Raw genomic sequence first — 57,213 nt, forward strand, 5'->3', positions numbered from 1 at the left:
AAGACGAAATGCCGATCATAAAAGGCGAAATGCCGATCATAAAAGGTGAAATGCCGATCATATCCTCTTAAAACAGACGTCATTGTGCGATTTTCGTGTTCACGAGTGGCGGCATAGCCATTGTATTGTTCAGTTTCCCTTATTTATTGATGCAAATAAAAAACAACCGGCTTTTCGCGGACGAAAAACCGGTTGCTCTCAATTTGCTCTAAATCATTTCCACCCGCAGCCAGCCGCGGACGCTGTTGATGAACCAGACAGCATCCCATTCGCCCAGTTCTTCTTTCCGGAGGATCTTTTCTGTTATTTCTCCTGCATCAAGCAGCTGCTGGCGGAATGTACCCGGCAGCAAGCCGCAACTCACTGGCGGGGTAAAGAATTCGCCGTCTTTCTCCACGACCACATTGCCGATTGCAAACTCCGTGAGTTCTTCGTTTTCATTCCATAATAAAACGGAAAAAGCTTCCGGCGGCTTCTTTTCAACTGCTTCTTCATACACCTGCCGGTACGTAGTTTTGTGATAAAGAAAAGCATTGCCGCTGTCGACAGGTGCGGCGGCAAGCGCGCATTTCACCGGTTCAGCAATCGCCGCCGTTTCCTGTGCTTCGATGCTAATATTCCCGTCGCGGTCGAGCAGCAGGCGCACTTTATAGGAGCCGGCCGGATTTTCGGCCGCAATGCGCGAAAGGTGATCCCCTATAGAGGAGCGGTCGGCCGGAAAACTGAAATAGGCAGCGGACTCAACCAGGCGCGTCATATGATACGCCAATAAGGGATAATGGCCGTTCTCCAGTTTCAGTGATTCCAGCAGCTGAAATGCCGGCCGGCGTGCTGTCAGCACCTCAGCTTTGGTCTGCAATTCCCGGAATTCCCCTTCGGAAGTCGAATCCCATGTCACCCCGCCGCCGACGCCGTAACGCGCCGTGCCTTCATTCGCATCGATGATGACCGTTCGGATCGGCACATTAAAGACGGCATTTTTGTCCGGGGTCACAAATCCGATGGCGCCGCAATACGCTTCGCGCGGTGTCGCTTCCAGTTCCGCGATGGTGTGCATCGTGCTGATTTTCGGGGCGCCTGTAATTGAGCCGCATGGGAACAACGCCTTGAACCAGTCAAGGATGTCCAGCTCCGGCGCGAGTTCCGCTTCGATTGTGGAAGTCATCTGGTGGACCGTCGGATACGTTTCCACCTCAAAGAGCCTGTCCACTTTCACCGTACCCTTTTTGGCGAGCCGGCTCATGTCATTGCGCAGCAGGTCGACGATCATCAGGTTTTCCGCCTGCTCCTTTTCGGAAGCCAGCAGTTCGGCGATTCGTTCCTTGTCTTCTTCAAGTGTGCGGCCTCGCGCCGCTGTGCCTTTCATCGGCTTTGTGGTGAGCCGCCCGTTGTCGACCCGAAAAAAAAGCTCGGGCGAAGCAGACAGGATCCGCTGATTGCCGATGTTCAAATAGGCGCCGTAGCCTGCCTGCTGATTGCGCGCAAGCTGACGGTAAAACGCGGCGTCACTCCCCCTGAAGTCAGCGTGCAGCCGTTCCGTGTAATTGACCTGGTATGTATCGCCTTCTTCGATTGCCTGTTTTATTTTCCGGATGCCTTCCTTATAAGCTTCCGGCGTACCGGCCATCTGCCAGTCGGATACGTGATAGTCTGTTGGACCCGAAGATTCGGCAAGCCCGGTCGGTTCCGGGTGATGCGGCTTCTCGAAAATGCCGAACCAGACCAGCGGGAAATCGCCGGCGGGCCGGACTTCCATCGCGGCGTTAAAAGCCGGCGCCGCTTCATAGGAAACAAATCCCGCCGCATAATAGCCCTGATCGGCTGCTTCGTCGAGCTGCTTGAGGATGCCGGCCACTTCGCCGATGTTGTGGGTCTGCAGAATGCGCACCGGATTGCTGAATGCCAGCGGTTCGACGATTCCGTCTGCGTTGCGGAATTCAAAGAGAAGATACGGATTGTCCATTTGCTTCACCTTCCCTTTTTCGCGCAAGCCAGGCTTTCGACTGTCCGTAATAATTCTCAAGCATCTTATAGCCTTCTGACGTCATGATCGATTCGGGGTGGAATTGGATACCGGCAATAGGCAAATGGCGGTGCCTGACACCCATGATCACTCCGTCTTCTGTTTCACAGCTGATTTCAAGGCTGGCGGGCAGGCTGGTGGGTTCCGCCACCAGCGAATGGTAGCGGGTAATGCGCGTAGGCGAAGCAACGCCTTCGAACAACCCTCTCCCATCGTGAGACATGGGCGCAGTTTTGCCGTGCATCGGCTGGCGGCCTTTCACGATGCGGCCGCCGAAAAATTCGACAATCGCCTGATGGCCGAGACAGACCCCGAGGATCGGAATGTCACCGCCCAAGTTTGCCAGGATGTCGCGTGTCGCTCCGCCCTCTGCCGGCCGGCCGGGTCCAGGCGACAGCACGATAAGTTCCGGTCCGAGCTCTTTCACCGATTGCGCCGTAATGGCATCGTTCTGGAATACCCGCACCTCGCCCGCTATCTGCTCGAGGTAATGCACCAGATTATATGTAAATGAATCGTGATTATCGATGGTCACAATCATGTTCGCACCTCTTCTGAAGGAATTTATATCCTTTCTATTATAAGGGATGAATGGCACCGGTGCCAGACACCCGCGCTATTCGCACCCTCTCAACCCTTCATGCCCGGATTGCCTTTCATGCCGTGCCACAGATCCGTCTGCTCAATCTGTCGCGCCAATTGCAGCAGGAGATGCTCCTGCCCTTTGCCGGCCATGACCTGCACACCGAGAGGCAAGCCGCTTTCGGTGACGTGCACCGGAATCGACACCGCCGGCTGGCCGGTAAGATTGGCGAGTTGCGTATACGGCGTGTAGGCAAGACTCGGCAGAAACATGTTGTAGATGAGCTCTTGCTGTGCCGCCATGGTCGTTGCCCGTTCCATATTGCTGAGAAGTTCTGCCTGTGACTCCTTGCTATGCGTCAGTTCACCAACCTTTGGCGCCGGATAGGCGGTCGCCGGTGTCAGGTAAAAGTCGTAACGTTCATGAAGCGCAGCCATTTTCGCCGCAGCCGCATCCCAGGACGCAATGCTTGCCGAATAGTCCGCCGCTGAAACCTGGAGACCCGCCTGGCTCAGGAGCCACGATTCGATTTCCATATCATCTGCAGTCAATACACGGTCTGCCATTTTTTCGAGATTGCGCGCAAGCAACGCCATTTCTCCGCTGTTCATCAAGTAATAATCCTGCATCAGGCTGATGCCGTCAATGCCGTTGTCTTTTTCTTCTACGATATGCCCCTGCTGTCCCAGCCATTTGACTGTGTTCATGACCGCTTGGCGCGCCTCTTCGGACACCGGCGTCCCGACAGGTGATTCAACCGCAAAAGCGATTTTCAGGGGCTGTGAAAACTCTCTATCCATCTCTTCGCGATATTTCCCGGGAAATAGAGGGGTGTGGAAAGCGGCGGCCGGCTGTACAGTCTGCAATAAATCCAGCATTGCTGAACTGTCGCGCACTGTTTTGGTTAATGCAAAATCAATTGAAGCTCCCTGCCACTGGCGGCCGGCGCCCGGTCCGACCGGCATGCGGCCGCGCGTCGGCTTCAGGCCGAACAAACCGGTGAACGAAGCCGGAATGCGGATCGAGCCACCGCCGTCACTCGCGCCCGCTAAAGGCACGATGCCGGAAGCTACGGCAGCGGCAGAACCGCCGCTTGAGCCACCGGGGGAATAATCTGGATTCCACGGGTTGCGGCTTGCTCCGTAAAGTTCCGGTTCACTGATGTTCTTCAATCCGAATTCCGGCGTATTGGTATGGCCGACAAAACTGAAACCTGCACTGCGCAGTTTGGCGGTCAAATGCGAATCCTGTCCGGCTCTCATTTCTTTCAGCAGTTTCGAGCCGGCCGTCAGCCTCTCGCCTTCCAATGCCTGCGAGATGTTCTTCAGCGCCATAGGCACACCGGCAAAGTCACCCGGGGTTACTGCCTTTAATTCCTTTACCGCCCGTTCTTTGCGTGTTTCGGTAAAGGCATTCAATACCGGGTCCACCTGTTCGAGCCGCTGGAAACTCAAGTCCAGCAGTTCTTCCGCGCTGACTTCTTTTTTTTGCAGTAATGCGGCCATGCCTACCGCATCCAAGCCCATGTATTCCTTCAATTTCATCTCCATACCCCTTCCGTGTAAAGCTGTTTCTTCTATGATATAAAGGAATTATAACACCTCTTCCTTTTCCATCATCTGGTGACAGTTCAATTTTTGTTCACATAGTTGTCCAAAAAGCCGTGATTTTTTAAAATACAGCCATTGACTTTCTCGGCATATCCCTTACAATTGATATTGAGAATCATTTTCATTTGAAATGGTTTATCATACATAAAATCAGAAGGAGCGAAAGTATACATGAAAAAGCTATTGTTTTTGGTTATTGCGTTAACTGCATTGATCCTTGCAGCCTGTGGCGGCCAGGATGAAGAAAATACGTCAACAGATACTTCCGGCGAGACAAATGAAAGCAAAGAAGTTAACCTTTATACAGCGCGTCATTACGATGTCGACGATGAGTTATATGCAGATTTCGAAGAAGAAACAGGCATTAAAGTGAATGTTATTAAAGGCGAAGCCGATGAATTGCTTGAGCGTATCAAACGCGAAGGCGACGCAACGCAAGCGGATGTGTTCCTGACAGCTGACGCTGGACGCCTGCACCGCGCGAAATCGGATGATTTGCTGCAGCCGGTATCAAGCGACCTGTTGGATGAGCAAGTTCCCGCTAACTTCCAGGACAGCGACCAAATGTGGTACGGCCTGACGAAGCGCGCTCGTGTTATTCTATATGATAAAGAAACTGTTCAACCGGAAGAGCTTTCCACTTATGAAGCTCTGACTGAAGAAGAATGGAATGGCCGCGTGCTGATCCGCAGTTCTGAAAATATCTATAACCAATCCCTGTTGGCATCGTTCATTGAAATCAATGGCGAAGAAGAAGCCAAAGAATGGGCAGCCGGCATGGTTGAGAATTTCGCACGTGATCCCGAAGGCGGAGACCGCGACCAGGCGAAAGCCATTGCAGCCGGTATCGGCGATGTAGCCATCGTGAACACATATTATTTCGGCCAGATGCTGAATTCGGAAGACCCTGAAGAAGTGAAAGTTGCTGAAGGTTTGGGCGTATTCTTCCCGAACCAGGATACAACTGGCACGCACATCAATGTCAGCGGCGCTGGCGTTGTGAAAGCGGCGAAAAACAAGGAAAATGCGGTTAAATTGCTTGAATTCCTGTCGGCTCCTGAAGCCCAGGAAACATTTGCGGCAGCCAATTACGAGTACCCGGTAAATGAAAATGTTGAACCAAGCGAATTATTGACATCATGGGGCGAGTTTAAAGAGCAGGACATCCCTTTGTCCACTCTTGGCGAACATAACTCGAAATCTATTTTGATCTTCAATGAAGTCGGCTGGAAATAAAGAAAAGCGCAAGCGCCTGTTCAGCTCTGAAAGGCATAAGGCAAACCAGTGAAGTGGCGCTCTTTGCCACGCAGCTGGGTTGACTTATGTCCCGAAGAGCTAGGCGCTGGAGTCTGGACATGTAAAGACTCCAACAAAGAACATTCAGCCTAAAAATAATCTGATTTTTTTATTCCATTAAAAAAAATACTAATGCCCCTGTTGCAACTTTATTTGCAGCAGGGGATTTCTTACGATTGGAAAGAGGTGCCAGAAACGTGCAACACAGATTCGCAAATGTAAATGTTTGGACAGTCAGTGCGGTGATTATCATCCTCTTGCTGTTCCTCCCGAACCTGACGATTGTAGCCGGCCTGTTCACCCCTTCCAACGAAAATTGGGAGCATATGAAAGAATTCGTGCTATGGGGATTCGTAAAAAATTCATTGATCCTGACCGTGGCAACGGCATTCTTCACCATTATGATCGGCTTAAGCCTGGCGTGGCTTATTGCTCAATATGATTTTCCGATGCGCCGTTTCCTGAAATGGGCCCTGATCCTTCCACTGTCCATTCCGCCGTTTATCGGTGCCTATACGTACCACGGCATGCTGAGCCATACGGGGGTTGTACAAACTACCTTGCGCGATGGTTTTGGTGTGGCGACCAACCCCGCCCTGTTCGATATCATGAATTTGCCGGGTGCGATTTTCATTTACACAATGTTCCTGTACCCTTACGTTTACTCAATTACACAAGTCTACCTTTCCCGGCAATCCGCGTCATTGATCGAGAGCACACGCATTCTTGGCAAAGGGCCATGGAAGACTTTCTTTCAGGTAGTTTTGCCGATTTCGCGGATTTCTATCATTGCGGGAGCCAGCCTGGTCGTTCTTGAGGTACTAAATGACTATGGTGTGGTAAAATATTATGGTGTTCAAACATTTACAACTGCCATTTTCCAAACCTGGTTCGGATTGGGCGACATCGAGTCATCGATCAAACTTGCCGCTTCACTGATGGGCTTTGTGATCCTGATCCTGATGATCGAAAAAATCCTCCGGGGCAGACGGCAATACAGTTATTCAACAACAAAGGTCCGCCCCCTTCCCCTGATCAAACTGACAGGCTGGAAAGCGGCAGCGGCGGCAGGTTATGGCTTTGCCATCCTGTCACTGGCCTTTTTTATACCGGTCGCGCAATTGATCGACTGGACCATTTTGACCTTCGGCACCATTCCGATGGGGGAATTTATGGTATATGTTAAGAATTCCGTTTTTGTCGCCGGTCTCAGCGCTACCCTGATCATCGTCTTCGCACTCATTGTCGGCAACTTCGCCCGCATGGTGCGGGGCCGCCTCGGCAAGCTGTTGCCGAGGCTGACGGTTCTCGGCTATTCGATACCCGGCGCTGTCATCGCCGTGGCTGTGGTTACCGCCTTTATCGGGCTGGACCGCTTCCTGGCGCCTGTCTACGCATGGGCCGGTTTCAGCACGACGCTCGTCCTGAGTGTCAGCATCGTGTTGCTTGTAACAGCGTATATCATCCGATTCTTCGCCATCGGCTACAATTCCATTGAAACCGGCTATGATAAGATCGGCACCGATTTCCGGGATGCATCGCGCATCCTGGGTTACGGTGTCACGAAAACGTTCTTCAAAGTCGACGTGCCCATGATGAAAGGCGCCATCATCAGCGGCTTTATCCTGGTATTCATCGATGTGCTGAAGGAAATCCCTTTGACACTGATTCTGCGCCCGTTCAATTTTGATACACTTTCCACGAAAGCTTTTCAATACGCAAGTGATGAAAAAATCATGGAAGCCTCCCAGGCTTCATTGCTGATTGTCGGTATTAGTGCCCTGGCCATTGTATTCTTTTATAAGTTCCTTGAAAGGGAGTTGGATTAGTATGTTTGTGGCTATCGAAGACGTCTGTTTTTCGTACTCAAATGCAAAAACCAAAGCACTGGATAATTTCACACTGAAGATTGAAAAAGGGGAAGTCATCTCCATTCTCGGTCGCAGCGGCAGCGGCAAAAGCACGGTGCTGCGCCTGCTGGCGGGTCTCGAAAAACCTGAAAAGGGTCGCCTCGTCATTCAGGATGAAGTGCTTTTCGACAATAAAACCTTTTTGCAGCCCGAAAAACGCGGCATCGGCATGGTATTCCAGGATTACGCACTTTTCCCTCATTTGACCGTTGCCGAGAACATCCTGTTCGGCCTGTTCCGGATGAAAAAATCCAACAAGAAGAAGCGTCTCAAGGAAGTGCTCGAACTCGTGGAGCTGCAGGATTTTGAAAAACGCTACCCGCATCAATTGAGCGGCGGCCAGCAGCAGCGTGTCGCCATTGCGCGCGCTGTTGCTCCCAATCCGCACCTGATCCTGCTGGATGAACCGTTCAGCAACCTGGATGCAGAACTTCAAGGAAAAATCCGAGAAGAGTTGCGCGACATCCTGAAAAAGGCGAATATCACTTCGATATTCGTTACCCATGATGAAAAGGATGCGCACATTCTTGCGGACCGCATTGTCCGTTTGAAAGACGGCCGCATCGATTTCATCGGACGTCCCTGCGATATGCTCGATACCTACCGACAACCGGGCATGCAGCAGTCAACAACCGAAGGCTTCGTCGAGAAAAGCCTGATCGGTATATAAAAAGTAAAATCCCTGCAAACTCGGTTGACGAGTTGCAGGGATTTTTTTAGTTTTTTTGATTCGGGCTTTGGCAGCGTGTGAGGTTCTCAGGAAGTGCTGCTTATTCAGGACAGCATAATCTAACTGAACAAGATCGAGTTTCTACAAGTTGAGCACAAACTTGCGTTTGCCTGAATTATCCGCTCCACTCTTACCAAAAATGTACAGCAACCAGAAGAAGCCGCCGAAAAACTCACATTATCGGCGAAATCAGCTTCGCAATATTCTGTTTCACCTGTGCTTTCCAGGACTGCCCAGCAAATGTCTCTTTTGTAAGTTCAGTGGATAGCTCTTTATCCCGAAAGAAGATATCCGCCATTTCCAGCGCTGACTGCGAATCGTAAACAAAGGCATTCAACTCGAAATTCAAGGCAAAGCTGCGAATATCCATATTGGCCGAACCGACCGAATAGACTTTCCGGTCAACAATCAGGGTCTTTGCATGCATGAACCCATTCTTGTAGCTAAGAATTTTTACGCCATCCTGAAGCAGTTCACGGACAAATGAGAGGGTCGCGGAATGGACAAATATGTGGTCCGCCTTATCAGGAATCATAATCTGAACGTCAACACCTCCAAGCGCAGCAGTTCGCAGCGCATCTATAATAGACTTATCCGGAGTAAAATACGGCGTCTGCAAATAGATGGAATCACGGGCATGATAAATCATTTTCAAGTAACCGTTTTTTATGTCTTCATGTATTTCCAAAGGGCCGCTTGCGACAATCTGTACAGAAGAACCATCTTTATTATGCACCTTCGGGAAATATTTTTCGGCATACTTCATTGGATATTTTTCAGTTGCCTGATTCCAATCGATGAAAAACCGATTTTGCAGTGAATGGACAATTTCTCCTTTAAGCCGGAGATGCGTATCCCGCCAATAGCCGAGCTCCTTTTCTTTTCCAACGTATTCGTCACCGATATTAAAGCCGCCAATATAACCGATTATGCCATCAATCACCACGAGTTTTCGATGATTCCGATTGTTCAACTGCAGATTCCAACCGGCTAAAACAGCCGGCAAAAATGCCGAAGCCTTTCCTCCTGCTTTTGTAAACTCATCAAAAAAATTTTTCGGCAGACTTTTCGAACCCAAACCATCGTACAAAAAAAGCACTTTTACACCTTGCCTGGATTTTTCCGTCAACAAAGCCAATAGATCTGTCCCCAGATCATCATTTTTTACAATGAAATATTGCAGATGAATGTGATTCTGTGCCTGCCTTATATCTTCGAATAAATCTTCGAATTTCCTTGTGCCATCATTGTATATTTTTATTTCAGCGGCTTTCGACAAAGGGGCGTCTGTTCTGGTTAAATTCATCCGGATCAAATCCTGCATTTCTTCCGCAACTGGTGAAAGATCTCTGAGGTTTCCGGATTCCAACTCTTCCCGCTGCCGATCTATCATCTCCTGAAAATCCTTATTTTCATAAGCATTCAGGCGATTCAACCGCTTCCACCTTAGCGGTTTACCGAATAGCAGATAAAGGAAAAAGCCAAGGACCGGGATAAAGAAAAGGATTAATATCCACGCCCATGCCGAAGAAGCCGTTTTCCTTTTATCGAATAAAATGAAAAATGCCAACCCAAAATTCACCAGTATAAATACGTTGCTTAAGGTGCTCCACCATTCAAATGAAATCTTAATCTCCCCCCCCGGCACGGCTTTTCTACACTGTTGGTTTCACAAAGGTTTTATTCATTCCATACCCAACTTGCTTTCAATATAACGGTCTTTGCCTAATTTGCAAAGGCCTGCGGAAAAGAAAAGCCATCGCAATATTTGCGATGGCTCCGTTCAGTCTTCTTCCTCAATCTCTTCTTCCAATCCTTCAGTCGGCACTTTTTCCGGCGTTATATCTTCATCGTCGGTGTCTCCACAAGCCGAGAGCATTCCGATAGACAGAAATGCAGCTGCACTGAGCTTCCACCATTTAGATTGAATCATCCGATTCCCTCCTTTCGGTTGTTCCCGTTATGACAGCAATACTTTTCTATCCCCCTCAGACTTTGTTGAAACACTTGATGGTTGTGTCGATACTATTATCTAATGAATCCATTCATAAAACTTTCTCTGGTCTAAAACAGGCTGCCGCTCATTTTACTGTCTCGTTACACTTGCTGACCTTTTTTCGGTCGCTGCTTAATAGCCACCGTCTTCTTCTTCTTCCTCCATGTCAACTTCGGGCTCTACCGGTTCTTCATCGCCGCATGCCGCCAACATTCCCAGCGCCAAAAAGGTCGCTGCTCCAAGTTTCGGCCATTTTGCTGGTGCCATTTGAAACCCTCCCATCATTTGATGTTTCTCAAACTTTTCACTACTCCTTCTATACCCCCTTCAGTTTCCTTATACACTCTTTACGTTTTATTTTGGCATATGGAGCGACTATCATCACCACCACCTATGAACGACTCTAATCCCCACCGGCCGTTCTTGATTCGATGTCCAGCCTTTGAATTGTGTCTAAATTGCTCGGGTGACTGTAGTCTGGCACCTTCACGAATGTTCAGTTCCCCCAGGCCGATGTCTGTTTTCTCAAACGGCCGTAATATGCCCATATGCGGAAGATGAATGTGCCGAATATCAGAACAGCAATCATGAATAAACCGCTGCTGTTCCATACAAACCAATCCTGAATTGTATCTGCACTCATCATAATGTTGATGATGAAATAAATATAAAAAGCAACAAGCGGAAAGAACAATACCGTGTACGTAATCGCGATGCGCTTCGCATGTTTGAGGCGGCTGCTCCTATCGCTGTATAGCTGTGGCCGCTCTTCATTTTCTTCGTACGCTTGGCTCCAGATCGTCCAGTTCTCCATATTCGAGTACGAAACGAATTTTTCCTTCCATCCCGCTTCCCGGTGAATCGCATAATAACTTTCGGTCGGACCCCTTTGATAATCCACCCGGTAAGCGATACGCCGCGGTTCCCCTTTTATGAAATAAAATACGTTGCCTATTTTATTGACCCGATGCAGATGGAAGCCTCTCAGTTCCATGGACTCCAGCCACTGCTCCATTTTGTCGGGCGAATAAATCCAGGCAAACTTCACTTTTCTTACCAAGCGGCCCGCTTTCTTTAATTCCTTTTCCGTCTGTGGGTCCAGGTGCCGGTGCATGGAAACCGCATCAAGTTTTACTGTTCCTTGCAGCTTCCGGTTCGTCCGCGTAATTTTGACTATCGAATAAATGCCGAAGATCACACTGCCTAACACAAAGGCCATAAATAGATACGTCACGATCCACATAGGGCTTTCTTCGATATTACTCCCTCCATACTGTATCCAGGAAGACATCATCGAAATAGTAAAATTCAAAAGTATAATTGCGAAATAAAAAATCATAGGGAGAAATAAGTAAGTAAGAAACCGATTGTGCTTAACGATTCCATCCCGGACCGGAGAAGTCTGAATCGCGGTTTCCGGTTGGCTGTTCGAACTGAACTTCCAATTGCCAGCGGTGGCGATGTGCCCCCATCCTTCTTCCTGCAATGTTTTCGGCAATACAGATGATTTTATTTTATCGTACGCAATGCGGTAAATCCGCGTTTCCGTCTCCCGTTCCTGAAAATAAAAGCAGCGTGTCCAGCGATTCAGCCTTTCAAATATCAATCCGTTTCCCGCCATATCTGCGAGCCACTCTTCTGTTTTTTGTACGTCATAACTCCATAACGGCTTGTATACTTTCTTCACTTGAACCCCTCCTCAAACGCGATGGCATTGCGATGTACTTCCTTGATCCTGACGATTTCTGCCTTCATCAATTCTTTGCCGGCTTCCGTAATTTCATAGACAGTTTTCCGCTGTTCATCAGCGAAAACTGTAATCACACCGTCCTTCTGCATTTTCATCAGCGTGCCATAAACAGTTCCGGAGCCAAGCTTCAACCGGCCCGCCGTAATTTCTTCCACATGCTTGACGATGCCGTAGCCATGCCGCGGCTCGGTCAGGGACAATAAAATATAGAAAGCCGTTTCGGTCATCGGCACATATTTCTTCAGCATTTTTTGGATGTCCACGGGCAACCCTCTTCTTTACTATGTCATACCTCGACTATATCACGTCGTGACATAAAGTGAGAATCTTTTTTTGAAAATGTAAGACTTTTGTGGGGTTCTTGTTTATCGGCAATTTCGATTTATCAGCGGTTTTTTCAGGTTTATCAGCGATTTTCGGAGGTTTATCAGCGATTTTTTCGGGTTTATCGGCGATTGCCTAATTATCCGCCAACAAAAAACGCAAAGCGACTCCACTTTCAAGTCGCTTTGCGTTGTTTTATTCCATCAGGTACCAGCCGCCTGGCCACCGCTTCCACAAATTTTTCACACCGTGCCAGATCATGCTCCTGGGGGCTCAACTCCACTTTCAATACGGCTGCAAGTTGCGTCTGATCGAAAAGCATATCCCGAAAGCGGTTGACAGCTCCGCAATATTCAGCAAAAAAGCTGTCGCCGGTGCCAAACACTGCCGTAACGACACTCTTGCAATCGGCATTCTCAAAATGCCGATACACCCTTTGCATGTCATGCGGAATCTCTCCGCTGCCCCATGTGTAAGTGCCCACCAGTACCACATCGAAATCACCAATCTTTTCCTGACAGAACTCCCTCGGGCCCAACACACGGACATCCGTCCACCGCTTCTGCGCACATTCCAGCAGCATACCCGCCAATTCCGCGGTGTTGCCGGTGACTGAACTGTAGACGATGGCGATTGCCGGTTTACAATTCATCAAACCCATTGGACTGGGACACTTTCGAATAGGTTCGTGATTTCTGTTCAAAGAAATCCGACTTTGTGCCGTTCATCATGTCGTCGCCGAACACCTGAATCCACGGCATCGGGTTGCTGCGTTCTTCGTAGAGATTTTTCATGCCGAGCTGGCGCAGGCGTTTATTGGCCAGGTATTCGACGTAATCGCCGAATTCGTCCAGGTCGAGCCCTTCGATATCCCCCAATATATACGCGGCCCATTCCTTCTCGAGCTGCACGGCATGGTCGACCGTTTTATAAATGTAATTGATGTTTTCTTCATTGTTCAACTCCGGATTCTCCGTCAACAGGATCCGCACGAACTGGCCGATAAAGTAAGCGTGCTGCATCTCGTCGCGCTGGATATAGCTGATCATCGTGCTCGTTTTCAGCATCTTCTGCTGGCGCGCCAGGTGATAGAAGAACGCGAAGCCGGCATAGAAATAAATGCCTTCAAGGTTGATCGAATTGATGCCAAGCTTGAACAGGCTTTGCGGCGTCGGATTTTGGCGGAATTCCTCATAGGCTTCGAGAATCGATTCATTGCGCTTCCGCACCACCGGATCGCTTTTCGCCTGATTGAAGCGGTCATTCTGTTCGGCCACTGACACAAGCGAACTCAAAATATAGGAATACGATTCGTTATGGACCGCTTCCTGCTGGGAAATGACGGCGAAGATCGCCTTGAAACTTGAGTCGGTGACATAATCCATCGCCATCGTCATCGTCGGTGTCTGCAAGGAATCGAGCGATGCCAGCTGCGTATTGATGCGCAGAAACACGTCGCGTTCCGTATCCGTCAGGTGATCCCATTGCTTGATGTCATCCTGCATATTGATTTCCTGCGCTTTCCAGAAATTCGACAGAAGCGTCTGATACAGATCGTACATCTGCGGATAGGCAATATCGTTCCAATTCAATAAACCGGAAGATTTGCCGTTCAGAATGCCGGTAGATTTGTTCGGATGCTCCGGGTTGAGCAATTTGATCTTTGTTAACGGTGTATGGACTGTCATCATAAATCCTCCTTCAGCTCTGGCACGCTTCGCATTCTTCGATTTCCGCCTGTGACGTGCTGCGTACATAATATGTTGTTTTCAATCCCTGCTGCCACGCTTCCAAATGAAGTTCCAGCAATTCCTTCGCTTTGACGGTATGCGGCACATAGAGGTTGAAGCTGATGGCCTGGTCGATATGGCGCTGTCTTGCCGCATTCTGGCGGATGCTCCATTTCTGGTCCAGTACGTGTCTAGCGCGCCGGTAATATTCGTATGTTTTATGATCCAAATCCGGTGCCGTCACCTTGAATTTGAAGTTCTTCTTCTCTTCCGCATATTCGACAGCGTAAAGTGGATCGATGCCGTCCGTTGAACCGCCGATTTTCGCGGTCGACGAGTTCGGCGCCACCGCCATCATCCAGCCGTTGCGGACGCCGTGCTCTTTGATTTCTTCTTGAAGGTCCTCCCACTGTTCGCTGGCATAGCCTTTGCGGCTGAAATATTCGCCTGTCTGCCACTCTGATCCGGCAAATTCACTATAGCTGCCTTTTTCTTTTGCGAGTGCCATTGAAGAACGAATGGAATGATAAGCGATTTTTTCATATAAGTTATCCGCATATTCAACGGCTCTTTCCGTTTCCCAGTGGATGCCTTCAAGCGCCAAAAGGTGATGCCAGCCGAAAGTTCCCAAACCAACCGCTCTATATTTTTTATTCGTGGCATCGGCCTGTCCGACGGAAATCGTGTTCAAATCGATGACGTTATCGAGCATGCGCATCTGAATCGGCACCAAACGCTCCAGCACGTCCGCTTTCACCGCGCGCGGCAAGTTGATCGATGACAGGTTACAGACTACAAAATCACCCGGTTTGCGTACCATCACAAGGTTGCCGTCTTCGTCCGTGAATTCTTTGACGATCGTTGTGGCTGACATGTTTTGGGTGATTTCTGAACACAGGTTACTGCTGTAAATCGACGTCAATCCCCCTCCGCGAAGGTGCTTGTTCGGATTCTGGCGGTTGACCTCGTCGCGGTAGAACATATACGGGGTACCGGTTTCGAGCTGTGACACCATAATCCGCGCCATGATGTCCATTGCCCGGTACGTCTTCCGCGGCAATAACGGATTGGCGACCGCTTCCTCGTATTTTTCCGTGAAATACGCACGATCCGTGTCGTCGTAGAAATCTTCAAGTCCGAGCGCATTGCCGTTCGCATCTTTCCAGCCCATAACCTGTTTCACCTGATGCGGACAGAACGTATGCCATTCGCCGGCACTGCGGCCGTTTTCATCTTTCTCCTGCAAAGTTTTCATAAACAGATCCGGTACTGTAACGCCGGTGAAAATATCATGTGCTTTTCGGCGCTCGTCGCCGTTGTTCGTTTTGAGATCGAGGAAGCCGTTCATGATGTCTTTATGGAATACGTCCAGGTAAACCGCCACCGCGCCCTGCCGCTGTCCCAGCTGGTCGACGCTGACCGCCGTATCGTTGACGAGGCGGATCCACGGAATGACACCCGACGAATTCCCTTTGAACTTTTTGATGTCCGATCCCAAAGCACGCACTTTGCCGTAATAAATGCCGAGGCCGCCACCGTCTTTGCTGAGCCGCGCGATGTCCCAGTTGTTCATGTAAATGCCGTCCAATGAGTCGTCCACCGTATCGATAAAGCAGGACGACAGCTGGCCGAAGCTCTTGCCGGCATTGGACAGCGTCGGCGTCGCCACAGTCATGTACAGATTGCTCATCGCCCAGTATGCTTCCCGCACAAGCTCGGAGCGCTTATGCGCCGGTTCGTGCTGCATCAGCGCCATCGCGATGACTAAAAAGCGTTCCTGCGGCAATTCGTGGAGCTTGCCTTCGTAATCCTTCGCGAGATAACGGTCGGCCAGCAGGAACAAGCCGATGTAATTGAAGAGCTGATCGTGTTCCGGCTCGATGACTGTGCCAAGCTCACGGATTTCCGCCTCTGTATAGGCATTCAGCAACTCATCCGAATAAATGCCGATACGTGAGAGTTTTTCGACGAGGCTGTAAAAATCACCGTATTTTTCTTCTGCTCTATAGCCACGGCTGGCGGCTGCCTGGCGGTACAAATCACTGGCATACAATTCTGCAGCAAGAAACGTCCATTTCGGTTCGTCCATCGAAATTCGGTTCAGCGCATAAAGCATCGACTGCTCCGTGTCCATGCGGCCATCAAGTTCTCCGATTTTATTGCGCAAAGCCTGTGTATCAAGGCCATGCAGTTGCTCTGCCCGCTGCAAAGCCCGTTCGATTGTATCCATTTCCTGTGAGATTCCGATATTCATCTAAATCAGCTCCTTCGCAAATTCGTTCAATTTCATGCGGCGCTCTTTTCGCGCCTGTGCGTTCTTGAATAAATGCTGCTCTTTTTCCGTTTCGGGAATAACGCCGTACACAGGAGTCGGTTTGCCATTTTCAGCCACCGCCACCATCGTCAGAATCGCAGTTGTCGTAAGCGTCCGTTCCCGCGTTGCAATGTCCTGGCATTCCGCCTTCACATAGACTTCCATTGAGGTCCGCCCTGTGGAAATGACCACGCCTTCCAGAATCAGCACATTGCCGATCCGGGCCGAAGACAGGAAATTGACGGTATCGATGGATGCTGTCACTACCACTTTCCCGCTGTGCTTCATCGCTGTGATTGCCGCAATTTCGTCTATGTAAGCGAGGACCGTCCCGCCAAAAATCGTGCCCATGTGATTGGTGTCCGGCGGCAGCACCAGCCTCGTCTGGATCGTCCGTGATATCCCTGCTGAAATTTGTTGCTCCATGTTTTCTCCATCCCTTCGAATAAAACACAAATACAGAAAAACCCATCTTCTCCGCAGAGAGGATGGGTTGAATAACGCAGCATAAAAGGAATGGAACAGCCGGAAATTGCGCTGTTTCCTGATAACACCATCGTTACACCCCCCAGCTCCCGGAGAAGGCAATTAACATATAACGAAGGCAGGTCTCCTGGCTTGTGCGTCATCCTCTGCTATGGCCTTCCCATCTTTCGACAGTGGTTTCCATAGTTCGTCAGCACTTACAGTTGCGGGTACAGCGCCGGATTTTCACCGGCTTCCCTTTTAAGCCTTTTCAGGCACCTTCGTTATCGGTTTTTACTATATATTGTGTTTTGTCATGAATAATTTACTAAATATTGTATTTCTAAACTATATACCAGCGAGTTGGTTTTTGGCAAGAGCATTTTCAAAAGTCGCCTTCCTGCCTCTAGTCAGTGGAGAGAGCTGGCAATCACAAGATATCCACCTTCTAAATTACAGCATTCAAGTTAAAGATTAAAGCGCTGAATGATTATTTAAAAATAGCAATTATCAGATAGATTTCATTTCCATTACTTTGAACTCATATGCTTTCTATTAAACCTCATTATGCTATGATAAGAATTTGATATCTAGAACTCTGCAGATGACGCTGCCGTTGAATTGTGCGGGTGACTGTCACCAGTCGTCCACCAGTCGCCGGCCGCACTTGAGCTTCACCCAAATTTCCCCCTCGAATTCCGGAACTATACTATAAATGGAGATGCAATTTAAGCAATGAAACAATTCACCCCTAACCACTTCCACTACGGCTGGGTTATTGTCGCGATCGCGGCTTTATCGCAGTTCTTCTCAGGACCCGGACAGACTTTTTCAAATGCGATTTTCATCGATTATTATATAGAGGATTTTGGCTGGAGCCGTTCGACGGTTTCCGGCATCTATTCGGGCGCCACACTGGCAGCAGGGTTTATGCTGTTTTTCGTGGGACGACTGATTGACCGCAACGGTTCACGCAAAATGGCGGTGATCGTGTCGGCGTTGCTGGCGGTTGCCTGCCTGTTCAATAGTTTTGTGACCAGTTTGCTTATGCTGTTCATCGGTTTTTTCTTTATTCGCTTATTGGGTCAGGGATCAATGGCGCTGATTTCGAATTCACTGATTCCGCAATGGTTTGTGAAAAAGAGAGGGCGCGCGCTGAGCATTGCCGCGATTGGCGGACTGGTCAGTTCGGCGGCGTTTCCGCTGTTGAATGTGTGGCTGATCGAGGCTTTCGGCTGGCGCATGTCGTGGATAGTTCTGGGTGCCATTATTATTGTGCTGTTCACTCCACTGGCGCTTTTCCTGATCCGGAACTCACCGGAGGATGTCGGCCTGTTGCCGGATAACGGCAAAGCCGAGAAACCGGGTTCGCCCGTAAAACGCAAAGAAGAAGCGAGCTGGTCGGTCAGCGAAGCTTCCAAAACGCGGGCTTTCTGGCTGCTGCTAATTTGTGCGGCCATTCCCGGAATCGTGAACACCGGCCTGACGTTCCACCTTGTTTCCATTTTCAAAGAAAATTCCCTGTCGCTTGAAGCGGCGGCGGGCATCTTAAGCTTAACCGCACTGATTGGCCTGCCGGTGACTTTCCTGACAGGGCTGCTGCTGGATAAGGTGAAGGTGCAGTATATGCTCGTGCTGGTTTTTGCAGGCGAGATTGTTTCGCTGTTTCTTTTGCAAAATGCGAATTTCCTGGCGGCCGCTGTCGTTTTCGGTTTGGTCTGGGGAGTGAGTATGGGGATGGAACGCATCGTCATGGCAGTGGTATGGCCGAATTATTTCGGCCGCAAGCATATCGGCAGCATCAGCGGCATTGCGATGGCGATGATTGTGACGGGATCTGCACTTGGCCCTTTGCCGCTCGGCATCGCGTTTGATATGTTCGGCGGCTACCAGCAGATCCTTTGGGGGTTGATGCTGTTTCCGGCCATCGGAATGGCAGCTGCGCTGATGGCGAATCCGCCCGTCAAAGAAACCAAAAAAGAACAAATGCTGGCTTTGCCTGCCCCGCGCCGCAGTGAAGAGGCGCCGCTGCTCAGCAAATAGAGAGCCGGTTCGCCCGCTCCATTCAAACTACAGTACACAGGAGAATTCTTTCAACAGAATTCTCCTGTTTTTCATTTCCATTTTTCTGGTATGCTAATAGATAGAATTATCCAAAAATGGAGGTGGAATCTAATGACATGGTTTTTTGTGATGGTCTTCGGCATGCTCGGGCTTGCGGGGTTTGTTGATTGGCGCAGGAAAAAGAACAACAATACAGCGAATCGGGCGATAAATTCAAATGCCAAACCGGGGGAAAGCTCCAATTACACGATAGGCGGCGGGAACAACGATCACTTTGGAGGCGGGCAATAACTCCCTCCATATGCCGGTCTGCGCGTCACCAGGAAGGCTGCCGCAGGCTGTCAAGGTCATGCAAAGCCTTCTCTGTTCCAAGTGCCACGCAGTCCATCGGATGATCGGCAAGGGTGACTGGCACCCCGATTTCCGCTGCCAGTTTTTTGTCGAGGCCATGCAAAAGCGATCCGCCGCCGGTAAGGACAATGCCCCGGTCGCAGAGGTCCGCCGCCAATTCGGGCGGCGTGATTTCGAGTGTCCGTTTTACGCCGTTAATGATGCCCGTTACCGATTCGGCCAGGGCTCCTTCAATATCACGGGCCGTGATTTCGATAATTTTCGGGTGGCCCGCCAGAAGATCGCTGCCACCGACACGAAGTGTTTCCAGGCGCTTTTCACCTTCTGCCCCATAGGCGGTGCCGAGACGGATTTTCAAGTGCTCAGCAGTCCGCATACCAATTTTCAGACTGTGGGTTTTCAGGATGTATTCAGCAATTTTCCGGTCCATTGCGTGTCCGGCTGTTTTCAGGGATTGGCTGACGGCGATGCCATTTGACGAGATGACCGCCATTTCGGTGCTTCCCCCGCCAATATCAACCACCATCATCCCTTCCGGTTCCCAAACCGGCATACGGGCCCCGATGGCCGCTGCCAATGGTTCCTCTATCGTCAAAGTTTCCCTTGCACCAACCTGTTCCGCAGCTTCCAGTATTGCCCGCTTTTCGACAGTTGTAATCCCGACCGGCACACTGATCACGAATATTTTCCGTTTCAGGCTGCCGACTTTTTGCGACAGTTCTTTCAGGAAACGGCTCATCATCCTCATAGCCGCTTCCTGGTCCGCAATCACTCCCCAGTGAATCGGGCAGCTGACGCGGATGCCGACGGGAGTACGGCCGTTCATCTCAAAAGCTTCCGTTCCGGCCGCAATCATTTCATCACTTCCCCCATCGACCGCCACCATCGACGGTTCCCGCAAAACAATTCCCTGGTTCTGCAATACGAACAATGTATTGGCGGTGCCTAAATCGATCCCCACCTCTCTTGCTCCAAAGTTAAACATGCGAGTACGCCCCTTTAGCAGTCATGATGTTTCGTGCAAATGCGCTTGCGCAATCAATGCCGTTTGACGGCCGGCTTGTCCTGTTCATCCCGCGCAAAGTCAATTTCCTTCAATTTCCGCCTGCAACCGTGAACCAAGTTTTTGGCTGATTCACGCAATGAAAAATAATGCTGGCGGATGTGGGTTTCATTTTCCATATCGATTGGTATCTTTATGATTTTCGCGAATTCTTCCGTCCACCGGCTGAAATAACGGATCATTTCCTTCGAACGATATTGCTCGCTTTTCAAGGACGCCTGCAGTTCTTTTTTGTCATGCAGCAATGTGTCTTTGTCGCGCCGCAATAACTGGACTTCCCGTTTCAGCACCTGAATTTCCCATAAGGCATTTTTGGCAATTTCCTGATCGCGGCCTTCCAACCCTTCCGCAAGGTCAGTGAAAGCCCTTTCCCTGTAGAAATGATTTGTTGCAGCTTCTGTGTTTTTCATGAGGTTTCCTTCCCTTCGATATTGTCGTCATTTAACGGCAAGATACTAGTTATTGGCCAACAGCGTTTCCGCCGGAACATCGAAAAAGTCTGCCAGACGTTCGGCGTGGTCTTCCGAAATCTTCTTGCTGCCGTTTTCATAACCCCAGATTGCACTGGTTGCAACCCCGATTGTCCGGGCGAGGTCTTTGGATGACAAACCTTTCGCTTTTCTGAGCTCCTGCAGTTCACTTACCGCATCCACCATCGTTCTGCACCCCGTTTCGCATCATTCTTCTTGGCAGGATAGGATCTTGCTGTTATCTTTCCGGATGAAGCCCGATGATACCGTTGCGACGGTAGATAAATTGGTTATCTTCCAAGGTTTTTAGAACGTTCGTCAAAACCGCATGCGATATATTCAATTCGGAGGTGATTTCCTTGATCGTTTTGAACAGAACGCCTTCCGATGAACAATTTTTCATGAAATAGACCATGAAAATTTCACCGGACTTCCGGCCCTTATCCCCTTGCCCCGCAAAGCATTGCTGCGATTTTTTCAGGATGTTCTTTTCTTCGATTCTCAGATTGTTGTAAACTGCATGATTACCAACCACAACGTACACCTCCTATAAAATTACAAAAATATTTTCTTACTTACATAATTACCCTTAGTATAACGGAGTAATCCACCCTTTTGTTAGATTAATCTGATTATAATATTTGTAATATGAAGTACCTGCGCCAGAATCCTGCCATGACGGCTTTTAACTGTAAACAAAAAATATATAAAAATGCAAAAAGCCGCTCCGCGTAATGAATGCGGAACGGCAAATTACAATGGTTTATGGTTTATGGTTAAAAATTCATGTTCATCATCATGCCAAGGTAGGCACTCGCAACAAAGCCGATGCCAAAAAGAAAGGACAGCCAAAGCGGACCTTTTTTAAAAAAGCTCATAACCATCAGCCCCATTGCCAAAATTCCAATCACCAACAGCAAAATGCCATCAATCGACACCAGGAATTGGGGCGTGACCGGCAGGAATTGCTCGCCGATCAGCGTTCCGATAAACGGTGCCGCTCCTTCAGTCAGGAATGTATTGTTGATGTTATGCGGCGGTGCCAGCTTGCTCATGACGGCGGTGAAAAGAAAGACCAGCCCGAGCATAAAAGTTTCGAGCTTTAACCCTTTGCGGGAAGGCTCTTTTGTTTTATTGCCAAACCCGTTCAAAAACGCTGCCGCCAATAAAGGCAGGATACTCAAATGCTTCAGGAGCAGCATCTGCCCGTATGGCAGCACCCAAGAAGCGGCGTAGTCGGCAGGTTTTGAAAACAGCAGCCAGACGATAAAACCGCTCACCAGGATGGTTGCCATCATGCCGAACGCAAAAGGCGTGAACCATTTCAGGAAACTGCGCCAATTGATCAGGGCGGATGAAAACCAAGTGACCACGATCAGTACCCCGGCCCACAGCGTCAATGACAGGAAATGCAGGGTATGGCTGAGCAGTCCGGGCAGAAAGTCGAGCGCTGCCGCGTGGCTGCCGAACCCCATATTCAATATGGCGAGCAGAAACCAGAACGCCTGAATGTATTTTGAGCTGTTGACCGCAGTGGCGCCGAACCAGAAAAAAGCCAGGAGCAGGCTGAACGCAAAGCTCTGGCCGACCTGGAATTCACTGATCGCCGTCCAAAGGGCTGAGCCGAAACCGGTGTTGCCCATCAACAGCCCGAGCAATTGGATTGTCGGAGCTGCCGACAGGATGGGAATGACTGCAATCGCCAGCAGGATGCCCGACTTTTTGACGGTGATCGGCGGTTTCCGGTTTTCCGGCACAAATTGCAGCACGATGACGCCCGCCAGAAATGACATGACTGCATAGAGCAGAAAGTCGGACATGATGGTGAACAGCATCATTTTCTTCTGGCCATGACGAAGAACGTGGCTGCCGCAACGATCAATAAAGCAATGATGATGATGGTGACCCATGGAGTCTCAGCTTTCGCCGGCTCAACAGCCGTTGCAGCGGCTTCTTCGTCAGCAGACAGTGCAGCTTCTTCCGTTGCCTCTGTTTCCGTTGTGTCTTCTGAAGCCTGTTCTTCTGCGGCTTCATCAGCCACTTCTTCTTCACTTGCCTCCGCTGCCACGTTGAAAATCAACGTACCGGTGATTTCGTGACCGTCCTGGCTGAGTGCGCTCCAATCGACGGTGTAAGCGCCATTCGGAAGTTCTTCATCCAATTGGCCGAGCAACTCCAGATCGGAATAGCTGATGTCTGAGATTTCGACAGCGTTTCCGGATTCATCCGTCATGGCCATGTCCCCTTGCTGGATCGCCGATTCGAATTGAAGTTGGATTTCAGCCGGTGACCCATCGAGCGTTTCGCCTTCAGCAGGAGTCGAAGAGGATAAGCCGGAGTGGGCGTTTGCCGAGACGGGGAAAATTAATAAGAGAATAGCGATGAACAGGATCTTTTTCATTATGTATTCCACCTTTCGGGTTGTCAGTTCTGACAGTGACGCCATTAATCCAATTAAAAACTTTTGCCTCCTTATATTATTTGTTATGAAGGCAGTGTACAAATGATAGCTGTAAAACCGAAAAAGTGCAGGAAGCCTCAATTTTTTAAGAAATCACTGGCATAACGAAAAACACAGTGTTTTAGATCTGTGTTTTTTTTGAGAATGCAATTATTTTCATCGCTGAAACCGGCATAAAGTTGGCATCCGGCCGCATGACATAAGGCAAAAACCGGTCGCTTCCTGTCCACAACCAGTAAATCACAGCCGCCAGCAGGATAATTATCAAAAAGATTTTTATTTTTTTCATAATCCGCCTCCGTAAAAGAAGAGTGAGCCGTTGCTCCAGTTTACTGCATAAATTTTACCATAATTAACAGTCTTCTTTTTTTATTCCCGCAACGTCCGCTTCCCTCTGTAATGCTTCGAGCAAGCCATGAATTTCTTCCAAATCATCGATAACATAGTCTGCTGCTGCCGTGTACCACTGCGAATTCCGCTTCCACACACCAATCATGCCGGCTTGCTTTGCAGCTTCCACGTCGTTCACCGGATGGTCGCCGACAAACAGGGCGGATTCCGCCGTAACACCCAGGCGTTGCAATGCTCTTTCGAATATGCGTTTATCGGGTTTGCGGAGATTCTCTTTTTCGGAGATCAGAGTGGCATCGAAATAATCTTCGATGTCCAGTGCCCGGATGTTGCTTTCCTGGAACCCGGTGTACCCATTGGTGATCATGCCGACCAGGAGGCCCTCGTTTTTCAGCTTGTCGAGCATGGAGACAAGGCCAGGGAATGGGACGCAATGGTGCGGAAAGAATGCAAGATAGTCCGCAAGCAATTGCTCCGGCGTTATGCCTTTGATGCCAAATTCTTCGATTAGCTGCCGATAGACCTTGTCTTTCCAGACATAGCCGTGCTGGTCGAGTTCCAAGAATCTGGCGATATAATGCGGTTGGTCAATATGACCCAGGTGAATGCGCAACCTTTTGTGCTGATGAAAAACGAATGCTTCCAATGATTTGTCTCGGTCCAACAGGGTTCCATCCAAATCAAAGATGACGGATTGGATCATATTTCTCCTTCACTTCCTTCCGTGAAATTCACTGGTATAGTATAAATAATACAGTATTTTGGAACTTTCTTGAAATTAAGGTCTTTGGACCTATACTTTCAACATGTATTACCTATTATAATTTTCTGGATATCACAATTTTGTTAGATGGAGGAACGAGATGAAAAAATTATTGGTTTTATTGTTGGCAGTCCTATTGGTGGTTTCTGCAGTGCCCGCGTCAACGTTTGCGATCGGAAAAAACAATCCGCAATTCGAATTATTCCTGGAAGAAATCAATTGGTCCAAGGAAGATTATGTAACATACCTTGAAAGCAAAGGATGGTCGTTAAGAGATTTTGGCGATGCATCGGAACTTGGAACACCTTTATCTGAAGAAGGCGTACAAACTGTGATGGCCGACTTCGAATTGACCCGCGCAGAATTGAACGCTTTGCTTGTTGAATTTGGTGATATCGAAAAAGGCGAAGATGTTTTGGATGGAACTTATCTCATCTTCCATGAAGAGCTGTACAGCTACACAGAATGGTATTTAAGTGGAGAGTTTGATCCCATTGATGTAAACGATCCGGAGTTTGAAAAATTCCTGGAAGAAATCAACTGGTCCAAGGAAGATTATTTGGCTTACCTCGACAGTACAGGATGGCCGCTGGATTATTTCACCGATGTTGAGCAACTGGGAACGCCTCTGAATGAAGAAGGCGTGCAGGAAGTTATGGCTGATTTCGAATTGAGCCGCGAGGAATTGAACGCGCTGCTTGTTGAATACGGTGATATTAACGAAGGCGAAGATGTATTGGACGGCACTTTCCTTATCTTTAATGAAGAACTTTATTATTATGTAGAAATGTATTTGGATGGAAGTTACTACGAATATGAAGAGGGTATTGAAATCGAATTTGGTGATTTGGATATCTTTACGGAAATCGGTCTGACTGAAGAAGAGTTGATCCGGTTGTTCGAACATTTTGAGACATTGAATTATGAAGACGAAACATTTCTTATCCAATTGGAAGAACTTTTAGAGCGTTTGGAAGCAATTGAGTACTTCGAAAGTGCATCTGAACTGGATGCTGCACAAATTGCTGTATTACTGGACATTTTCAATGATATGACTAACTTGTTTGAAATCGAGACGCAGTATTTCCTGACAAACGGGGAAGAAAAACTGCCTCTTTCATTGACGTCGTTGATGACTTTGGAGACGACAAACGGTTATGATTTGCTGATTGAAATTTATGATCGCCAAGGAGAGTTTCTTGCTGATATCCTTTTAACAGCTGAAATGTTCGGTTCTGAAATCATTACAGAAACAGGCAAAGATCTTGAAGTGGTAGAAGAAGTGATTGCCGCTCCTAAAACTGAGACAAAAACAGTGAAAAAAGAAGCGCCGGCAGTGAAGAAAGACACAAAAGCCGTTAAGACTGAAAAAGGCGGAAAACTTCCGAAAACTGCTTCTGATTATGTCAGCAATGCATTGATCGGACTGGCATTCGTCCTGATTGGCCTGGTATTATTCCGCCGCATGAGAACAGTAGGCAATTAATCGATGAACAAAAAAAGAACTAAAAAGAACGGCCGCAAAAAAATAATTTTGTCAGCCCTGGCCCTATCAATGATAGTGTTTGGCCTTTGGTTCAGCAGCACGAATGCCGCCTCTTTCCTGAAAGGCTATATGATTTTCAAAAGCGGACAGGTCGATGAAGTGGAAGTCATTGCAAAAACTGCTTCTTCCAATGAAACCATCAGCCTGCCCGAACAAGAGGACGATGCAGAAGAAATTCTCTATCCGGTGCGTCCTGAAAAAGGGGAGAATATCGGAAATCTTCTGATTCCTAAGATTGAAGCCACGTTGCCGATTTTTCATGGATCAGATGAAGATGAGCTGGCAAAAGGTGTCGGCCATTTTGCTGACAGTGTCCTGCCTGGTGAAAATGACAATTCGGTTCTTTCCGGCCATATGGATACTGTATTCCGCAGGTTGGGGGAAGTCGGAAAAGGCGATCTTCTGACGGTGGAAACATCAGCGGGGACGTTTACGTATAAAGTGAGAAAGACGCGCATTGTGGACGCGGATGACCGGACAGTGATTGTGCCGAAACCGAAAGCTACACTGACGGTATCGACGTGCTATCCTTTCGATTTCATCGGCTCTGATGCACCCGAGCGCTTTATCCTGATTGCGGATCTGGTTTCGAAAGAATAACAAAAGCGCCTCATTGCATCCATTGCAGTGAGGCGCTTTTGTTGAGAAAGAAAAAATGAAAACCGATATTGCGCAAAACAGCTTCGCTTTCCTGGGGGCTCGCGCTGAGCTAACTCGGTCTCGTTTCACTTCGTCCGAGTGGATCTCAGCACTTCGCTTGGTCCCCTGGGAGTCTTCGCTGTTTTGCTCCATATCTCAGATTGCTCTTTATCAAGGAATATCTGTATAAGCCTGTTTCAAGAAGCAGACACCCCAATTCTACACAGCACCAGAATGAAGCGTCAGGCGGCGAAGAGCAAAGATGTGCTCCTGCATCGCTGCGCTGCTTCGTCGCAAAGACTTGTCCTCGCAAGCTTCGGCCAATGTCTTTCCTGCGGGAACCAGAGCGAGTCCTGAGACCCCGCAGGGAAGGTTTGACCGAACAGCATTCGGTCGAACCTTTGCGACGAAGCGTGAAACGCTGCAGGAGCATCGGTTTTCGAAGCGACTGAGGAGGCTTAGGCCGCTCCCCGCGGAAAGCGTCCGCCTAGAGCGTAATGATTAGAGAAGTTGATAGTTTCTCGAAAATATAGCGCCTCATTGCATCCATTGCAGTGAGGCGCTTTTTACTATTTTCAAAAATAGGGATTCCTCTCCCGGCGGCTTTCATCCAGTCACTTTCTAAATTTCAAAAACAGTATAACCGACTTGCCCCGCACTTTCCGGTAGCTCTTTGCCGTCAGGCGTTTGAATTGTGAGAGATGGTGAATTAGTTTCCGTACTTTTGATCCTTCATTTTCAGTGGTGTGAAATAATTTTCGGAGCCTTGCCACTGCAGCTCGGCTCTCAAAACTTCGAAGGTCGACCGGAAGAACTGCTGTACACTTTCACTCGGACTCTCCTTTTCGGCCACCGTGTCCAATGCCAAAAAGTATTCGCTTTTCGATTTGTCGTAATAGGCTTCCGGAGGCTTCACAGACGGATGGTTCAAATCTTTGTAGAGAAATGGGTAAGACAGGACAAAAAAAGCGGTTGTATCCGTCAATTCGTCGCCGGGCCAGAAGCCGTATTCAATCATCTGCTCGTCAAAAGCTGCTTTCTCGATAGTTTTGTCTTCGGGATACGGCTCCATTATGCCCGGCAGGATCAGCATCGACACATCGAAGGTGCCCCAGAACAACGCCGGCTTCATTTTCCGGCAACGCATCGGCGCAATAAATTTCGATTGCTCAAGCAGCGCAAACTGGAACAACCTCAATCCCCGAAGCGCATTGGGCTGATCCAATTCGCGCGGCACCTCGTCTTCATCGAATGGCGTGGTATAGGGCATTTCCTGCGGCTTCGGGTTGATTGCCAAAGGGATGTCCTGTGCTTTCAAGGCTGAAAAAATCTCTTCATAATACTGTTGGATCGATTTGGACGTCTTCAGCTCAATGTTTTGAACGTTTCCATCCACGTTGATCGCGATGCGGCTGTTCCGGATATCGACGTCAATCTGGAAGGCGCGGCTATTCGCGAACAACAAGCCGGTGCCGAAGCCGTCAGGTGTGACGGTCAATGCCACATGCGCCCATTGCGGCTCCTGTGGCGCCGTCTCCAATTTCACCTTTCCGAGAATCTGGGAAATCAAATGCAAGGTGAATTTCGTTTCCGCCCATTCCGAATGGTGGATCACATCAATCTTCATGCCATTCTCCTCCTGTCTCAGGATCAAAAAATGGCCAGCTCCTGTGGATAAGAGCTGGCCGTTGCCGTTTTTTACTTATCCACAGTGGATATTCGACATAGATATGAAATCTCCTTTATCCACAGAAAAAATTCTGTGGATAATTCAACGAATGGACAATAGGCTGATTATTTCTCTTCTTTCAGTTCCTCATCGGATTCCTCACTCGGTGCATCTTCCCTGTTTTCTGCCTCCGGCTGATTTTCTGGCTTTGGATTTTGAACAGGATTGACAATTTCAGCCGGCGCTTTGCCGACATAGGATTTCAATAACTCCCCGATATCAATGCCCGTCATTTCTTTCAACGGTTCCTGCATATCAACCATCGTTTTGGTGACACTGCGGCCGAAGGAAGGGATTCCCTCGCCATTGCCGGAATCGATGATTTTTACGGAATCGATGTTGTTGAGTGGCTGAGCGACTTTTTCTGCGAATACCGGAAGCATGTCGATCAATTTCTCGGTGATGATAACATCGCCGTGTTCCTCCATCGCTTCAGCGAGCAATTTACGTGATTCAGCTTCCGCTTTGCCTCGCTCACGGATGACTTCCGCTTCCGCGGCACCTTCGTCACGACGAATTTTCGCTTTCGCTTCCCCGCTGATGACAGCTTTACGGGCTTCCGCTTCTGCGGAACGTGTTGTTTCGTAATAAGTGGCATCCACTTTCGTTTTGCGGACTTTGCTTTCCTCTTCTTCCAATGTAACGGCGCGTTCCCGCTCCATGAATTTCAGGTTCAATTCCTCGTCCTGGATTTCTTTTGCAAGCTTCACTTTTTCAAGTTCATAAGACTGTTCGGATTTCGCCCGCGCCCGTTCTGTTTCTTCTTTAAACGCGGCATCCTTGATGTCTTTTTCTTTCCGCGATTCCGCAATGGAAATTTGGCGCTTGTACTCTTCTTCTTTCGCTTCCTGATCGGTGCGCGCCCGTTGGATCCGGGTTTCGCGGTCTGTTTCCGCTTCTGCGATTTCAGCCCGCTTGCGAACTTCAGCAATCCGCGGCCGGCCGAGGTTCTCCAGATAGCCGTTCGTCTCATCCGCATCGCGCAAGTCCGTCAGCCCAAGGGACGTGATTTTAAAGCCCATTAAATCCAATTGCTTTTGCGCAACTTCCTGGACGTCCAGATTGAATTTCTCCCGGTCGCCGTTAATGTCTTCGACTGTCATTTTCGACAGAATCGCCCGCAGATTACTGCCGAGCACTTCGATGATTTCCGTCTCGATTTCGTTCTGCTCCTTGCCGAGGAATTGCTCGGCGTAATTCGCGATGCCGTTCAGCGTATCCGCCACTTTCACCATGGCTACGGCATCCGCCACAATCGGCACACCCGCAATCGTATACACACGCGGTGTCGAAAGCTTTAATTGGAATGAAGTCAGATTGACCGGTGTGGAAGTCTGGAAGCGGCGCAGGCGGTAACCGCCGCCCCGGATGATCTTCATCGACCGCCCTTCTTCATCGTTGAATATATTCGTGTCTTTTTCAGGATCCCCCAGTTTCGGACCTGTAATAATCAATGCTTCGTTCGATTTGGCTGTACGGTAACGGAATCTTACCCAGAAAAAGTACCCGATTCCGGCCAGTACTGCGACGATCAGCACCGCAATTCCCAGTGTGGCGTATCCGATTGACTCTAACATTCGTGCATCTCCCCTTTGAATGGATTCTTATTTGAAACTCAAATAAGTAAGTGCAGCGAGTTTTGAATTTTACTGCCTGTTATTTTATACGGAGAGAATTGGAAAACGTTTCAATAAATTTGGAAATTGGCGTTATTTTTTGAAGTAATACAACAAATAAAAGGAAAGGAAGGGAAGGGAGACGCCGCTGACCTGGCGTTACCCTTCCTTCGTCTTTTGTAATTTCCCAGCACAACGAGTTCTGCTACTCGGGGTTCTCAATCGAACCCATGAACAGGATCACGCCGGTTTCTTCATCGGTAATTGCGAAGAAGAACGGCCGGTTTACATTCAATTCAAATGGTGGCTCCGCTGGCGCTGATTCACCAACGGCTACAGAAGTGGCCGCAGCGGCTTCAGTTCCTTCTTCGCTCACGTTGATAAAACTTTTCTGTTTCACTTCACTGATGAACAAGCCGCCGCTCGATTCGAACATGTTCGATAAGTCAACACCGTCGAAGGCGGTTTCCATGCCAAGGTCCTTTAAGGTATCATTCAAAACCTTTTCATACTCCAGTTCGAATTTCGGCAGCATCACCATGCCCTGCTTCATCTCGAATCGGCTCAACCAATCAGCCCATTCCTCTTCGGTCATCGCTTCTTTGAACTCATCCAGCGAAGAGGTTTCAGCCGGCAGAAAGACGTGCATATTCATCTCCCCTTCTCCGTACGGGAGTGAGACCGCCTGGAAATTTTCGGTCTCCAGATAGGAGAGCTCTGCTTGCAAGGCCATGAGCGGAACTTGGACCGTTGAACCGTCACTTAGGTGGAAAGGCCTTTCCTCTGTCGCTTCCTCGGAAAACGGGTACTGCCACGCGCCATTAAAGTAAATCGCATTCAGCAGCATAGTCACCAAATTGCCGGGCAGCGGCTTGCTTGCCATTTCTTTGATCTTGTCATTCGTCGCGTCGCTGACCCAGTCATTGATCGCATCTGCTGAAGCTGGATCCGTGATGTCGATGGTTTCTATTTTGGCATTATAGTAATCCTGGCTGCTTTCAGTAAAACTCTCACGAAACGTATAGCCTTCCTTGACCCAGATGGAATTCGCGATATTCAACTCGATATCCTCGGAATCGCTGGCCAGCTTCGTGACAAGGGATACATTGGCTCGGTTCATTTCTTCAGCGCTTAGCCCTTCCGCCTCGAGCACTTGCGCTATTTCATCTTTAGTTGCGCCGTCCGCGCCGTTATAAACCATGGCCAGCGCCATATACAAACTTGTTGGCGACACAAAGATATTCCCTTCTTCTCTTGCCGATAAATCCTGCAGCAATTTCATGCCGAGAACATTGTTTGCCTCCGCAATCAGTTCATAATCCGTCTCGCCAAATTCCACGTGATCCGCAATCTTCATGGTGGGAGCCCCTGTTTTATCAGTGTCTGCTTCATCTTGCCCGGTGCCGCAGCCAGCAGTGCCGGTGAGTAATCCTGTGACAATCAAGAATGGTATTAACTTTTTCATAAGTAACCCTCCCTTTACCGCAGTAGACTGGAAAACAGGTGAAAAAGTTACATGTCTTTTATTGAAAGTGCCGGCCGGCAGATTCCTCAGCAGCCATCTCTTTCACCCACCGCGGCCAGGCCGCGAGATAAAGCGGCAAATCAGCCGGATGGTGCTGTCCCACATTCAGACCCGCAAAACCCGCACCAGCAGCCGGTTCATATCCGCTGCGCTTTGCGCGAAGTCCTGGCGGTGCCATTCGATGGCGAGGCCAAGAATTGCGTTGGCCTGATAAGCGCTGAGCATCGCGATGTCGATGTCGATGCCCGACGCGTAATGTTCCCGGATGTCGTTTCGGATCAATTGCTGCACATGGTCGAACAGCAGGTAATAATAGGACAGCGGCACGGTTTTCGAGAAAACGATGCGGTAAAACGGCTGGTAATGTTCAATGTGGTGAAAAATGCGGATCGTGGACGGATTCAAATTCTTCGAAAGCAAATTCTGTTCGTGCCTGTAAGGCTCCAGATAGGATTCTCCGAGGTCTTTCATGATGGATTTGAAATACTCTTCAAACAGGTTTTCGACCTGGCCGTAATGCGCATAAAACGTGCCCCGGTTCACATTCGCGAGTCGGCACAGCTCCGTTACGGAAATCGAATTCAACCCCTTGTCCTTCAATAAAATCATCAACGCTTTCCGCAATGCTTCCTTTGTTTTATAAACACGCAAATCCACCTTCATCTTTTCACTCCTTAACGAACAAAATTTGCCTTTTTTGTAGGTTACTGAACATTTTCGCTCTTTTTGTTTATTGAATATTCTAACTTTTGAGCGCTGTACTTTTAGTGTACACTTGCTCATTAATTATGAGGAGGTTTTATTGATGAGATTGGAAGGAAAAGTTGCGGTAGTTACAGGGGCAGCATCCGGAATGGGCAAAGCGATTGCGGAATTGTATGCGGCTGAAGGCGCGAAAGTGATCGTCGCGGATATGAATTTTGACGGCGCGGAAGCAGTGGTACAGGGCATTTCATCGAACGGCGGAACGGCCAAAGCGGTGAAAGTGAATGTCACGAGCCAGGAAGACATCGACAACATGATCGACACAGCGGTAAACGAATTTGGCACATTGGACATTCTGGTCAACAACGCCGGCATCATGGACGGTTTTGAGCCGGCCGGTGAAATCACGGATGAAAAATGGGACCTGATTTTTGATGTGAATACAAAAGGCGTCATGCGCGCCACGCGCAAAGCGATTCCGATCTTTCTTGAAAAAGGCAAAGGCGTCATCATCAATACGGCGTCAACGGGCGGCTTGAACGGCGCCCATGCAGGAGCTACGTATGGCGCTTCGAAACACGCCGTGGTCGGCTTCACGAAAAACACCGGCTATATGTATGCGGGTTCCGGAATCCGCTGCAACGCAATTGCACCGGGCGGCGTGGAAACCAATATCGGTTCCACGATGTCAAACATCAGCGAATTTGGCGCCGGCCGTCTCCAGCCTGTGCACGGCTTAATGCCACGATCCGGCAAGTCGGAAGAAATCGCGCAAGTTGCCTTGTTCCTCGCGTCTGACGACTCAAGTTTCATCAACGGCACGGTGATTGTGGCAGATGCGGGCTGGACGTCTGCGTTTTAATGAAATAAGCGTAAAAATGCCAGTCCCGCAGCTCGCGGAACTGGCATTTTTGTTGTGATTTTTGCGTCCGGACAGTATTTTTTGGCTGCGGACAGTATTATGTGGGTTCCGGACAGTATTTTCGTTTTCCGGACAGTATTTCGGCAGTTCCGGACAGTAAATCCATTTTTCTGGAAATGGACAAGCAATTTTCCGTGGAAATAGCCAGTTTGACGCTAAATCGATCAACCTCTCGCCTGGTTTCAAGAACAACAGCGGAGGTTTTTCGCGGCGCGAAAAACTCCATGGTTTAAAGGAAGCCTTAGCGGCAGCTAAGGCTTTTTCATATTAATGGGTTTGGGTTTATGGGTGGTGCAATTAGGTTGGAAGGAGTAAAAGCGGGTCTGCGCAAGTAAACTTCCGTCCACTGTCTAATTACACCCGCTCCGCAACCTCCATGTTCTTCTGAATATTCACCTGATGCGGGAATGGGATTTCGATGCCGTTCGCATCCAGTGTTTCTTTGATGGCTTTGCGCAATTCGCGTTCGACGGCCCATTGCTCGCCGCTTGTCGCTTTGGCGATGATCCGCAAGGTGACATCGGACGCGCCAAAACCCTGCACGCCGATAACATCCGGGCCTTCGACAATCGTTTCATTGTTGGCTGCGATCTTGTCGCACACCGACTGAATGACCGCGACCGCTTTGTCGATGTCTGCGTCGTATGAAATGCCGATGTCCACCAGCGCGCGCATATTGCCGCGGGAATAGTTGCTGACGGTGGTGATGTCGCGGTTCGGGATGTAATTCAACGTGCCGTCGAAGCTGCGGATCTGCGTCGTCCGGAGTCCGACCGATTCGACAATGCCGTCGATGCTTCCAACGGTGACGTAATCATTGACGTCAATCTGTTTTTCCAGCAGCAAAAAAAAGCCGGTGACGACGTCGCTGACGAGGCCCTGCGCCCCGAAGCCGATCGCCAGGCCGACAATGCCCGCTCCCGCAATCAAACTCGCCACGGATAAGCCGAAGATATTGAATACGGTGGCCACCAGAATAAAGATCAATACGTACGAGAAAACATTTTCCGATAAGCTCTGCAGCGTCAGCGCGCGGCCTCTTGTAACGTCACCTTTTTTCAATAATTTATCGAAAAAGCGGCCGATCACTCCATTGCCGATCGCTTTTACGATTAAAAACGCGACCAGGATACCGATAATTTGAGCGGCAATTATGCCAATCTCAATCAGCAGCCCTTCCCAGTTAAAATCTCTAAAGTTCACCAAAAAAATCCATCCTTCCTGTTCTTTCCGGCAAAACAGCGAAAGGTGCGTTTTGCCTTACTCCTTTTCTCATTTCCTGTTCCTTTATATCATACAAGGCACTAGAATTTCATTCCTCTCTTCAATTCTCTGCCGAAAATTCTTATCTTGCCGCATCCCCACATGGCTTTGCAGCTATCAATTCTGAAACGCTACTTCGGGAGATATTTCCATTGTGCCCGCTATTCCTTCCTACTGCTCAAACTCCAAAAAAAATTCAGGTTCAAAAATCAGAAATGTGCTATTGTTTGTAAATACAAAGTGTCTTGAAAGCATTGATGAAAGTTGAGTTTCCAGACACCTGATAAATGTTTGCATCAATCTCCAGATAGAATCAGAAAGTGTTGTGGACCCTATAGAGACAGTAATCAGCAATTATAATCTTCCCCTGGTCATCCTTTCGGTCCTGGTGGCAATTTTCTCCTCTTCCGCTGCGTTGGATATCAGCAGCCGGCTGAAATCGACAACAGAAACAAGCCGCTTCCGATGGGTCTTGGTCGGGGCATTCATACTCGGGCTCGGCATCTGGTCGATGCATTTTATCGGCATGCTCGCATTCCACCTTTCGATCGATGTGAGCTACCGCATAAGCATGGTCATCATTTCGATTCTTCCTGCCATTGCGGCATCAGGCATCGCTTTTTATATTGTCAGCAGACCGGCCATCAAGCGAAAAAGCCTCTTCATCGGCGCATTTTTCATCGGCACCGGCATTATTTCCATGCATTACCTGGGCATGGAGGCCATGGAAATGAATGCGGTGATCACGTATGATCCTTTGCTATGGACGGTTTCAGCGGCTATCGCTTATGTCGCCTCCTTTACGGGCCTGTTCCTGTTATTTTATTTGCCGGATGTTTCAAGCTTTCATTGGCACAAACTGCTCAGTGCAATTTTAATGGGGCTGGCCGTATCAGGCATGCATTATACAGGCATGATGGCCGCTTTCTTTACCCCTTCCGAACAGATCATGGACCACGCTTTGGGTTCGACAATCGATACCATTCCACTGGCATACAGCATCGGGACCGGGATGCTGCTCCTGCTCGCCATGGCTTCCAGCACTGTTCGGATTGACAGGATAATTGCGATTCAGACGAAAGAATCCGAATTGAAATTCCAGTCGGTCATTGAATCGGCGAATGACGCCATCATTGTGGCCGATTTACAGGGAATCATCATTCAATGGAATCATGCGGCACAATTGATTTTCGGGTACACCAATGAGGAAATACTGGGATCGAATATCGATTTGATCCTGCAGGAAGACTTTGCATCGCTTCATCGGTGCAGCAACCATGAATATGAAGACGCGGAAGTAGCGAAGGCAATGGGCAGAACCTTTGAATTGACCGGCTGTAAAAAAGACGGCAGTGAATTCCCTTTGGAAATATCGCTCGGTACCTGGAAGACTGAAAAAGGCGTGTTCTTCAGCAGCATCATCCGGGATATCACAGAACGGAAACTTTCCGAAGAAAAAATCAAAGAGTTGGTCTACCTCGAACCGTTGACCGGACTGCCAAACCGCCGCCTTTTCAATGAGCGACTCAGCACGTTATTGGAACAGGCGAAAAGAACAGGAACGAATTTTTCCCTCTTTTATATGGATCTGGACAATTTCAAAATGATCAACGATACCTTCGGCCATTCGACAGGCGATCTGTTTCTGATGGAAGTGGCCGAACGGCTGAAGCGCCAGCTCACGGAGCAAGATACACTGTCGCGTCAGGGCGGTGACGAATTCACCCTCCTGTTGCCGGAAACGCACTGCGATGAAGCCGCAGTGTACGCCTGCAATATGGTGGAAAGTTTGAGTGAAGCATTTCAGTTTAAAGGCGAAGAAATCTTCACTTCCCTGTCCATTGGCATCAGCAGCTATCCGGCAGACGGTGAGGATGCCGAAACCTTGATCAAGCAGGCCGATATGGCGATGTACCGGATGAAGGAAGAAGGCAAGAACGGCTACCAGTTCTTTACGAAGGAAATGAATCAGGAAATTTCCAGAAAGGCCAGACTGGCAAACGACTTGCGAAAAGCCACCGATTGCGGCGAATTTTCGATTCATTACCAACCGCAAATTTCTATCTGCACTGAGGAAATACAGGGTGTGGAAGCGCTGCTGCGCTGGAACCACCCGGAACTGGGCAATATCTCTCCTGCCGAATTCATCCCGATTGCCGAAGAAACGGGAAGCATCATTAAAATCGGCGAATTCGTTTTGGAACAGGCCTGTCGACAGAACAAAGCCTGGCAGGACGCGGGACTTCCCCCATTTCGCGTGGCGGTCAACATCTCCGCCAGGCAGTTTGCACAAAAGGACTTGATGGACTTTGTCGGAAATGCGCTCCAAAGTTCCGGTTTGGCGCCGCAATACCTGGAGCTCGAGCTCACGGAAAGCATCTACCAAAACGATCAAAACTCCATTGATGTGATGCTGCAATTGAAGTCCATGGGCATCTACTTGTCGATCGATGATTTTGGTACCGGCTATTCTTCCCTCAGCTATCTGAAAATGTTCCCAATCGATACCTTGAAAATCGACCGGCAGTTCACCCGCAACATCGAAACCGATCCGAAAGATGCCGTATTGGTAAGAACGATTATACGTATGGCGCATGACCTGGAGCTGAACGTCATTGCAGAAGGCGTCGAAACAAAAGAGCAGTTGGAATTCCTGAAAAATGAACGCTGCCACCAGGCACAGGGCTATTACTTCAACCGGCCGTTGCCCCCTAAAGAGATTGCGGCACTTTATCAGACTGTGTAGTTAATGCAAAACCGCACCAGCCTTTCATTGGCTGGTGCGGTTTTTTCATTCGAATATTCAGCAGATTTTTGGACGGCTGCGTTCCGGAAAGTCCCATTACTCCGCGATAAACAGTTTCCCTTTATGCTCAGCCGCCTCCACAGAGATCGACTCCCCGTTCTGCAGCTCTATTTCCACGGTTTCAGTCGGATATCGCTCATCGATATAGATGAACACATAGCCTTCCATTTCCGCAGAAACGAAATCGCCATTTTGCGATTCCTGCAGCTCCAGCCTGCCGTAGCCACCTTGCGCATACTCATAGACTGCGATGGCCGGCTTATCATCAATGTTTAGCGCAAAGACCGTCAGCTCACCGTCGATCCACTCGTCCTGTTTGGTGATTTCAACCTCTTCCCTGTCGAAGTTGTAATCGCTGCCGTAATGAAATTCAAGCTCCTTCCACAAATCCCGCTGTTCCGGATAACCGCCGCCTGTCCACGTACTGATTTGCCGGACTTCGCCTTCATCATCGACCCTCAACGTCACTCCCATATCCGGCGTTTCTGCCTCGCTGATATCGAATGTGCCGACAGTAACGCCCGCTTCGTAATGCTCCGGCCTGATTGTAAATTGCTGACCCGGATACTTGGTGCCGAGGTATTCGACAACCTGTTCATACTTCGCAGCATGGGTGTTCATTTTCATAGTCGGATAATAAGCGTAATAACCGACGTATCCGATCAGCAGAGTGGCAGTAATAGCCACCGCCCATTTTTTGCGCTTTCGGAACACGAACCAGGCGATTGCGATTATGATAAGCAATAAAAAACCGATGAGCGTAAAAGTAATCCATTCACTTGGATTCATGTGAATCTTCCTTTCTTTAAAGCAATTGGAAAGCCATTTTGATCTTTCTTCCATACGCTGTCGGCATAGCAGCGTGTCCCCCGGGAATACCACGTTGAATTCGAAAAAAATCGTTAGCCACATCAAGCAATTACACCTGTACCCGTGATTTGGAGCTTTGGAAAGGGGGGAAATCGGATAGGTGAATGATTTGCGGGCGATTATTTTTGTTTGCGGGCGATTAAAATTTTTTATGCGCGGTTAGGAGAATTTGCGCGCGATTAGAAGTTTTTATGCGCGATTAAAAAAAGATATGCGCGTTCAGCAATTTTTTCTAAGAAAAACTCAAAACTCCACAAAAAACGGCTGCGCCGCTTCATTCAGGCAAAGCTCGATTCGCTCACGGAAGTTTTTCCACGTCACCAGCTCGAGCGCTTCATCGATCGGAAGAAAGCCGACTTCCAGGCTTTCTTCCGAAGTGGTTGGCGTGCCGCCTACCGCTTTTGCCAAAAACAGCGTGTTGCAGATGGACGCCTCCACATTTTGGAACACGCCGCAGAACTTCACAATTTCCACGTCAATGCCCGACTCTTCCTTCGTTTCCCGGATGGCCGCAGCTTTCAGCGATTCCCCTTCTTCAACTTGCCCGCCCGGCATTTCCCAGCCCCGCCGCGGTCCTTTGATCAATAACATCTCACCTTCGTCATTCAATACAATCGCTGCTGCCGAAACAATATGCTTGGGCGGCGAATAAAGTGTTTGGGTGCCTGGTTCTTTTGAGACCAATGCAATTCCTCCATTCGAATCACTTCAATTATTTATTGCTTTCAAATATACCATATTATTTCCAATATTTATTTCACCCTGTAAACTTTTTCTTTCTGCTCTGATCATTATTGAAATAAAAAAAGAGAAAGGCTCTACTCAGCACTTTCCCTTCATCATTGTTCCTTCTTTAATCGAGACGGCGTCCACACAGAAGTCAGATATCGCATAAACTTCTTATTGAACAGCGCGAACGGAAGCACAGCCATCATACCGCTGGCAATAAAAAATGCATTTGCATAGGCTGGTATATCGCGCACCGGCACCCGATCGTTTATTTCAAATAAAAGAAAATAGACACCGATTCCCGCTCCGTCGACGTTTCGCGAGCGGTCCATCAGACTGAAGCCTTCTTTCAACAGCAGGAAAGCGATTACGATACAGAAAGCCGAGCCTCCCCATTTCAAGAATCTCACGTATGGGAACATGGTATTCTGCAGGTTTTTGCCTAATTTCTTCTTTTCTCCAAATGGCAGCATTGCGCATCATCTCCTAAGTATTTACTCAAATTCCTGCAAAACGATTTCCTCAAATTGTTCCCGGACTCCGTTTTTCAATGTATAAATCGTATGCGTATCTTCCTGATCCATTACGCTGCCCTCACCGACAAACCAGAGATAAAATTTTCTTTCCCCAATCAGCAGCTCGAATTCAGGATCTACCACATCTGCTATCCCTGGTTCTTTTTTCGCATTTTCGATCCCTTCAATTAAGATCTCTATATCTTCGGCGTCCGTGATCGTCACAGAAGAGTCCGGTTTAACTTCCCCGAAGCTGAGCATTTCATTAATTGTAATTTCGTCCACTTCTTCGATTCCGCCCATGGAACAGCCGGCCAGAAAAAGAATCGTCGCAATACAAAGCAGGAAGCTTTTTTTCATAATCATTTCCTCCAGTATTATATATAGTTTTCTACAAACCGGTTCCCTCTTTTAACTAGTGCCTGCTATTCTTTTGATTTAAAACATACACTTAGTTCTCAAACGGCACATTCGTTGCTATTCCACTTTGGACAATCACCAAATTCTCCATCTCGCCGGACTGTTCTTTATCAAGTTCAATAACGAACGTTCTTGGGGTGGCATCAGAAGTACAATCAGCATCTCCCTCCGGCTCTGTCAAAGGGATGGTCATTGTAATGTTGTCAGCGCTCCATTCAACACTTTCCAGCTCGTAGGGACAACTGCCCGACTCCTGAACTCCGAGGAACAAGACATCTTTCTCCTCAAAATCCACGCTCGGCAGCTCTCCCTCAAATCTGTACAAATCCCAGTTTTGCTCAAACTCCGACCCTTCCACAGCCTTTCTAACCATGTATTGAAAATATGGCGCTCTTTCTCTTTCAAATGCAATCTCAAAAAAATCAGAAGGCAGCGTCTTCTCGCTGGCTATGACACTTTCCGCATTATTTGCGCTATTGCCGCAGCCAGTTAGAAGTAACGTCAGAAATAAAACAGGAGCAAAAATCATTTTGGAGATTCTCATAGCTTCGCCACCCCTTTTCCGCTATCTCTTACTCTTCCATAAAAACATCCAATACCTTGTCGCAAATTTCATGGTGCATCGAGCCGTCAAAATTCAACAGCACGACGACTCCCAGTCCGAGTTGCGGCGCCATTGTCATCAATGAACGCACCGCCATTTGGCCGCCTCCATGTTCAACAACTTTGACCCCTTTGTACACATCCGTAAACCAGGCGAGGCCATAGCTTCGCACTTCACTGCCGAAGCGCCATTCTTCGCTGACCTGATGGACCGGTTTCTGCATTTCTTCAATAAGATCAGAACGCAACACCGTTGGATCGCCATTCAAATGAAACCGCAAATATCGCGCCAGGTCATTTGCCGAGGCATACAAATAGCCGATCGGTGCAGCAATCGAATTGATTGGAAATGGCGTTTCCGCCTGTTCGTCGCCCAGATAATACCGGGCGCTGTTTTCATCCTTCTGCACTGCCAGCGCATCTGCCGTGGTCCGCTTCATCTGCAAAGGCACGAGGATTTTTTCGGCAAGGTGTTTTTCCCAGCTGTCGCCTGTCACTTTTTCAATCACATCCGCCACAATCACATAGGCATCGGTGCAATAATCCCATCCCTGCCCCACGGGATACGCGAGCTCCACTTTTTCAAACCATCTCGTTACGTCTTCCCTGCTGTTCATGCGATTGATTTCTTCTTCGGTCAGCCTGTAGTCGTCGAGCGCCTCCTGAAACTCCGTGGGCGTATCGGAAAAAATCTCTCTGATATTCGGCGCAATCATATTGCCAATCCCTAAATCCGGCGGGAACCCAGCCGTATGGGACAAGATGTGGCGGATGGTGAACCGATCACTCTGTTCTTTTTCCTTTGTCCGGAAATACGGCAGGTGCTTCACGACCGGATCGTCCAGCGAAATCAAACCTGCCTCTACGAGTTGCATGACGGAAAGCGCGGCAAAATTCTTGGAAATGCTCTGAATGCTCATCTGCGTATCTCCATCGATTGGCCGCTCCGGCTGAAGCTGCGAATGGCCGAACCCTCTGGAATAAATAATATCTCCATCTTTCACAATGGCGACGCTCACTCCAGCTGTCGGTTGCGCCTCCATCATTTCTGTGATGTAGTCGGTTACCCTGTCCAGCTTTTCAATCCATTGAGTCATGGTTGCCTCCTATATTTTATTAATGTGAATTCGTTCATGAATTGTTTAGGTGCTGAAAAGCTCCCCATTCAATGCCGCCACATACCTCTTCGCCGACCGCTGAACCGCCGCTCCCGCATCTTCTTCCAGAATCCGGTGAAACGCATCATAGAGCCGATTGAATTTAACCTCCGCCATCTGCCCGGCCATCCGCTCAACAATCGATGCGGGCAACGGAATGAAGTTCGGGTAGCTGTACATAAACGTCACCCACTCGCGGTCTGACACTACCCGGATGATATCGCCCGTCAGCAAGACCCCCGTCCCATTACTGCCCGCTTTCCATTCCGCGACAGCTGCGCCTTTGAAATGGCCGCCTACCCGGTGCAACCCGATATCTTTCGTCAATTCGAGGGATTCGCCCGACCAAAAAATGATCCTGTCGCTCGTTCTCGTCACCCACTCTTTGTCATCTTCGTGGATATAAATCGATGCACCAAATGCTTCCGCCCATTCCACTTGCGCAGAATAATAATGCGGATGCGACAGCGCAATGGCATCGATGCCGCCCAGCTGTTTTATTTCGCTGGTTGTCTCCGAATCGATGTACGTGATGCAGTCCCACAATAAATTCAGGTTCTTGCCCTGAACGAGATACGCCGTTTGGCCAATGCCAAAATTCGGTGTGGTGGAAATGTTGAAGAGCCCTTCCTCTTCCGGCAAGATCAGGTTCCGATAAATGCCCGATTCCTCCATCTCGTCCAATGTCGTCCAGGTTTGGCCAGCCGGACTGACGTATTGCCGCTCCTCGTTGCAGATCCGGCATTTCTCCGGCGCGGTTGCCGAAGCTTCAGCCTGGACACCGCAAGTGGTGCAAATGAAGTTCTTCATGTTCTTCATCCTTTCATTTTTCTGCTGCTATGTACGTGAAAACTTTCTATTTCGAATTATCCAAACTACCCAGTTTCTATTATATCCTAAAAATCCCAATTGGAATTCAATCATTGGTCTGGTTTGTTGAAAAATGCGGCTGATTTTTCGCCAACTTTGCGGAAATAAAAGCTGAATGATCATAGAATGGTGAAAAGTGATCATAGAACCCCGAATACCGCTCATAGAAATTTTCACGCCAATAAAAAAAGAAGAAACTCATCTCCAGGCCTCTCCTTTACGTGCGTATACCACTTATTTTTTCCTGAATAATGCCGTCCACAATGCCGAGACGCCAAAAACCTCTTCGTTTTAGTCGGCTGCTCGCATCTTCTGAATTTCAGTTTCTTCGAGGCTTTCACAATTCCAACCAACAATTCCCTCTTTATCCACAGGCAATGAATGACCCCTACATTCACCATCACTTATCCCCATGTGGATAACACAAAATTGTTTGGCGGCTTTTCGAAAACTTATCAACAGTTGGTTCGAAACAAAGTCCCACTCCCAATCTCCGCTTACCGATTCAACGTATGAAAATCACACGTTTTGAGATGGTCATCAATCATCCCGATTGCCTGCAGAAACGAATATGTCGTAACCGGGCCCACGAATTTGAAGCCGCATTTTTTCAGTTCTTTGCTGACTTGGAGGGACAAAGGAGAGTCGGCAGGCATTTGCGACTGGGACTCCCATTCGTTGATGATCGGCTCTGATTTCACAAAGTCCCATAGAAAATCTGCGAAGCTTCCGAATTCCTTTTGCACCTTCTGGACGGCCTGCGCATTGCTGCGCACCGATTTCAGCTTCGCAAAATGCTTGATGACGTTATAATTCTCTTTTATTGCTTCCAAATCCGCATCACTCAACCCCGCGCAATAGTCGATGTCGAAGTTCTTGAATGCCGCCTGGTACGCTCCACGTTTCGCCAGAACAATGCTCCACGACAAGCCGGCCTGTGCGCCTTCCAGGTTCAGCAATTCGAAAATGTAGCGGTCATCCCGCGTGGGCCTGCACCATTCTTCATCATGATACGCCTGCATCATTTCACTGCTTTTCGGCCATGAACATTGTTCCATTTCCGCGCCGCCTCTTTCATCCTGTTGAATTTACTTTACCATTCCTGAACAAGTAACTGCCTGTCATATCGAAAATAAAACCAAAGCATTTCCATCGATTATCATTTCCAAAAGTACACTGCCCCATACCAGCAATTCTCTTAAAGTTTTTTCGCTTTTCGCCTGCGAAAAGCATCCAGTTGTCTTTTGATCTGAGCTTTTGGAGGAAGATTGATCTCAATAAAGTCTGGGGTTGGCCTCTTATGCTGGTTTGGCGCATGGCGTGATGGGGTTGGTGGCGGATTTCCGCGTTCAGGAGATTATTTCCGCGTTCAGTGAATTATTTCCGCGGTCAAAAAAATAATTCCGCGTTCAGCGATTTAATTCCGCGTTCAAAAGATTATTTCCGCGTTCGCCAATTTCCCCACCGCTTTCGATGCGTTACAAGCGTTCGTCCCAAGCTCAGCAGACGCCAGTTTCCCAAAACACACAAAAAAGAGGAGAAACTTTTCACAAGTTTCTCCCCTGAAAACTGGCTGTCGCATACTAAAGCGATCCTGCACTATACGAACCTACAAAATATTTTTCTCGCGCACTTCTTTCTCATGCTCCAGCAGCCATTCTTTTCTGCTCAAAGTCCCCGCGTACCCGGTCAGTTTTCCGCTCGAGCCGATGATCCGGTGGCACGGCACGATGATGCTCAGCTTGTTTTTGCTGTTGGCGTTGCCAACTGCACGCACCGCTTTGTCGCTTCCGACTTTCACCGCAATGTCACGGTAGGAAGCGGTTTCCGCATAGCCGATCGTGGTTAAGGCAGACCACACTTTTCCCTGGAACTCGGTGCCGGTGGAAATATAGGGCACGGTGAACTCCATTCGCTCGCCTCTGAAATATTCAGCCAGTTCCTGCTGGCAATCCTTAAGAACCTGTGGCGTATCCGGCTGCGGGTGATGGACAATAGCCTCGTGTTCTTTGAAAAAGATCGACAGGATGCCTTCTTCCGTACCCGTGATTTCTACGATGCCAATCGGCGACTGCAGTTCGATTTGATGTAATTTATTCATAGAAACTCCTCCATAGATAGAAAGTAGCGTAAGCTTTACGCACTTTCCAGTTTTCAGCCTGGCTGTCTCCCGCAACTTTCTCTTACCTCCATTGTAACAATTTCCCGGGAAATATTCTGCTTTCAGTTTACCAAGCAATCCGTACAAATTTGTCCTCATTTTTTCGCTAATGGTCGTTGCAAGATTAAGCGCTATAAAATAAAAATGGGCATAAAAATAAACCCCGAATGAAAGACACTAGGAATAGTGTCCTTTATTCGGGATTCGTTTGTCCGTGCCCGTGAGCCAAAAATGTCGGCTGGAACGTCAGCAATGAAATACGGACTTCATCCCGCACTTTCATTGGGTGGACCAGATTCAAACAGGCTTAAAAGCGGGTACTTTCAATCGCTTTAAACAGCCGAAAAGTGCAATATATTTTCCAGATCCGCAATCTCCTGCGTGCACAGGTTGATGTCGGCTTCCAGCCTGCCTGTTTGGTGTTGTTCGTTCACAGTGGTAAGAAATAACTTGCTTTTGCTCAGAGAAGTTATTTTAAAGCGCAGCAGTTCACGTATCTCCATGGCTTCGAATAAAGTCAGTAAATGTGACATCGTATCGTCCCCTTTGGTATTTAAAATCAGTCGTACTTACTGGTGTACCCTTTTGAAACCTGTTTAACCTTTTTTTGTAAAATAAAACTCAATGCCTCGTTGGTTGCTGCGTGTAAAAGGGAAAGCTTATTATTCCAGGCGTCTCGCATAGGAATGAAAAACAGAATTTTCATGCGTCCTTCAAAAGCTCAAACAGCAATGGTACCAACGCATTTCAGGGGTTGGCAGGTGGCACAGGCGGAAGGCGTTTCAAAAAAATTCTTTTAAAAGTAGTTGACTTTCAATTCAATTGTCCATAAAGTAATCCTTACAAATCAAATACGTACATCACTTTCTTATCCAGAGAAACCGAGGGACAGGCCCTATGACGTTTCGGCAGCGGATTCGCTTCATGCGAAAACTGTGCTAATTCCTGCAAATGCGATCGTTGCATTTGGAAGATGAGAACGAGATGGTTTCATTCCGGAGCCCTCTTTTTTTCTGTTGGATTAAGAAAAAAAGAGGGCTCCTTTTCGTTCATTTTTGGAAAGTTAGATCTGTACGCACAAGATTTGCACACATATTTACAGCTGGAGGAGGCGTACAAATGATTCAATTCAAGGAGGTTACGAAAACTTATCAGTCGGGCAAGGAGGATGTTCACGCATTGAACGGCATTGACCTGACTGTGGAGACCGGCGAGATTTACGGAGTCATCGGCTTCAGCGGAGCCGGCAAGAGCTCCCTCATCCGCACCGTCAACCTTCTGGAACGCCCAAGCAGCGGCCATGTGCTGATAAACGGCAAAGACATTTCGAAGCTATCGGGCAGCGAGATCCGGAAAACTCGGAAAGACATCGGCATGATCTTCCAGCATTTTAATTTGCTGAACTCGAAAACGGTTTTCCATAACGTGGCGATGCCCCTTATCCTGGCAAACACCCCGAAGAACAAGATTAAGGAACAGGTAAAAGAATTGCTCGATTTTGTCGGCCTCGCCGATCAGGCAGAGAAATACCCCGACCAATTGTCGGGCGGCCAGAAACAGCGCATCGGCATTGCCCGTGCCTTGGCCACCAACCCGTCCGTCCTGCTGTGCGACGAAGCGACATCCGCACTTGATCCGCAGACTACGCAATCGATTCTCGAATTGCTGCGCCGCATCAACCGCGAATATAACATCACAATTCTGCTGATTACCCATGAGATGGGAGTCATTCGGGAAATCTGTGACAAAGTGGCCGTGCTGGAAGCCGGAAAAGTGATTGAACAGGGAACGGTGTTCGATATATTTACGAACCCGCAGCAGCCGACTACGCAGCGGTTTGTCCGCTCGGTCATGAACGATGAACTGCCGGAATCGCTGTTGAAGAAAATCCGGGATCCGAATCAGAACCATGCCATCTACCGGATTCAGTTTATCGGCGCTTCTGTCGGCCAGCCCCTTATGTCCAGGATTTCCCGGGAATATAATTTGGACCTTAACGTATTATTCGGCAATATCACAGAGCTGCAAGGAGAACCTTATGGCAACCTGATTGTCGAATTCAACGGACCAGCCAGTGAAATCCAAAAAGCGTTGGCGGACATCCGCTTAAACAAAGTCCAGGCCGAGGAGGTGCGGAATTATGCTAGTTAGTAACGAACAGATCCTGGAAGCTCTATGGGAAACACTTTACATGACCGGCGTTTCCTTTCTTTTTTCCTTACTGGTTGGTTCTGTGCTGGGACTCTTATTGGTAGTTACACGGAAAGGCCATCTGCTGGAAAACGAACCGGTATCTAAAGTGCTTAACGTTATCATCAATATTTTCCGGTCCGTTCCTTTCATCATCCTGATGGTTGCCATCATTCCGCTTACCCGGCTGATTGTCGGAACATCCATCGGCACATCAGCGGCTATTGTTCCACTCGTATTTTACGCCGGACCCTATATCGCCCGCCTGATTGAGAACTCCCTGCTTGAAGTTGATGAGGGTGTCATTGAAGCAGCAAAGGCAATGGGTGCATCGCCATTACAGATTATTTTCCGGTTCCTGATACCGGAAGCATTAAGCTCACTCGTTCTCGCTTTGACGATTGCCATTGTCGGCCTGATCGGCGCATCCGCCATGGCAGGGGCAATCGGAGGCGGGGGTCTCGGAGATCTCGCCATCACGTATGGCTACCAGCGTTTCGATACGATGGTCATGTTCCTTACCGTAGCCATTTTGGTCGTCCTTGTACAAGGCGTCCAGTCCGGCGGCAACCTCTTATCAAGGCAAGTACGTCGTCGTTAACACCAACCCACACAAAAAACATTGGAGGAATACATTATGAAAAAACTTACATCGATTCTTTTACTGGCCACTTCGGCTTTGGCACTTGCAGCATGCGGCAACGACACAGAAGGCGCCGGTGACGGCAACCGCACGATAACACTCGGCATCAGCGGATCGGATACAACAATTTGGGATTACATCGGGGATAAAGCGGAAAAAGAAGGCATCGACCTTGAAATTGTTACCTTCTCTGATTACGTGGCACCGAATATCGCTCTGGCGGAAGGCGAACTGGATTTGAACGCCTTCCAGACCATTTCTTATTTTGATGAATTCGTAGCAGAGCACGATCTTGATATCGTGCCGATCGGCTCCACAGTCATTGCACCAATGGGCCTTTATTCTGAAAAATACGAATCGGTTGAAGAACTTCCGGACGGTGCGCAGATTGCCGTGCCAAATGAAGCGACCAATATGGGCCGTGCACTATTGCTGCTTCAGGAAGCTGGTTTGATTACACTGTCTGACGACGCAGGACTCACGGGTACCGCCGACCATATTATCGATAACCCGAAAAACCTTGAAATCGTCCCAATGATTTCAGCTCAGACACCGCGTGCCATGGCAGATCTTGCAGCATCCATCGTCAATAACGGCATCGCAATTGACGCTGGCCTGAATCCGACGGAAGATCCAATCGCCCGCGAAAACGATACGGCTACGCCATACATCAACCTGATTGCCGCAAGTGCAGAAAATGCGGAAGATGAAGATTTTCTCAAAATCGTGGAACTTTACCATCAGGAAGATACGGCTGAATTCATCATCGACTATTCAGAAGGCGCACAAATTCCGACTTTCGTAACTGTAGAAGAACTCGTCGACTACCAATAAAAACTGAGGAGGAATACAGATGACAACGATTAAAGAAGCAAGCCATACCATTTCCCAGTCCATCGATTCAAGACGCGGGGAATATATCGCCACCAGCCAGGCCATCCATGCCAAACCGGAAATCGGCAACGAAGAAGTTTTCGCCAGTGCCACACTTGTGGAGCTGCTTCAAGCAGCCGTCTTCACCGTCGAAACGGGTGTCGCAGGGCACGACACTGCTTTTTACGCCAGCAAAGAAAGCTCTTTGCCGGGTCCGACCATTGCCTATCTCGCAGAATATGACGCCCTCCCCGGCCTTGGCCATGCATGCGGTCATAATATTATCGGCACGACAAGCGTCGCAGCCGCGATTGCGTTGTCGGAAACTTTCGCCACTACTGGCGGACGCGTCGTTGTGCTCGGTACCCCCGCCGAGGAAGGCGGTCCAAACGGCAGCGCCAAAGGAAGCTTCGTCAAACACGGCTTGCTCCAAGGCATCGACGCCGCATTGATGATTCATCCGTCGGGCAGATCGGCTGTCACTGGCCCTTCTCTTGCAGTCGATCCACTGGAATTCCACTTCTACGGAAAGCCTGCCCATGCGTCAGGGTCTCCGGAAGAAGGCATCAATGCGCTCGATGCCGTGCTCCAGCTCTTCAACAGCATCAACGCCCTGCGCCAGCAATTGCCTTCGGATGCCCGTGTGCACGGTATCATCACGCATGGCGGCGACGCTCCCAACATCATTCCGGAATATGCCGCTGCCCGCTTCTACATCCGCGGCGATTCCTGGAAAAAGACATCGGACACCGCCACGAAAATACGCGCCATTGCAGAAGGTGCCGCACTCGCGACCGGCACAACAGTTAAAATTGTCCGTTTCCAAAACGAGGTGAAGGACCTCGTCGTCACACCCCTGCTCGATGCAATCGTGCGCGAGGAGCTGACAGCGGTCGGCGAAGAAGTCGCGGACTCCCGCAACACCGGGCTCGGTTCGACGGACGCCGGCAACATCAGCCACGAGGTTCCGACCGCCCACCCTTACATCAAGATCGGCCCGGATGATTTGATTGGCCATACTGCCGAATTCCGCGAGGCCGCGAAATCCGCACAAGGCGATGAAGCGCTGATCCGCGGAGCGAAAGCGTTGGCGAACACGGGCTACCGCCTGTTGACAGAACCGGCGCTGCTTGCGGAAGTGAAGCAAGCCCACGCAGAGTCATTGGCCGCAAAACTATAGAGAAAACCACTTCCTATAAGAAATAAAATAAACCCCGAATGAGAGACACTCGTAAAAGTGCTCTTCATTCGGGGTTTGTTCGTCCGGCTTTTACACAGTGTTTCCCTGCTAAGCGTCCTTCTGCTCCAATGTTTTCTCCAGTTTGGAATACTCTTGTTCATTTCCTGTAATTTTTGCAAGGTGATAAACTTTCTCCAGCAGTAACTTGCGATCGGTATCATAAACTATGACCTGGGAAACATTCATAATTGTATTTTCGGCAAATCTCCAAATGTCCGTGTGACGAGTTGGGTCTGATCCTTGCGCAAGCATCCGCAAAGAAGCAATAATTTCTATGATGATTGGAAGATTATCTTTGGCGTAATACCGGATCATTCCAAATCCCCTGTACAGGGAGTCGGCAAACCGCTGCTGCGGAGTAATTACCCTGACTTGTCCGTTGTCATCGGCAAGGTATGGAGCGAATGTGATGTGCTGGTCAATGGTTTGCATTAAATTGGCCAATTGGTAAATGGCATTGATGGCAGACCGTGGATCTCCATTATCCGCTGCTTTGATCGCCACTTCTGCCAGCTTACTCATTGCCGAGTCGTTGTCCTGTATCTCCAATTCTTTGTTGCCGAATAAAATGAAATCCCTGTAACCTTCTTCATCAACTCCTGCTGCTCCTTCGCCCCAATAGGAAAACAAGGGGTTGTTGTTTAACATGAAGTTTCCGACTTTCTCATGCAATTCAATGATGATGTCATCTTCTTGTGCCTTGCTGACCATACCCGCAAAATCCACGAGCTGAAGATATCCGGCGAAATCTGTCCTCACCTGTTTCGTCTTTCCCCGAAAATTTTCTTTTAAATCCCCTGATTCCACCTTTTTCAGCTCTTCCACATCTTTGGTTAAGGTATTTTGAATAATTTTTTCCGATGTCCTTTTCATATTGAAGGTTACGTTGTGCACCTGCATCCAGTAGATTGCATGGTTGATAAAAAAGAGGAAGATTACCGCAGTTACAAACGTCAGAAGAACCGTAATTACCGGCACAAGAACAAAATCATTGTTCTGAAAGTTGCTGATAAACAAAAATGTCAGCAAGACGTAGATAAAACTGCCATTGAATATGCCGACATAATGCTGCGTCTGGCGGTCGGCAATAAAATTCTGGAGCATACGAGGTGAAAACTGGCTGCTGAATGTTGTCAGCAAAATCAATAAGATGTTCAGCGTAAATGCACTCAGCAGCAAGACACTGCTGATCAGCGTACTTACAAGTGATTGCGTAGTCTGATAATCAAAAACATAAAAATCGGACTGCGCCGGGACTTCAAAATACATATCGATAAAAATTGTTGCCGCTGCCACAATGACAGCCGCCGCTATATACATAAGCGGGACGTTCCAAAGCGACATGCTTATTTCATGTTTGCGTTGCCGCCCTGACATTTGAAAATACTTGCTCATTTCTCTCGGCAGAAATTTCAAGCCCATATGTGTAATTCTCCTTTCTCATTCTGTGACGGATAGAAATGGATTTCCTGAAATCCGGACCGGCTTACCTGGAAGTTGCATTTTGATCGAATCAAAGCAACTTTTATCCCGAAAAAAAGTTCAAAATCATAATAATCTATTTAAAATGATATTTATTTCTATCATTCTTTACCCTGCGAATTGAAAAACAGTCTCCTTTAACTACAAAACATTAATTTTTTTACCGTATCCCTTCAATGGAAAACTTTTTTCTTGAACAGGGTTCAGATTTCATTCCACCTAAGTCTTACATCCATTCTGTCATTTCCAGGTGTATACTGGAAAAAACGAAAGACTGAGTGAATTGAAATACTTCGATGGAAAGGATGGATCCAATGACTGTTCTCGTGACCGGTTTCACCGGCAATTCGGGCTATGAAGTTGCCCAAAATTTAAAGAGCAAAGGCATCCCATTCAAGTGTGCGGTCCGCAATGTGGAAAAAGCGGCGGAGCGTTACGGCGATGCATATGATTTTGTCCGGTTGGATTTCGCGGACGCCGCGACTTTTGCGGCTGCTTTGCAGGGTATCGAGCAAATCTTCCTCATGTACCCGCCGGGAGAAAACCTGCAATTCGCGGAATTCCTGGAAGAAGCAAAAAGGGCAGGCGTCCGGCATATCACCTACCTGTCAGTCAAAGACGCCCCTTTTTTGCCGTTTATCCACCATTTCAAAAACGAAAAACTGCTTAAGAAACTCGGCGTCCCCTACACATTTATACGGGCCGGCTATTTTATGCAGAATCTGAACGATTTTTTGTGCGCGGAAATCAAAGAGCGCCAACGCATTTTCGTCCCCGCCGGCAATGGCAAAACCAGCTTTGTCGACGTGCGGGATTTGGCGGAAGTCGCTTCCCTGACGTTCCGAAATCCACAGCTGCATGAAAATACAGCCTATACGATCACAGGCGGAGAAGCGTTGACCTTCTCGCAAGTCGCGGAAAAGATGAGCGCCATTCTGGGCCAGTCCATTTCCTATGCAAATCCCTCCCCCAAAGAATTTAAGGAGTACATGGTGAACCGCGGAAAAGACAAGGGATTCATCAATGTCGTCATCGGTATCCACTTTCCCACCAAACTGGGACTGGCCAAAGGCGTCACGTCTGATTTTCAAAAACTGACCGGCAGGCAGCCTAATAAAATCGAGACATACATCCGCGATTACCGGCATTTTTGGGCGTAGGCTGCGAATAGCCCCACCAGAAAACCCATTGGCAGTAGCATTCTGTTTCTGCATAACGAAACCCCGGATAAGTGATCTTATCTGGGGTTTCCAGCTTGTTGAGAAAGAAAGGTATGCAATCGATATTCCGCAAAACAGCTCCGCTTGCCAAAACCCGTGCTCCTGCATCGCTGCGCTAGCTTCGTCGCAAAGAGCCGACCTTGCAGGCTACGGCCAACTCTTGGCTCGCGCTGAGCTAACTCGGCCTCGTTGCACTTCGCCCGAGTGGATCTCAGCACTTCGCTTGGTCCCCTGGGCGTCTGCGCTGTTTTGCTCCATATCACCAATCACTTTCAATATAGGATATTCATTTCCGCTTTTTTAAAATATAGAAGTAGGTCCTATATTCCCCAACTGAATCAGAGTGAAGTGACAGACGGTGAAAGGCAAAGATGTGCTCCTGCATCGCTGCGCTGCTTCGTCACAAAGACTTGTCCTCGCAAGCTTCGGCCAATCTCTTTCCTGCGGGAACCAGAGCGAGTCGACCGAGACCCCGCAGGGAACGGAGTGAGCGAGGAGGTTTGGGCGTGAGCCCGCGGAAAGCGCCCACCGGAACAGAAAGCAACCGTTCCATCGCCTTATTTTATCAACTCTTAAGATAAAATATGAGAAAAACACTTGACTGCGCATAAGAAAGCATCCGTCTAGAACGTAATGATTATAGAACATTATAGAAGTTGATGTTTTTTCAGGCTGCAAAATGCAATTAATAGGTCGGTGAAGGCTTCGCCCATATCATATAGACATTGCCGCCCAAATGGCGCTCTTCCCTGACGACCTTCAATTGTGAACTCTTTACTATGCTGCTGATATCCCGGTCCAGGTGGCAGCCCACAGTTTTCACTGCCAGCGGATCCAGGGATTTTTGCACCCATCCCAATGGCTTGTTGGAACTGATACCGTGCTCCAGCAGCAGGATTTTGCCATCCGGCTTGCACCATTTTTGAAAGTTGTTCAATACTTTGAGCGGATTTTGATAGCCGCAGAACGTGCCGGAAGAAATAATCGTGTCGAACGTGTTCTCCGGAAATTCAATAGTCTCAACATCCGCTTCGATAAAAGTGGCCGTAAAGGGATAATCCTTCGCCGCCTCCTCCGCCTTTTTCAACATTTCCGGACTGAAGTCCACGCCCGTCAACTCGATATCTTTATTGTAGAGAGGAAAATTCAGGCCCACCCCAATGCCGACTTCCAGAACCTTGCCTTCAATTCCCTGGAAGATTTTCTGGCGATACTTGAAAGTCCTGTCCTTTTCCCGGTGTTTGTTGTACCGATCCGCTTGTTTGTCGAACTTTTTCGGTAAGGATTTCTTCATCTTACTCTCCACCTTCCTTCTAAAAGATCCGGTTACCAACCAACGTCTTAAAATGCAGGGCTTTCAGGTGAATTAACACCTTAAATTCATTGAAGAGCCACATTTTTCATACTTCTATTATAACTGAAGTTGTCAGACTCTTTGCGAAGTATGAATTGGACTTGCCAATTTCCGCTTTATAAGAAATGATTAACGGGACATGTGTCCTTTTCGCATCCATTCCTGCCCTGTAAATTGAGAGTATAGAAAGGTGCGTGGATTTTGTGAAAGGGATTTTATTTGCGCTGCTCGGCGGGTTTTTCCTGACATTTCAGAGTGTCGCCAACGCTACGATCAGCAACCAAATCGGCTCTTGGCAAGCAGCCGTCATGACCCAGCTGACGGGTTTTGTGCTGGCATTCGCAATTGTGCTGATGATTCGGGACCGCTCGTATCGCCAACTGACTGAAGTTTCCCCTCTCTATGCGTCCGGCGGCATGCTGGCAGCCATTGTGCTGTTCAGCAATATGACCGCGGTCCATATCATGGGGGTCACGATGACCATCGCTGTGTTTTTGATTGCGCAGCTTGTCCTGGCGCTGGTCATCGACAGCAAAGGATGGTTTGATATGTCCCAAAAGAAAATTGGCCGGACGCAAATCGCCGGCGTGCTGATGATGATTGCGGGAGTCATTATTTTGAAGTTATAAGGAGGAAAACGAATGGACCAGCGCACAGCGGAATATCTGCAGCAGTTTGGACTCGCCGATTTGTTTCCGGCGCATGTCCGGGAAGAAATGTTTCTCGCGACTTACGCCAGGGGTGAACGGCTGTTTTCACAAGCGGACGACGCACAGACGCTTTATCTTCTCGTCGCAGGGAAATTGAAGATTTCCCTGCTGTCTCCTGAAGGAAAACGGCTGATCCTGGCATTCAAGTCGTCGTTTGATATCGTCGGGGATGTTGAATATGTGAGGGACTGTCCGTTCATCAATACCGTTGAGGCGGTGACGGACATTGTCGTCATCGGCATCTCGTACGATGTGCTGCGCAAACATATGGCCGACAATGCAGCGTGGCTGCAGTTTTTGCTCCACACCATCACCGAAAAGTTTGAAACGAAGACGCGGGCGATGAACTTTAACCTGCTGTATACGGTCGATGTCCGGGTGGCGAGTTACCTGCTGTCGATGACACCAACCCAGCAAATGCTCGAATCCACATCGCTCATCGATATGGCGGATTTGATCGGCACCAGCTACCGCCATCTGAACCGTGTCCTGCAGCAATTTCAACAGGCCGGTTGGATTGTGAAAAAGCGCGGAAAAATCACGTTGCTCGACCGTGACGCCCTTTTGGAGCAGGCGGGACAAAACATTTACGAATAGGAGGGATCCGAATGGCTCTCGGCATCTTGTTGGCAATTATCGGCGGAGCATTTGTCTCCATCCAGAATACTTTTAACGCAAACGTCAAAATGCGGGTCAGCGTCTGGACCACCACGGCGCTTGTTTTGCTGCTCGGTTTTGCCGCTTCGCTCGCGGCCGGTCTCGTATTTGAAGGAGCCGGCTTGTTCAGCTTCCAGGCAGAACCGTGGTTTTGGTTCAGCGGCATCGTAGGGGTCGGTGTCGTGGCAAGTGTCACACAAGGCGTACAGAACCTCGGACCGAGCCGCGCCATTTCCCTCGTCATGGTCTCCCAGATTTTCTTCGGATTGATGTGGGATACGCTCGGCTGGTTTGGGCTGGAGCAAGTGCCGTTTACTTGGCAATCACTTTTCGGGGTGCTGTTAATCAGCGGCGGCGTGCTGCTGTTTCAGCTGGGACCTGTATTGGAGCAAAAACGTTTTGTGAGATTGAATCCTGACATTGCCAAAGCGAACGATTGGCAATAAACGCAGAAACCCGGCAAGCCTGTACGAACAGGAGTTGCCGGGTTTCTTTTTACTTTCTATAAAGCTATTCCACAAATCCCATTTCATCCAACGGCCAAAAGACAAAGCTGGCACTGCCCATGATCTCTTCTATCGGCACCAACCCGATAATTCGGCTGTCTGTGCTCCTTTTCCGGTTATCTCCCAATACAAAAACATAACCTTCCGGAATCTCTTCGATTGCCAGCAGCTCCTCCAGCGTAAAGTCCAGCGTTACGTTGCCCGCGCTTTGCTCTTCTTTAAGAGCGGATAAATAAGGTTCTTCCTGTGCTTCTCCATTTATAAACAGTTCATCATTTTCATAAGCTATATGGTCACCGGGCAAGCCGATTATCCGTTTTACATAGTCTTCTTCTTCCGATGCATGGAAAACGACAATATCAAATCGCTCCGGCTCCCCCAGGGTATAACCGATTTTATTCACAATTATCCGTTCGCCGTCTTCAAGGGTCGGCATCATCGATTGCCCGTCAACCAGGACCGGTTCAAACAAGAAAAAGCGAATGCCGCCAACCACAATTACTGCGATGATAATCGCTTTGATCCACTCCCAAATCTCATTCTTTCCTTTTTTGTCTTGTTCCATGCGCCATCACCTTCTCTGGAATTTACGAATCAGTAAAACCAACTTTCATATAAATTACAATTATCAATGAGAAAAATCAACTGTTAGAAGAACGTTCTGTTGAATCGGTTACTCCACTTTCTACTATATAAAAAGATAGCGTCCGCAATGTTGCTGCCTCCTGCTATTCTTCCGCCAGTTCTTTAACTTCTCCCGTTCCGGCCAGCGACAGCCAAGTGACGAATACGAGCATGATCGCCGCGCCGCCAAGCTGAATCGGAGCCAGGAATTGGCCAAACCAAAGAGCTGAAATGATCATCGCCGTCAGTGGTTCAACAGCGGATAGGATGCTCGCTTCCACTGGTAAGATAAAACGCATGCTGCTCAGGAACAGGACAAATGCCAGTGTTCCGATAATGATGACCGCCAAAATTCCCAGGGAGACACCCGGTTGAGCCAAAAGCGGCCAATCATTCGATTTGAAGACAGGGTTGACCACCCCCAGGAAAATGCCACCGAACAGCATGGACCATCCAACGATCAAAAGGACGCCCCATTCCTCCATGAGCCTGCCGGGATAGAGTGTGTAGAAAGCGAAAGCCAGGCCGACCATCACTCCCCAAAAGAGAGCGATTCCGCTGATTGCCAGTTCATCCACCCGTCCATTTGTCAGTAATAGAAAGAGCCCCGCCATTGTACCGACCATTCCGATGATCTGATATTTTGGCGGAAATTTCTTATGCCGCATTGAAATAAAGAGAATCAGATAAACCGGCGCCAGGAATTGAAACAAAGTCGCAACCACTGCATTGCTGGTTTCAATAGAAGAAACAAAACTGAATTGCACACCAAGCATACCGAGCACGGAAAAAATCAGCAGCTGGCGCACCCAAATACCGCCATGAAAAACCGAGAGAATTTTGACCTTCTTGAATTTCAGAAAAACAAGCAGCAATATCCCCGCAATGGTCAGCCGGAGAGTCAAAAGAAACGAAACAGACAGTCCATAAGCTTCAAAAAGCCATTCCATCAACGGCCCTGTCGCTCCCCATAACGAAGCTCCACTCAAAATCATCGCAATTCCTTTTACACGGTTCATCAGATTCCTCCCTCCCCTGAACGGATGTCAAAGTTTCGAATATCAATAAATATTCATAGTAACAGATTGCACTAACTTTTAACTGAAATTTTTGTTTGACTACCAAAATCTTTTTTGAACGAAAATCACTTGAACCAACTGCATATGCAAACCTGATTACTTTCTCCCTCTCCCCTGAAACTGACCCTTAAAAAATAACAAATCTGGCTCTTTTCATGTGGTCACTCTGTTTTATACTAGAGGTATTAAACCTTTAGGAGGAACTCAATATGAATCAACAAGGTACAGATCGTGTAAAAAGAGGCATGGCTGAAATGCAAAAAGGCGGCGTGATCATGGATGTGGTCAACGCAGAACAGGCGCGC

Annotated in this window: 57 protein-coding genes and 2 riboswitches (1 of these 59 running past the window's edge); of the genes, 18 read left to right on the forward strand and 39 right to left on the reverse strand. The window is 48.6% G+C overall.

Annotated features, from left to right (window positions below; translation table 11 throughout):
• Positions 1-208: 208 nt before the first annotated feature.
• The 3 genes from pabB to DIJ65_RS03345 all read right to left on the reverse strand — a co-directional run bounded on the left by pabB (position 209) and on the right by DIJ65_RS03345 (position 4,150).
• A complete protein-coding gene (gene pabB, locus DIJ65_RS03335) occupies positions 209-1,963 on the reverse strand; it encodes an aminodeoxychorismate synthase component I (protein ID WP_071151987.1) in 1,755 nt (584 codons plus the stop codon).
• A complete protein-coding gene (locus tag DIJ65_RS03340) occupies positions 1,938-2,564 on the reverse strand; it encodes an anthranilate synthase component II (RefSeq protein WP_071151988.1) in 627 nt (208 codons plus the stop codon). The genes pabB and DIJ65_RS03340 overlap by 26 nt, the downstream gene beginning before the upstream one ends.
• Before the next feature lie 89 nt (positions 2,565-2,653).
• Positions 2,654-4,150, reverse strand: coding sequence for an amidase (locus DIJ65_RS03345; protein WP_117299264.1), 1,497 nt, complete (start codon positions 4,148-4,150; stop codon positions 2,654-2,656).
• A 237-nt stretch (positions 4,151-4,387) separates the two neighbouring features.
• Here DIJ65_RS03345 and DIJ65_RS03350 point away from each other — a divergent pair, with 237 nt between their 5' ends.
• The 3 genes from DIJ65_RS03350 (at position 4,388) to DIJ65_RS03360 (ending at position 8,092) form a co-directional block, all read left to right on the forward strand.
• Positions 4,388-5,452, forward strand: coding sequence for a Fe(3+) ABC transporter substrate-binding protein (locus DIJ65_RS03350; RefSeq protein ID WP_071151989.1), 1,065 nt, complete (start codon positions 4,388-4,390; stop codon positions 5,450-5,452).
• A 257-nt stretch (positions 5,453-5,709) separates the two neighbouring features.
• The gene (locus tag DIJ65_RS03355) at positions 5,710-7,341 is read left to right on the forward strand and encodes an ABC transporter permease (RefSeq protein ID WP_117299262.1); all 1,632 of its coding nucleotides are present in this window, start codon (positions 5,710-5,712) and stop codon (positions 7,339-7,341) included.
• 1 nt (position 7,342) lies between these two features.
• Positions 7,343-8,092 (forward strand): ABC transporter ATP-binding protein, encoded by a 750-nt coding sequence (locus DIJ65_RS03360; RefSeq protein ID WP_071151990.1) that lies wholly within the window; start codon positions 7,343-7,345, stop codon positions 8,090-8,092.
• Positions 8,093-8,324: 232 nt separating this feature from the next.
• Here DIJ65_RS03360 and cls read toward each other — a convergent pair whose 3' ends face one another.
• The 9 genes from cls to DIJ65_RS03395 form a co-directional block, all read right to left on the reverse strand.
• On the reverse strand, positions 8,325-9,734 hold the full coding sequence (gene cls, locus DIJ65_RS03365; protein WP_230321255.1) for a cardiolipin synthase: 1,410 nt from the start codon (positions 9,732-9,734) through the stop codon (positions 8,325-8,327).
• Between the two features lie 201 nt (positions 9,735-9,935).
• Positions 9,936-10,085, reverse strand: coding sequence for a hypothetical protein (locus tag DIJ65_RS16235; RefSeq protein ID WP_154718709.1), 150 nt, complete (start codon positions 10,083-10,085; stop codon positions 9,936-9,938).
• A 195-nt stretch (positions 10,086-10,280) separates the two neighbouring features.
• Entirely contained in the window at positions 10,281-10,415 is a 135-nt protein-coding gene (locus tag DIJ65_RS16485) for a hypothetical protein (RefSeq protein WP_260678686.1), read from the reverse strand.
• 229 nt (positions 10,416-10,644) lie between these two features.
• On the reverse strand, positions 10,645-11,835 hold the full coding sequence (locus DIJ65_RS03370) for a DUF2812 domain-containing protein (protein WP_117299260.1): 1,191 nt from the start codon (positions 11,833-11,835) through the stop codon (positions 10,645-10,647).
• Positions 11,832-12,161 carry a PadR family transcriptional regulator gene (locus tag DIJ65_RS03375; RefSeq protein ID WP_185959481.1) on the reverse strand — a complete coding sequence of 110 codons (330 nt, stop codon included), beginning with the start codon at positions 12,159-12,161 and terminating at the stop codon, positions 11,832-11,834. The genes DIJ65_RS03370 and DIJ65_RS03375 overlap by 4 nt, the downstream gene beginning before the upstream one ends.
• A 236-nt stretch (positions 12,162-12,397) precedes the next feature.
• Positions 12,398-12,883, reverse strand: a complete 486-nt coding sequence (locus DIJ65_RS03380; RefSeq protein WP_117299256.1) for a flavodoxin domain-containing protein — start codon at positions 12,881-12,883, stop codon at positions 12,398-12,400.
• On the reverse strand, positions 12,864-13,910 hold the full coding sequence (locus tag DIJ65_RS03385; protein WP_117299254.1) for a ribonucleotide-diphosphate reductase subunit beta: 1,047 nt from the start codon (positions 13,908-13,910) through the stop codon (positions 12,864-12,866). Before DIJ65_RS03385 ends, DIJ65_RS03380 begins: the two co-directional genes overlap by 20 nt.
• Positions 13,911-13,923: 13 nt before the next feature.
• A complete protein-coding gene (locus DIJ65_RS03390) occupies positions 13,924-16,206 on the reverse strand; it encodes a ribonucleoside-diphosphate reductase subunit alpha (RefSeq protein ID WP_117299252.1) in 2,283 nt (760 codons plus the stop codon).
• On the reverse strand, positions 16,207-16,692 hold the full coding sequence (locus tag DIJ65_RS03395) for an acyl-CoA thioesterase (protein ID WP_071152348.1): 486 nt from the start codon (positions 16,690-16,692) through the stop codon (positions 16,207-16,209).
• Between the two features lie 160 nt (positions 16,693-16,852).
• A riboswitch (cobalamin riboswitch) is annotated at positions 16,853-17,029 on the reverse strand.
• 437 nt (positions 17,030-17,466) lie between these two features.
• Here DIJ65_RS03395 and DIJ65_RS03400 point away from each other — a divergent pair.
• Entirely contained in the window at positions 17,467-18,774 is a 1,308-nt protein-coding gene (locus tag DIJ65_RS03400) for an MFS transporter (protein ID WP_071152349.1), read from the forward strand.
• 132 nt (positions 18,775-18,906) lie between these two features.
• Positions 18,907-19,086, forward strand: a complete 180-nt coding sequence (locus DIJ65_RS03405; protein WP_071152350.1) for an LPXTG cell wall anchor domain-containing protein — start codon at positions 18,907-18,909, stop codon at positions 19,084-19,086.
• Positions 19,087-19,111: 25 nt separating this feature from the next.
• Here DIJ65_RS03405 and mreB read toward each other — a convergent pair whose 3' ends face one another.
• The 8 genes from mreB to DIJ65_RS03440 all read right to left on the reverse strand — a co-directional run bounded on the left by mreB (position 19,112) and on the right by DIJ65_RS03440 (position 24,194).
• On the reverse strand, positions 19,112-20,131 hold the full coding sequence (mreB, locus tag DIJ65_RS03410) for a rod shape-determining protein (protein WP_071152351.1): 1,020 nt from the start codon (positions 20,129-20,131) through the stop codon (positions 19,112-19,114).
• A gap of 53 nt (positions 20,132-20,184) precedes the next feature.
• Positions 20,185-20,619, reverse strand: a complete 435-nt coding sequence (locus DIJ65_RS03415) for a hypothetical protein (protein WP_071152352.1) — start codon at positions 20,617-20,619, stop codon at positions 20,185-20,187.
• A 45-nt stretch (positions 20,620-20,664) separates the two neighbouring features.
• Positions 20,665-20,865, reverse strand: a complete 201-nt coding sequence (locus tag DIJ65_RS03420; protein WP_071152353.1) for a helix-turn-helix domain-containing protein — start codon at positions 20,863-20,865, stop codon at positions 20,665-20,667.
• A 52-nt stretch (positions 20,866-20,917) separates the two neighbouring features.
• Entirely contained in the window at positions 20,918-21,214 is a 297-nt protein-coding gene (locus DIJ65_RS16490; protein ID WP_230321254.1) for a MarR family transcriptional regulator, read from the reverse strand.
• A 241-nt stretch (positions 21,215-21,455) separates the two neighbouring features.
• A complete protein-coding gene (locus DIJ65_RS03430) occupies positions 21,456-22,589 on the reverse strand; it encodes a copper resistance D family protein (RefSeq protein WP_142836461.1) in 1,134 nt (377 codons plus the stop codon).
• The gene (locus DIJ65_RS03435) at positions 22,514-23,080 is read right to left on the reverse strand and encodes a copper resistance CopC family protein (RefSeq protein WP_185959482.1); all 567 of its coding nucleotides are present in this window, start codon (positions 23,078-23,080) and stop codon (positions 22,514-22,516) included. Before DIJ65_RS03435 ends, DIJ65_RS03430 begins: the two co-directional genes overlap by 76 nt.
• 181 nt (positions 23,081-23,261) lie before the next feature.
• Entirely contained in the window at positions 23,262-23,429 is a 168-nt protein-coding gene (locus DIJ65_RS16240) for a hypothetical protein (RefSeq protein ID WP_154718708.1), read from the reverse strand.
• Between the two features lie 63 nt (positions 23,430-23,492).
• On the reverse strand, positions 23,493-24,194 hold the full coding sequence (locus tag DIJ65_RS03440) for an HAD family hydrolase (RefSeq protein ID WP_117299246.1): 702 nt from the start codon (positions 24,192-24,194) through the stop codon (positions 23,493-23,495).
• A gap of 160 nt (positions 24,195-24,354) precedes the next feature.
• Here DIJ65_RS03440 and DIJ65_RS03445 point away from each other — a divergent pair, with 160 nt between their 5' ends.
• Entirely contained in the window at positions 24,355-25,740 is a 1,386-nt protein-coding gene (locus tag DIJ65_RS03445) for a processed acidic surface protein (RefSeq protein WP_117299244.1), read from the forward strand.
• 3 nt (positions 25,741-25,743) lie between these two features.
• Positions 25,744-26,400 (forward strand): class D sortase, encoded by a 657-nt coding sequence (locus tag DIJ65_RS03450; RefSeq protein WP_117299242.1) that lies wholly within the window; start codon positions 25,744-25,746, stop codon positions 26,398-26,400.
• A 748-nt stretch (positions 26,401-27,148) separates the two neighbouring features.
• On the opposite strand, the gene DIJ65_RS03455 is transcribed toward DIJ65_RS03450, so the two are convergent.
• From DIJ65_RS03455 to DIJ65_RS03470, 4 genes are all read right to left on the reverse strand, one after another.
• Entirely contained in the window at positions 27,149-28,066 is a 918-nt protein-coding gene (locus DIJ65_RS03455) for a DUF5996 family protein (protein WP_117299240.1), read from the reverse strand.
• A 167-nt stretch (positions 28,067-28,233) separates the two neighbouring features.
• Positions 28,234-29,745, reverse strand: a complete 1,512-nt coding sequence (locus DIJ65_RS03460) for a flotillin family protein (RefSeq protein WP_117299238.1) — start codon at positions 29,743-29,745, stop codon at positions 28,234-28,236.
• Positions 29,746-29,989: 244 nt separating this feature from the next.
• Complete coding sequence (locus DIJ65_RS03465; RefSeq protein WP_117299236.1) at positions 29,990-31,249, reverse strand: serpin family protein; 1,260 nt, start codon at positions 31,247-31,249, stop codon at positions 29,990-29,992.
• A 165-nt stretch (positions 31,250-31,414) separates the two neighbouring features.
• On the reverse strand, positions 31,415-31,972 hold the full coding sequence (locus DIJ65_RS03470; RefSeq protein WP_117299234.1) for a TetR/AcrR family transcriptional regulator: 558 nt from the start codon (positions 31,970-31,972) through the stop codon (positions 31,415-31,417).
• Between the two features lie 142 nt (positions 31,973-32,114).
• Between DIJ65_RS03470 and DIJ65_RS03475 the strand changes: the two genes are divergently transcribed.
• Positions 32,115-32,876 carry an SDR family oxidoreductase gene (locus tag DIJ65_RS03475; protein WP_117299232.1) on the forward strand — a complete coding sequence of 254 codons (762 nt, stop codon included), beginning with the start codon at positions 32,115-32,117 and terminating at the stop codon, positions 32,874-32,876.
• Between the two features lie 414 nt (positions 32,877-33,290).
• On the opposite strand, the gene DIJ65_RS03480 is transcribed toward DIJ65_RS03475, so the two are convergent.
• The gene (locus DIJ65_RS03480; protein ID WP_117299230.1) at positions 33,291-34,142 is read right to left on the reverse strand and encodes a mechanosensitive ion channel family protein; all 852 of its coding nucleotides are present in this window, start codon (positions 34,140-34,142) and stop codon (positions 33,291-33,293) included.
• 382 nt (positions 34,143-34,524) lie between these two features.
• Between DIJ65_RS03480 and DIJ65_RS03485 the strand changes: the two genes are divergently transcribed.
• Positions 34,525-36,945, forward strand: a complete 2,421-nt coding sequence (locus tag DIJ65_RS03485) for a bifunctional diguanylate cyclase/phosphodiesterase (RefSeq protein ID WP_230321253.1) — start codon at positions 34,525-34,527, stop codon at positions 36,943-36,945.
• Positions 36,946-37,041: 96 nt separating this feature from the next.
• On the opposite strand, the gene DIJ65_RS03490 is transcribed toward DIJ65_RS03485, so the two are convergent.
• From DIJ65_RS03490 to DIJ65_RS03535, 10 genes are all read right to left on the reverse strand, one after another.
• On the reverse strand, positions 37,042-37,794 hold the full coding sequence (locus tag DIJ65_RS03490) for an LPXTG cell wall anchor domain-containing protein (RefSeq protein WP_071152004.1): 753 nt from the start codon (positions 37,792-37,794) through the stop codon (positions 37,042-37,044).
• Positions 37,795-38,118: 324 nt separating this feature from the next.
• Entirely contained in the window at positions 38,119-38,559 is a 441-nt protein-coding gene (locus DIJ65_RS03495; protein WP_117299226.1) for an NUDIX hydrolase, read from the reverse strand.
• A gap of 155 nt (positions 38,560-38,714) precedes the next feature.
• Positions 38,715-39,077, reverse strand: a complete 363-nt coding sequence (locus DIJ65_RS03500; RefSeq protein WP_071152003.1) for a hypothetical protein — start codon at positions 39,075-39,077, stop codon at positions 38,715-38,717.
• Positions 39,078-39,098: 21 nt separating this feature from the next.
• The gene (locus tag DIJ65_RS03505; RefSeq protein ID WP_071152002.1) at positions 39,099-39,479 is read right to left on the reverse strand and encodes a YhfM domain-containing protein; all 381 of its coding nucleotides are present in this window, start codon (positions 39,477-39,479) and stop codon (positions 39,099-39,101) included.
• A gap of 91 nt (positions 39,480-39,570) precedes the next feature.
• Complete coding sequence (locus tag DIJ65_RS03510; RefSeq protein ID WP_071152001.1) at positions 39,571-40,083, reverse strand: hypothetical protein; 513 nt, start codon at positions 40,081-40,083, stop codon at positions 39,571-39,573.
• A gap of 28 nt (positions 40,084-40,111) precedes the next feature.
• Positions 40,112-41,239 carry a serine hydrolase domain-containing protein gene (locus DIJ65_RS03515; protein ID WP_071152000.1) on the reverse strand — a complete coding sequence of 376 codons (1,128 nt, stop codon included), beginning with the start codon at positions 41,237-41,239 and terminating at the stop codon, positions 40,112-40,114.
• A gap of 45 nt (positions 41,240-41,284) precedes the next feature.
• Positions 41,285-42,109: an MBL fold metallo-hydrolase gene (locus DIJ65_RS03520; protein ID WP_117299224.1), complete on the reverse strand. Its 825-nt coding sequence runs from the start codon at positions 42,107-42,109 to the stop codon at positions 41,285-41,287.
• A gap of 557 nt (positions 42,110-42,666) precedes the next feature.
• The gene (locus DIJ65_RS03525) at positions 42,667-43,227 is read right to left on the reverse strand and encodes a DNA-3-methyladenine glycosylase I (RefSeq protein ID WP_117299222.1); all 561 of its coding nucleotides are present in this window, start codon (positions 43,225-43,227) and stop codon (positions 42,667-42,669) included.
• Between the two features lie 551 nt (positions 43,228-43,778).
• On the reverse strand, positions 43,779-44,270 hold the full coding sequence (locus DIJ65_RS03530) for a methylated-DNA--[protein]-cysteine S-methyltransferase (RefSeq protein ID WP_117299220.1): 492 nt from the start codon (positions 44,268-44,270) through the stop codon (positions 43,779-43,781).
• Positions 44,271-44,662: 392 nt separating this feature from the next.
• Positions 44,663-44,863, reverse strand: coding sequence for a hypothetical protein (locus DIJ65_RS03535; protein ID WP_117299218.1), 201 nt, complete (start codon positions 44,861-44,863; stop codon positions 44,663-44,665).
• A 332-nt stretch (positions 44,864-45,195) separates the two neighbouring features.
• Positions 45,196-45,310: riboswitch (SAM riboswitch) on the forward strand.
• A gap of 139 nt (positions 45,311-45,449) precedes the next feature.
• Between DIJ65_RS03535 and DIJ65_RS03540 the strand changes: the two genes are divergently transcribed.
• From DIJ65_RS03540 to DIJ65_RS03555, 4 genes are read left to right on the forward strand one after another with little or no spacing between them, the layout of a single operon-like run.
• Positions 45,450-46,481 (forward strand): methionine ABC transporter ATP-binding protein, encoded by a 1,032-nt coding sequence (locus tag DIJ65_RS03540; RefSeq protein WP_117299215.1) that lies wholly within the window; start codon positions 45,450-45,452, stop codon positions 46,479-46,481.
• Positions 46,471-47,121 (forward strand): methionine ABC transporter permease, encoded by a 651-nt coding sequence (locus DIJ65_RS03545; protein ID WP_071152022.1) that lies wholly within the window; start codon positions 46,471-46,473, stop codon positions 47,119-47,121. The genes DIJ65_RS03540 and DIJ65_RS03545 overlap by 11 nt, the downstream gene beginning before the upstream one ends.
• Positions 47,122-47,157: 36 nt before the next feature.
• A complete protein-coding gene (locus tag DIJ65_RS03550; protein WP_117299212.1) occupies positions 47,158-47,997 on the forward strand; it encodes a MetQ/NlpA family ABC transporter substrate-binding protein in 840 nt (279 codons plus the stop codon).
• A gap of 19 nt (positions 47,998-48,016) precedes the next feature.
• Positions 48,017-49,216: a M20 family metallopeptidase gene (locus DIJ65_RS03555; RefSeq protein ID WP_071152023.1), complete on the forward strand. Its 1,200-nt coding sequence runs from the start codon at positions 48,017-48,019 to the stop codon at positions 49,214-49,216.
• A gap of 108 nt (positions 49,217-49,324) precedes the next feature.
• On the opposite strand, the gene DIJ65_RS03560 is transcribed toward DIJ65_RS03555, so the two are convergent.
• Positions 49,325-50,698: a DUF2254 domain-containing protein gene (locus DIJ65_RS03560; protein WP_071152024.1), complete on the reverse strand. Its 1,374-nt coding sequence runs from the start codon at positions 50,696-50,698 to the stop codon at positions 49,325-49,327.
• 374 nt (positions 50,699-51,072) lie between these two features.
• On the opposite strand from DIJ65_RS03560, the gene DIJ65_RS03565 reads away from it, so the two are divergent.
• Positions 51,073-51,918 carry an SDR family oxidoreductase gene (locus DIJ65_RS03565; RefSeq protein ID WP_117299209.1) on the forward strand — a complete coding sequence of 282 codons (846 nt, stop codon included), beginning with the start codon at positions 51,073-51,075 and terminating at the stop codon, positions 51,916-51,918.
• 745 nt (positions 51,919-52,663) lie between these two features.
• On the opposite strand, the gene DIJ65_RS03570 is transcribed toward DIJ65_RS03565, so the two are convergent.
• Positions 52,664-53,272: a class I SAM-dependent methyltransferase gene (locus tag DIJ65_RS03570; protein ID WP_071152027.1), complete on the reverse strand. Its 609-nt coding sequence runs from the start codon at positions 53,270-53,272 to the stop codon at positions 52,664-52,666.
• A 263-nt stretch (positions 53,273-53,535) separates the two neighbouring features.
• Between DIJ65_RS03570 and DIJ65_RS03575 the strand changes: the two genes are divergently transcribed.
• The 3 genes from DIJ65_RS03575 to DIJ65_RS03585 are packed head-to-tail and all read left to right on the forward strand — an operon-like array spanning position 53,536 to position 55,145.
• The gene (locus tag DIJ65_RS03575; protein ID WP_071152028.1) at positions 53,536-53,961 is read left to right on the forward strand and encodes a DMT family transporter; all 426 of its coding nucleotides are present in this window, start codon (positions 53,536-53,538) and stop codon (positions 53,959-53,961) included.
• A gap of 12 nt (positions 53,962-53,973) precedes the next feature.
• Positions 53,974-54,639 (forward strand): Crp/Fnr family transcriptional regulator, encoded by a 666-nt coding sequence (locus DIJ65_RS03580; RefSeq protein WP_071152029.1) that lies wholly within the window; start codon positions 53,974-53,976, stop codon positions 54,637-54,639.
• A gap of 11 nt (positions 54,640-54,650) precedes the next feature.
• Positions 54,651-55,145 (forward strand): DMT family transporter, encoded by a 495-nt coding sequence (locus DIJ65_RS03585; protein WP_071152030.1) that lies wholly within the window; start codon positions 54,651-54,653, stop codon positions 55,143-55,145.
• 64 nt (positions 55,146-55,209) lie between these two features.
• On the opposite strand, the gene lepB is transcribed toward DIJ65_RS03585, so the two are convergent.
• Both lepB and DIJ65_RS03595 read right to left on the reverse strand, forming a co-directional pair.
• Positions 55,210-55,770, reverse strand: coding sequence for a signal peptidase I (gene lepB / locus DIJ65_RS03590; protein WP_071152031.1), 561 nt, complete (start codon positions 55,768-55,770; stop codon positions 55,210-55,212).
• A gap of 163 nt (positions 55,771-55,933) precedes the next feature.
• Complete coding sequence (locus DIJ65_RS03595; RefSeq protein WP_117299207.1) at positions 55,934-56,848, reverse strand: DMT family transporter; 915 nt, start codon at positions 56,846-56,848, stop codon at positions 55,934-55,936.
• A 269-nt stretch (positions 56,849-57,117) separates the two neighbouring features.
• On the opposite strand from DIJ65_RS03595, the gene pdxS reads away from it, so the two are divergent.
• Positions 57,118-57,213, forward strand: partial view of a pyridoxal 5'-phosphate synthase lyase subunit PdxS gene (gene pdxS, locus DIJ65_RS03600; protein WP_117299205.1) — the beginning only. The gene runs 789 nt beyond the window's last position; 96 of the gene's 885 nt are visible here — the first part of the coding sequence; the start codon lies at positions 57,118-57,120; its stop codon lies off the right edge, out of view.

Source organism: Planococcus salinarum (assembly GCF_007004625.1).
Taxonomy (GTDB): domain Bacteria; phylum Bacillota; class Bacilli; order Bacillales_A; family Planococcaceae; genus Planococcus; species Planococcus salinarum.

Excerpts from the sequence above, each read along its gene's own strand:
- pabB (WP_071151987.1), bottom strand. The coding sequence starts at position 1,963 with ATGGACAATCCGTATCTTCTCTTTGAATTCCGCAACGCAGACGGAATC.
- DIJ65_RS03340 (WP_071151988.1), bottom strand. The coding sequence starts at position 2,564 with ATGATTGTGACCATCGATAATCACGATTCATTTACATATAATCTGGTG.
- DIJ65_RS03345 (WP_117299264.1), bottom strand. The coding sequence starts at position 4,150 with ATGAAATTGAAGGAATACATGGGCTTGGATGCGGTAGGCATGGCCGCA.
- DIJ65_RS03350 (WP_071151989.1), top strand. The coding sequence starts at position 4,388 with ATGAAAAAGCTATTGTTTTTGGTTATTGCGTTAACTGCATTGATCCTT.
- DIJ65_RS03360 (WP_071151990.1), top strand. The coding sequence starts at position 7,343 with ATGTTTGTGGCTATCGAAGACGTCTGTTTTTCGTACTCAAATGCAAAA.
- DIJ65_RS16235 (WP_154718709.1), bottom strand. The coding sequence starts at position 10,085 with ATGATTCAATCTAAATGGTGGAAGCTCAGTGCAGCTGCATTTCTGTCT.
- DIJ65_RS16485 (WP_260678686.1), bottom strand. The coding sequence starts at position 10,415 with ATGGCACCAGCAAAATGGCCGAAACTTGGAGCAGCGACCTTTTTGGCG.
- DIJ65_RS03380 (WP_117299256.1), bottom strand. The coding sequence starts at position 12,883 with ATGGGTTTGATGAATTGTAAACCGGCAATCGCCATCGTCTACAGTTCA.
- DIJ65_RS03385 (WP_117299254.1), bottom strand. The coding sequence starts at position 13,910 with ATGACAGTCCATACACCGTTAACAAAGATCAAATTGCTCAACCCGGAG.
- DIJ65_RS03390 (WP_117299252.1), bottom strand. The coding sequence starts at position 16,206 with ATGAATATCGGAATCTCACAGGAAATGGATACAATCGAACGGGCTTTG.
- DIJ65_RS03395 (WP_071152348.1), bottom strand. The coding sequence starts at position 16,692 with ATGGAGCAACAAATTTCAGCAGGGATATCACGGACGATCCAGACGAGG.
- DIJ65_RS03400 (WP_071152349.1), top strand. The coding sequence starts at position 17,467 with ATGAAACAATTCACCCCTAACCACTTCCACTACGGCTGGGTTATTGTC.
- DIJ65_RS03405 (WP_071152350.1), top strand. The coding sequence starts at position 18,907 with ATGACATGGTTTTTTGTGATGGTCTTCGGCATGCTCGGGCTTGCGGGG.
- mreB (WP_071152351.1), bottom strand. The coding sequence starts at position 20,131 with ATGTTTAACTTTGGAGCAAGAGAGGTGGGGATCGATTTAGGCACCGCC.
- DIJ65_RS03415 (WP_071152352.1), bottom strand. The coding sequence starts at position 20,619 with ATGAAAAACACAGAAGCTGCAACAAATCATTTCTACAGGGAAAGGGCT.
- DIJ65_RS03420 (WP_071152353.1), bottom strand. The coding sequence starts at position 20,865 with ATGGTGGATGCGGTAAGTGAACTGCAGGAGCTCAGAAAAGCGAAAGGT.
- DIJ65_RS03430 (WP_142836461.1), bottom strand. The coding sequence starts at position 22,589 with ATGGGTCACCATCATCATCATTGCTTTATTGATCGTTGCGGCAGCCAC.
- DIJ65_RS03435 (WP_185959482.1), bottom strand. The coding sequence starts at position 23,080 with ATGAAAAAGATCCTGTTCATCGCTATTCTCTTATTAATTTTCCCCGTC.
- DIJ65_RS16240 (WP_154718708.1), bottom strand. The coding sequence starts at position 23,429 with ATGAAAAAAATAAAAATCTTTTTGATAATTATCCTGCTGGCGGCTGTG.
- DIJ65_RS03440 (WP_117299246.1), bottom strand. The coding sequence starts at position 24,194 with ATGATCCAATCCGTCATCTTTGATTTGGATGGAACCCTGTTGGACCGA.
- DIJ65_RS03445 (WP_117299244.1), top strand. The coding sequence starts at position 24,355 with ATGAAAAAATTATTGGTTTTATTGTTGGCAGTCCTATTGGTGGTTTCT.
- DIJ65_RS03450 (WP_117299242.1), top strand. The coding sequence starts at position 25,744 with ATGAACAAAAAAAGAACTAAAAAGAACGGCCGCAAAAAAATAATTTTG.
- DIJ65_RS03455 (WP_117299240.1), bottom strand. The coding sequence starts at position 28,066 with ATGAAGATTGATGTGATCCACCATTCGGAATGGGCGGAAACGAAATTC.
- DIJ65_RS03460 (WP_117299238.1), bottom strand. The coding sequence starts at position 29,745 with ATGTTAGAGTCAATCGGATACGCCACACTGGGAATTGCGGTGCTGATC.
- DIJ65_RS03465 (WP_117299236.1), bottom strand. The coding sequence starts at position 31,249 with ATGAAAAAGTTAATACCATTCTTGATTGTCACAGGATTACTCACCGGC.
- DIJ65_RS03470 (WP_117299234.1), bottom strand. The coding sequence starts at position 31,972 with ATGAAGGTGGATTTGCGTGTTTATAAAACAAAGGAAGCATTGCGGAAA.
- DIJ65_RS03475 (WP_117299232.1), top strand. The coding sequence starts at position 32,115 with ATGAGATTGGAAGGAAAAGTTGCGGTAGTTACAGGGGCAGCATCCGGA.
- DIJ65_RS03490 (WP_071152004.1), bottom strand. The coding sequence starts at position 37,794 with ATGAATCCAAGTGAATGGATTACTTTTACGCTCATCGGTTTTTTATTG.
- DIJ65_RS03500 (WP_071152003.1), bottom strand. The coding sequence starts at position 39,077 with ATGCTGCCATTTGGAGAAAAGAAGAAATTAGGCAAAAACCTGCAGAAT.
- DIJ65_RS03505 (WP_071152002.1), bottom strand. The coding sequence starts at position 39,479 with ATGAAAAAAAGCTTCCTGCTTTGTATTGCGACGATTCTTTTTCTGGCC.
- DIJ65_RS03510 (WP_071152001.1), bottom strand. The coding sequence starts at position 40,083 with ATGAGAATCTCCAAAATGATTTTTGCTCCTGTTTTATTTCTGACGTTA.
- DIJ65_RS03515 (WP_071152000.1), bottom strand. The coding sequence starts at position 41,239 with ATGACTCAATGGATTGAAAAGCTGGACAGGGTAACCGACTACATCACA.
- DIJ65_RS03520 (WP_117299224.1), bottom strand. The coding sequence starts at position 42,109 with ATGAAGAACTTCATTTGCACCACTTGCGGTGTCCAGGCTGAAGCTTCG.
- DIJ65_RS03525 (WP_117299222.1), bottom strand. The coding sequence starts at position 43,227 with ATGGAACAATGTTCATGGCCGAAAAGCAGTGAAATGATGCAGGCGTAT.
- DIJ65_RS03530 (WP_117299220.1), bottom strand. The coding sequence starts at position 44,270 with ATGAATAAATTACATCAAATCGAACTGCAGTCGCCGATTGGCATCGTA.
- DIJ65_RS03535 (WP_117299218.1), bottom strand. The coding sequence starts at position 44,863 with ATGTCACATTTACTGACTTTATTCGAAGCCATGGAGATACGTGAACTG.
- DIJ65_RS03540 (WP_117299215.1), top strand. The coding sequence starts at position 45,450 with ATGATTCAATTCAAGGAGGTTACGAAAACTTATCAGTCGGGCAAGGAG.
- DIJ65_RS03545 (WP_071152022.1), top strand. The coding sequence starts at position 46,471 with ATGCTAGTTAGTAACGAACAGATCCTGGAAGCTCTATGGGAAACACTT.
- DIJ65_RS03550 (WP_117299212.1), top strand. The coding sequence starts at position 47,158 with ATGAAAAAACTTACATCGATTCTTTTACTGGCCACTTCGGCTTTGGCA.
- DIJ65_RS03555 (WP_071152023.1), top strand. The coding sequence starts at position 48,017 with ATGACAACGATTAAAGAAGCAAGCCATACCATTTCCCAGTCCATCGAT.
- DIJ65_RS03560 (WP_071152024.1), bottom strand. The coding sequence starts at position 50,698 with ATGGGCTTGAAATTTCTGCCGAGAGAAATGAGCAAGTATTTTCAAATG.
- DIJ65_RS03565 (WP_117299209.1), top strand. The coding sequence starts at position 51,073 with ATGACTGTTCTCGTGACCGGTTTCACCGGCAATTCGGGCTATGAAGTT.
- DIJ65_RS03570 (WP_071152027.1), bottom strand. The coding sequence starts at position 53,272 with ATGAAGAAATCCTTACCGAAAAAGTTCGACAAACAAGCGGATCGGTAC.
- DIJ65_RS03580 (WP_071152029.1), top strand. The coding sequence starts at position 53,974 with ATGGACCAGCGCACAGCGGAATATCTGCAGCAGTTTGGACTCGCCGAT.
- DIJ65_RS03585 (WP_071152030.1), top strand. The coding sequence starts at position 54,651 with ATGGCTCTCGGCATCTTGTTGGCAATTATCGGCGGAGCATTTGTCTCC.
- lepB (WP_071152031.1), bottom strand. The coding sequence starts at position 55,770 with ATGGAACAAGACAAAAAAGGAAAGAATGAGATTTGGGAGTGGATCAAA.
- DIJ65_RS03595 (WP_117299207.1), bottom strand. The coding sequence starts at position 56,848 with ATGAACCGTGTAAAAGGAATTGCGATGATTTTGAGTGGAGCTTCGTTA.